General features: G+C 71.8%; 51 protein-coding genes. 21 read left to right on the forward strand and 30 right to left on the reverse strand.

What is annotated here, in order from left to right; genetic code table 11:
• Positions 1-102: 102 nt before the first annotated feature.
• Together AB0O67_RS13080 and AB0O67_RS13085 are read right to left on the reverse strand one after the other, a co-directional pair.
• A complete protein-coding gene (locus AB0O67_RS13080) occupies positions 103-513 on the reverse strand; it encodes a hypothetical protein (RefSeq protein WP_365449235.1) in 411 nt (136 codons plus the stop codon).
• A 504-nt stretch (positions 514-1017) separates the two neighbouring features.
• A complete protein-coding gene (locus AB0O67_RS13085) occupies positions 1018-1701 on the reverse strand; it encodes a CAP domain-containing protein (RefSeq protein ID WP_365449237.1) in 684 nt (227 codons plus the stop codon).
• A gap of 546 nt (positions 1702-2247) precedes the next feature.
• On the opposite strand from AB0O67_RS13085, the gene AB0O67_RS13090 reads away from it, so the two are divergent.
• Both AB0O67_RS13090 and AB0O67_RS13095 read left to right on the forward strand, forming a co-directional pair.
• Complete coding sequence (locus AB0O67_RS13090; protein ID WP_365449239.1) at positions 2248-3816, forward strand: M1 family metallopeptidase; 1569 nt, start codon at positions 2248-2250, stop codon at positions 3814-3816.
• Positions 3817-4043: 227 nt separating this feature from the next.
• Positions 4044-6035, forward strand: a complete 1992-nt coding sequence (locus tag AB0O67_RS13095; protein WP_365449241.1) for an N-acetylmuramoyl-L-alanine amidase — start codon at positions 4044-4046, stop codon at positions 6033-6035.
• Between the two features lie 37 nt (positions 6036-6072).
• Here the strand turns inward: AB0O67_RS13095 and AB0O67_RS13100 are convergent, their stop codons facing one another.
• Both AB0O67_RS13100 and AB0O67_RS13105 read right to left on the reverse strand, forming a co-directional pair.
• A complete protein-coding gene (locus AB0O67_RS13100) occupies positions 6073-6900 on the reverse strand; it encodes a tyrosinase family protein (protein ID WP_365449243.1) in 828 nt (275 codons plus the stop codon).
• Between the two features lie 32 nt (positions 6901-6932).
• Positions 6933-7361, reverse strand: coding sequence for a tyrosinase cofactor (locus AB0O67_RS13105; RefSeq protein ID WP_365449245.1), 429 nt, complete (start codon positions 7359-7361; stop codon positions 6933-6935).
• Positions 7362-7733: 372 nt separating this feature from the next.
• Between AB0O67_RS13105 and AB0O67_RS13110 the strand changes: the two genes are divergently transcribed.
• The gene (locus AB0O67_RS13110) at positions 7734-8936 is read left to right on the forward strand and encodes an FAD-dependent monooxygenase (protein WP_365449247.1); all 1203 of its coding nucleotides are present in this window, start codon (positions 7734-7736) and stop codon (positions 8934-8936) included.
• 7 nt (positions 8937-8943) lie between these two features.
• Here the strand turns inward: AB0O67_RS13110 and AB0O67_RS13115 are convergent, their stop codons facing one another.
• Complete coding sequence (locus tag AB0O67_RS13115; protein WP_365449249.1) at positions 8944-10668, reverse strand: cholesterol oxidase substrate-binding domain-containing protein; 1725 nt, start codon at positions 10666-10668, stop codon at positions 8944-8946.
• A gap of 137 nt (positions 10669-10805) precedes the next feature.
• Between AB0O67_RS13115 and AB0O67_RS13120 the strand changes: the two genes are divergently transcribed.
• On the forward strand, positions 10806-11789 hold the full coding sequence (locus AB0O67_RS13120) for an aldo/keto reductase (protein ID WP_365449251.1): 984 nt from the start codon (positions 10806-10808) through the stop codon (positions 11787-11789).
• 135 nt (positions 11790-11924) lie between these two features.
• Entirely contained in the window at positions 11925-12359 is a 435-nt protein-coding gene (locus AB0O67_RS13125) for a DUF6328 family protein (protein ID WP_365449333.1), read from the forward strand.
• Here the strand turns inward: AB0O67_RS13125 and AB0O67_RS13130 are convergent.
• From AB0O67_RS13130 to AB0O67_RS13160, 7 genes are all read right to left on the reverse strand, one after another.
• Positions 12353-13018, reverse strand: coding sequence for a DUF2238 domain-containing protein (locus AB0O67_RS13130; RefSeq protein ID WP_365449253.1), 666 nt, complete (start codon positions 13016-13018; stop codon positions 12353-12355). The genes AB0O67_RS13125 and AB0O67_RS13130 overlap by 7 nt on opposite strands.
• A 141-nt stretch (positions 13019-13159) precedes the next feature.
• The gene (locus AB0O67_RS13135) at positions 13160-13585 is read right to left on the reverse strand and encodes an SsgA family sporulation/cell division regulator (protein WP_365449255.1); all 426 of its coding nucleotides are present in this window, start codon (positions 13583-13585) and stop codon (positions 13160-13162) included.
• A gap of 115 nt (positions 13586-13700) precedes the next feature.
• Positions 13701-14672, reverse strand: coding sequence for an LLM class F420-dependent oxidoreductase (locus AB0O67_RS13140; protein ID WP_365449257.1), 972 nt, complete (start codon positions 14670-14672; stop codon positions 13701-13703).
• A gap of 68 nt (positions 14673-14740) precedes the next feature.
• Positions 14741-16357: a protein kinase gene (locus AB0O67_RS13145; protein WP_365449259.1), complete on the reverse strand. Its 1617-nt coding sequence runs from the start codon at positions 16355-16357 to the stop codon at positions 14741-14743.
• Between the two features lie 168 nt (positions 16358-16525).
• Positions 16526-16915 carry a polyprenyl synthetase family protein gene (locus AB0O67_RS13150; protein WP_365449261.1) on the reverse strand — a complete coding sequence of 130 codons (390 nt, stop codon included), beginning with the start codon at positions 16913-16915 and terminating at the stop codon, positions 16526-16528.
• A gap of 84 nt (positions 16916-16999) precedes the next feature.
• Positions 17000-17677 carry an AIM24 family protein gene (locus tag AB0O67_RS13155; protein ID WP_365449263.1) on the reverse strand — a complete coding sequence of 226 codons (678 nt, stop codon included), beginning with the start codon at positions 17675-17677 and terminating at the stop codon, positions 17000-17002.
• Positions 17678-17815: 138 nt separating this feature from the next.
• Positions 17816-19162, reverse strand: a complete 1347-nt coding sequence (locus AB0O67_RS13160; RefSeq protein WP_365449265.1) for a CAP domain-containing protein — start codon at positions 19160-19162, stop codon at positions 17816-17818.
• A gap of 284 nt (positions 19163-19446) precedes the next feature.
• Between AB0O67_RS13160 and AB0O67_RS13165 the strand changes: the two genes are divergently transcribed.
• Genes AB0O67_RS13165 through AB0O67_RS13180 form a run of 4 tightly spaced genes read left to right on the forward strand, consistent with a single transcriptional unit; the run spans position 19447 to position 26159 of the window.
• The gene (locus AB0O67_RS13165; protein ID WP_365449267.1) at positions 19447-20622 is read left to right on the forward strand and encodes an ROK family transcriptional regulator; all 1176 of its coding nucleotides are present in this window, start codon (positions 19447-19449) and stop codon (positions 20620-20622) included.
• Positions 20623-20665: 43 nt separating this feature from the next.
• Positions 20666-22504 (forward strand): CBM35 domain-containing protein, encoded by a 1839-nt coding sequence (locus AB0O67_RS13170; RefSeq protein ID WP_365449269.1) that lies wholly within the window; start codon positions 20666-20668, stop codon positions 22502-22504.
• Positions 22505-22563: 59 nt separating this feature from the next.
• Complete coding sequence (locus AB0O67_RS13175) at positions 22564-24927, forward strand: glycoside hydrolase N-terminal domain-containing protein (protein WP_365449271.1); 2364 nt, start codon at positions 22564-22566, stop codon at positions 24925-24927.
• Complete coding sequence (locus AB0O67_RS13180; RefSeq protein ID WP_365449273.1) at positions 24924-26159, forward strand: SGNH/GDSL hydrolase family protein; 1236 nt, start codon at positions 24924-24926, stop codon at positions 26157-26159. The genes AB0O67_RS13175 and AB0O67_RS13180 overlap by 4 nt, the downstream gene beginning before the upstream one ends.
• Before the next feature lie 16 nt (positions 26160-26175).
• Here the strand turns inward: AB0O67_RS13180 and AB0O67_RS13185 are convergent, their stop codons facing one another.
• Genes AB0O67_RS13185 through AB0O67_RS13195 form a run of 3 tightly spaced genes read right to left on the reverse strand, consistent with a single transcriptional unit; the run spans position 26176 to position 29662 of the window.
• Positions 26176-26532 (reverse strand): UBP-type zinc finger domain-containing protein, encoded by a 357-nt coding sequence (locus AB0O67_RS13185; protein WP_365449275.1) that lies wholly within the window; start codon positions 26530-26532, stop codon positions 26176-26178.
• On the reverse strand, positions 26529-27989 hold the full coding sequence (locus tag AB0O67_RS13190) for an ATP-binding protein (RefSeq protein WP_365449277.1): 1461 nt from the start codon (positions 27987-27989) through the stop codon (positions 26529-26531). Before AB0O67_RS13190 ends, AB0O67_RS13185 begins: the two co-directional genes overlap by 4 nt.
• Positions 27986-29662 carry an FAD-dependent oxidoreductase gene (locus AB0O67_RS13195; protein WP_365449279.1) on the reverse strand — a complete coding sequence of 559 codons (1677 nt, stop codon included), beginning with the start codon at positions 29660-29662 and terminating at the stop codon, positions 27986-27988. Before AB0O67_RS13195 ends, AB0O67_RS13190 begins: the two co-directional genes overlap by 4 nt.
• A 212-nt stretch (positions 29663-29874) precedes the next feature.
• Between AB0O67_RS13195 and AB0O67_RS13200 the strand changes: the two genes are divergently transcribed.
• Positions 29875-30744: a universal stress protein gene (locus tag AB0O67_RS13200; protein ID WP_365449281.1), complete on the forward strand. Its 870-nt coding sequence runs from the start codon at positions 29875-29877 to the stop codon at positions 30742-30744.
• 1 nt (position 30745) lies between these two features.
• On the opposite strand, the gene AB0O67_RS13205 is transcribed toward AB0O67_RS13200, so the two are convergent.
• The 3 genes from AB0O67_RS13205 to AB0O67_RS13215 form a co-directional block, all read right to left on the reverse strand.
• The gene (locus AB0O67_RS13205) at positions 30746-31981 is read right to left on the reverse strand and encodes a DUF4032 domain-containing protein (RefSeq protein ID WP_365449283.1); all 1236 of its coding nucleotides are present in this window, start codon (positions 31979-31981) and stop codon (positions 30746-30748) included.
• Positions 31982-31990: 9 nt separating this feature from the next.
• Positions 31991-32737, reverse strand: a complete 747-nt coding sequence (locus tag AB0O67_RS13210) for an MBL fold metallo-hydrolase (protein ID WP_365449285.1) — start codon at positions 32735-32737, stop codon at positions 31991-31993.
• A gap of 142 nt (positions 32738-32879) precedes the next feature.
• Entirely contained in the window at positions 32880-33509 is a 630-nt protein-coding gene (locus AB0O67_RS13215; RefSeq protein WP_365449287.1) for an alpha-ketoglutarate-dependent dioxygenase AlkB, read from the reverse strand.
• 138 nt (positions 33510-33647) lie between these two features.
• Between AB0O67_RS13215 and AB0O67_RS13220 the strand changes: the two genes are divergently transcribed.
• Entirely contained in the window at positions 33648-34271 is a 624-nt protein-coding gene (locus tag AB0O67_RS13220) for a helix-turn-helix domain-containing protein (protein WP_365449289.1), read from the forward strand.
• A 20-nt stretch (positions 34272-34291) separates the two neighbouring features.
• Positions 34292-35965 carry an FAD-binding dehydrogenase gene (locus AB0O67_RS13225; protein WP_365449291.1) on the forward strand — a complete coding sequence of 558 codons (1674 nt, stop codon included), beginning with the start codon at positions 34292-34294 and terminating at the stop codon, positions 35963-35965.
• Positions 35966-35987: 22 nt separating this feature from the next.
• Here the strand turns inward: AB0O67_RS13225 and AB0O67_RS13230 are convergent, their stop codons facing one another.
• Positions 35988-36338, reverse strand: a complete 351-nt coding sequence (locus tag AB0O67_RS13230) for a DUF488 family protein (protein WP_365449293.1) — start codon at positions 36336-36338, stop codon at positions 35988-35990.
• A 110-nt stretch (positions 36339-36448) separates the two neighbouring features.
• On the opposite strand from AB0O67_RS13230, the gene AB0O67_RS13235 reads away from it, so the two are divergent.
• Entirely contained in the window at positions 36449-37195 is a 747-nt protein-coding gene (locus tag AB0O67_RS13235) for a hypothetical protein (protein ID WP_365449295.1), read from the forward strand.
• A 36-nt stretch (positions 37196-37231) separates the two neighbouring features.
• Here the strand turns inward: AB0O67_RS13235 and AB0O67_RS13240 are convergent, their stop codons facing one another.
• Complete coding sequence (locus AB0O67_RS13240) at positions 37232-38128, reverse strand: LysR family transcriptional regulator ArgP (RefSeq protein WP_365449297.1); 897 nt, start codon at positions 38126-38128, stop codon at positions 37232-37234.
• Positions 38129-38227: 99 nt separating this feature from the next.
• Between AB0O67_RS13240 and AB0O67_RS13245 the strand changes: the two genes are divergently transcribed.
• Together AB0O67_RS13245 and AB0O67_RS13250 are read left to right on the forward strand one after the other, a co-directional pair.
• Positions 38228-38842: a LysE/ArgO family amino acid transporter gene (locus AB0O67_RS13245; RefSeq protein ID WP_365449299.1), complete on the forward strand. Its 615-nt coding sequence runs from the start codon at positions 38228-38230 to the stop codon at positions 38840-38842.
• A gap of 130 nt (positions 38843-38972) precedes the next feature.
• Entirely contained in the window at positions 38973-40271 is a 1299-nt protein-coding gene (locus AB0O67_RS13250; protein ID WP_365449301.1) for an MFS transporter, read from the forward strand.
• A 23-nt stretch (positions 40272-40294) separates the two neighbouring features.
• On the opposite strand, the gene AB0O67_RS13255 is transcribed toward AB0O67_RS13250, so the two are convergent.
• Together AB0O67_RS13255 and AB0O67_RS13260 are read right to left on the reverse strand one after the other, a co-directional pair.
• Positions 40295-40750 carry a cyclic nucleotide-binding domain-containing protein gene (locus tag AB0O67_RS13255; RefSeq protein WP_365449303.1) on the reverse strand — a complete coding sequence of 152 codons (456 nt, stop codon included), beginning with the start codon at positions 40748-40750 and terminating at the stop codon, positions 40295-40297.
• Between the two features lie 290 nt (positions 40751-41040).
• Positions 41041-41262, reverse strand: a complete 222-nt coding sequence (locus AB0O67_RS13260; RefSeq protein ID WP_365449305.1) for a hypothetical protein — start codon at positions 41260-41262, stop codon at positions 41041-41043.
• A 202-nt stretch (positions 41263-41464) separates the two neighbouring features.
• Between AB0O67_RS13260 and AB0O67_RS13265 the strand changes: the two genes are divergently transcribed.
• Positions 41465-41860: an ATP-binding protein gene (locus AB0O67_RS13265; protein ID WP_365449335.1), complete on the forward strand. Its 396-nt coding sequence runs from the start codon at positions 41465-41467 to the stop codon at positions 41858-41860.
• A 184-nt stretch (positions 41861-42044) separates the two neighbouring features.
• Entirely contained in the window at positions 42045-42902 is an 858-nt protein-coding gene (locus AB0O67_RS13270) for a SigB/SigF/SigG family RNA polymerase sigma factor (RefSeq protein WP_365449307.1), read from the forward strand.
• A 154-nt stretch (positions 42903-43056) separates the two neighbouring features.
• On the opposite strand, the gene AB0O67_RS13275 is transcribed toward AB0O67_RS13270, so the two are convergent.
• Together AB0O67_RS13275 and AB0O67_RS13280 are read right to left on the reverse strand one after the other, a co-directional pair.
• Positions 43057-44433, reverse strand: coding sequence for an NAD(P)/FAD-dependent oxidoreductase (locus AB0O67_RS13275; protein WP_365449309.1), 1377 nt, complete (start codon positions 44431-44433; stop codon positions 43057-43059).
• 157 nt (positions 44434-44590) lie between these two features.
• A complete protein-coding gene (locus AB0O67_RS13280) occupies positions 44591-44977 on the reverse strand; it encodes an STAS domain-containing protein (protein WP_365449311.1) in 387 nt (128 codons plus the stop codon).
• 245 nt (positions 44978-45222) lie between these two features.
• On the opposite strand from AB0O67_RS13280, the gene AB0O67_RS13285 reads away from it, so the two are divergent.
• Complete coding sequence (locus AB0O67_RS13285; protein WP_365449313.1) at positions 45223-45594, forward strand: PRC-barrel domain containing protein; 372 nt, start codon at positions 45223-45225, stop codon at positions 45592-45594.
• Positions 45595-45641: 47 nt separating this feature from the next.
• Entirely contained in the window at positions 45642-46100 is a 459-nt protein-coding gene (locus AB0O67_RS13290; protein ID WP_365449315.1) for an ATP-binding protein, read from the forward strand.
• A 44-nt stretch (positions 46101-46144) separates the two neighbouring features.
• Here AB0O67_RS13290 and AB0O67_RS13295 read toward each other — a convergent pair whose 3' ends face one another.
• Positions 46145-46579 carry an ATP-binding protein gene (locus AB0O67_RS13295; protein ID WP_365449317.1) on the reverse strand — a complete coding sequence of 145 codons (435 nt, stop codon included), beginning with the start codon at positions 46577-46579 and terminating at the stop codon, positions 46145-46147.
• Positions 46580-46943: 364 nt separating this feature from the next.
• Here AB0O67_RS13295 and AB0O67_RS13300 point away from each other — a divergent pair, with 364 nt between their 5' ends.
• Positions 46944-47231, forward strand: a complete 288-nt coding sequence (locus AB0O67_RS13300) for a DUF4190 domain-containing protein (RefSeq protein ID WP_365449319.1) — start codon at positions 46944-46946, stop codon at positions 47229-47231.
• Positions 47232-47240: 9 nt separating this feature from the next.
• Here AB0O67_RS13300 and AB0O67_RS13305 read toward each other — a convergent pair whose 3' ends face one another.
• The gene (locus AB0O67_RS13305) at positions 47241-49139 is read right to left on the reverse strand and encodes an AMP-dependent synthetase/ligase (RefSeq protein ID WP_365449321.1); all 1899 of its coding nucleotides are present in this window, start codon (positions 49137-49139) and stop codon (positions 47241-47243) included.
• Between the two features lie 153 nt (positions 49140-49292).
• On the opposite strand from AB0O67_RS13305, the gene AB0O67_RS13310 reads away from it, so the two are divergent.
• A complete protein-coding gene (locus AB0O67_RS13310) occupies positions 49293-49526 on the forward strand; it encodes a DUF6480 family protein (protein WP_365449323.1) in 234 nt (77 codons plus the stop codon).
• A 38-nt stretch (positions 49527-49564) separates the two neighbouring features.
• Here the strand turns inward: AB0O67_RS13310 and AB0O67_RS13315 are convergent, their stop codons facing one another.
• From AB0O67_RS13315 to treS, 4 genes are all read right to left on the reverse strand, one after another.
• Entirely contained in the window at positions 49565-50671 is a 1107-nt protein-coding gene (locus AB0O67_RS13315) for a glutamate--cysteine ligase (RefSeq protein ID WP_365449325.1), read from the reverse strand.
• A 102-nt stretch (positions 50672-50773) separates the two neighbouring features.
• Complete coding sequence (glgB, locus tag AB0O67_RS13320) at positions 50774-53011, reverse strand: 1,4-alpha-glucan branching enzyme (protein WP_365449327.1); 2238 nt, start codon at positions 53009-53011, stop codon at positions 50774-50776.
• Positions 53012-53016: 5 nt separating this feature from the next.
• Positions 53017-54399, reverse strand: a complete 1383-nt coding sequence (locus AB0O67_RS13325) for a maltokinase (protein ID WP_365449329.1) — start codon at positions 54397-54399, stop codon at positions 53017-53019.
• A gap of 28 nt (positions 54400-54427) precedes the next feature.
• On the reverse strand, positions 54428-55670 hold a 1243-nt coding region (gene treS / locus AB0O67_RS13330), incomplete at its 5' end, for a maltose alpha-D-glucosyltransferase (protein WP_365449331.1).

The raw sequence follows: 55670 nt of genomic DNA on the forward strand, positions 1-55670 counted from the left end.
TCACCTCAAAACGCACCGCTCCCTCGCCGTCGTACATCAGCAGGCGCTGTTGGACAGCACGGGCGTCGTGGGTAAGTCCGGCACTTCCTCCGGGACCGACTGTCAGTGGCCGCCCCCGCCGCCACCGCCGCCGTGACCGCCGCCGCCACCGCCGTGGCCTCCGCCACCACCGTGACCGCCGCCGCCACCGCCATGGCCGCCACCACCGTGGCCGCCGCCGTCGCCATGGCCGCCACCACCGTGGCCACCGCCGTTGCCGTAGCCGTTGCCGTCGCCGTTGCCCCGGCCGTCGCCGTTGCCCCAGTCGTCGTCATCGTCGTCGTAACCGCGGTAGTTGCCGTTACCCCAGTCGTCATCGTCGTCCCACGAGTCGTTGTCGTAGGAGTTGCTGTAGGTGTGCCCGGTCGGGACAGCGGCGGAAGCCGTGCCCGCTGCGCCGATCGCTGCGCCGCCCGCCATCAGAACGGTGGTGGCAGACGCCGCGATGAGACGCCTCGCGCGAAGTGATCGCATGGTTGTACCTTTCCTTCCATCGTCTCGCGCAGTACCCAGCACGAGATGGATGGCCGCACCCAGCCAGTGAAGCGAGCGGCACGGTCATGGGCATCGCCGCAAGAATGGTGAAGCACCTCTCGGCCGCCGGCGCCGATTGTCAGCTTCCGCACTGTGTCAGGCGGGTGGCGCTACGGTCGCGGTCCTCGTTGTGCAGGAACCTTGCCGACCGGGGTGTGTTCCGGTTTGCGGCTTTCATCACAGACGTTAGTCGCGCACGCGTACCGCGGCATCTTGAAACGGGCTATTTTTTGAAATTGTTCAAATTGCATGCATAGCCCTACAAGTGCCCGTATTGGGCTGCGTTTATGGGGCCGTTCGCGGCCTGACGGCGAGTTGGGCGAGGGCGTCGGCCCGGCATGTCCGCCGATGCGAGTGCGGTGAGTGCACGGAGCAGCACAAGGGGTCATCGGCACACCTCTGCCGCCCCGGGAACCAGTCTCCGGGGCGGCAGTGGATGGTGCTTCAGCGGGCGGTGCCGAAGTCCTGCGTCCAGTAGTCGCCGGGCTGCGCGAGCCCGACCCCTATCTCCTTGAAGGCGCAGTTCAGAATGTTCTTCTTGTGGCCGGGGCTGGACATCCAGCCGTCCATGACCTGCTCGGGAGAGCTGTAGCCGTAGGCAACGTTCTCGCCGTACGTCCTCCAGTCATATCCGGCCTCGGTGATGCGCCGGCCCGGATCCGAGCCGTCGGAGCCCGTGTGCGACATGTTCCGGTGGCTCGCCATGTCGGCACTGTGGTCCTGGGCGGCGTCCGTGAGCTTGGCGTTCAGCTTCACCGGGGAGCAACCGGCCTTGCTGCGCTCGCTGTTCACCAGGGCCACGACGCGCTTGGCGGCACTGGACGCGGAGGCCGGGGCGCCGGAGTCGCCGGGCGGCGTGGCGGCGGGTGCGCCACCCCCGGGCGCCGTCGTGCCCGGCGCGGTGTTGCCGCCCTGGGGATCGATGCTGCCCTGGGGAACGGTCGCTCCCTGTTGTTGGGCGGCGTTCCTCCAGTGCTGCCACTGGCCGTGGGGCCTGGGGTTCTCGCTGGCCCCGGCGCTTCCGTCGTTCAGACAGGCCATGGCGGCCGACGGTACTGCCAGTGCGGTCAGGGCGACGGCGGCGACGGCTATGTGCCGATGGCGCGTCTTCCTGCGGTGCTTCCTCATGGGACCTCGCTCGGTCGTCGCGGGTCGCCTCCGGGGCAGGCACGGCGTGGGCGCTGTGCCTGACCTGCGGTGACGCCTAGTGGGGCCGTCATTGTTAAAAGGGGCGTGAGAAGGGGGCAACGAGCATCACTACTACCCGGCCTCGTAGGCGCCGAAGGCTCTTGAACAGGGCGCGCGGGTGTGCACACCCGGCTCACCGCGCAGGCGGCGATGCCTGACGCTCCGTCAAGGCGGAGTGTGCGCCGGGCGGGTGGTGCGAAAGGGGTGAGCCGGTCTCATGCGGCCGTATCGTGGGTGCCGTTTGTCTGTTTCCGTCTGGCAAGTCCGCGTATATCGCCCCGGGCTCATGTACTACCGAGTCACGTTGACGCGTCACGGCTACGTGAGGGATGTCACTGTGTGCCGCTGCAACCATTTGCGGAGAGCCCTGTAGCCCGCACGGATGGAAGGCGCGCGCATATCAGCCGATTCGCTGGCATCTTGCTGGCATAGTGCGCCCATGACGATCAGGACTGCCGGTCGCCGGGACACCCGACGGTTGCACCCGTGAAGAGGCTGTTCGCGCGCCCCCACGAGGAGCCGGCCGGGAAGTGGCGACGCCGCGGGGCTCTGGCCCTGGCCCTCACGGGCGCCGTCGGCATCACCGCCGTCGCCGCCCTCGCCGGCGCGTTCCCCTTCGGCGATCCGCGGTCGGCCGCGCAGCGCGGCGCCCCCGCCGCGGGCCCGTCCGGCGCTACGCCGGGCCCGGCTCCGGCGCCCGGCGCCCCGGGTGCCGGCGATCCGCTCATGCCGCTCGACGGCAATGGCGGCTACACCGTCCGCCGCTACACGCTCGCCTTCGACTGGCGCGCCCCGCGTACCCCCTTCGCCGCCCGGACCACCGTCAGCGCCACCGCCACCCAGGCCCTCTCCCGCTTCGACCTCGACTTCGCCGGCAACACGCTGCACGCGGTCACCGTGGACGGCGCACCGGCCAGATCCGAACGCGAGGGCGACGAACTCGTCGTGACCCCGGCCAAGCCGATTCCCAAGGGCGCCGCCTTCACCGTGCAGGTCGCCTACACCGCCGACCCGACCCAGCAGCGGGAGCGCGGCGACGCCATCCAGACGTACGGCTGGGTGCCCACGCCGGACGGCACCGTGGTCTGCGCGCAGCCCAACGGCGCCAAGATGATCTTCCCGGTGAACGACCATCCCAGCCTGCGGGCGCCGGTCACCTTCCGCATCACCACCCCGCCGGGCCTCAGCGCGGTGGCGAACGGCCGGCTGGTCGAGCGCGTCCGGCGTCCCGACGGCCGGGTCCGGTGGACGTACGACTCCGAGCATCCGGTCGCGGCCCAGCTGATCCAGCTGGCGATCGGGAAGTTCTCGTTCGTGGACAGCACCGGCCCGCGGGGGTTGCCCGTGCGGGACGTGGTCCCCGAGGGGCTGGTCACGGACACCGAGGACCATCGTGCGCTCACGTCCGACCATCTGACCTGGCTGGAAGGGCGGCTCGGCCCGTACCCGTTCCGCCGCTACGGCGTACTGGTGGGGGACACCGATCTCCCGGTGGCGCTGGAGACGCAGTCGCTGTCCGTGGTGCCCAAGGGCGAACTGCTGGGTGACCGGGTCGACGCCGAACGTGATCTCGTGCACGAGCTGGCCCATCAGTGGACCGGCAACAGCGTCGCCATCCGACGGTGGTCCGACCTGTGGCTGAGCGAGGGACACGCCCGCTTCTACGAGCGGCTCTACTCCGACGCGCACGGCGGCGTCGACATCGAGGACGCGATGCGGTCGGCGTACGCACAGCACGACCAGTGGCGGCACGACGACGGGGCCCCCGCCGAACCCACCGAACCGACCCTGTTCAAGGTGATGCGGTACGACGGCTCGGCGCTGGTGCTGTACGCCCTGCGGGAGAAGGTCGGCGAAGAGACGTTCGACCAAATCGAGCGGGCCTGGGTGACGAAGTACCGCGGCCGGGTCGCCGGCACCCGGGACTTCGTCGCGCTCGCCTCCGAGACGGCCGGCGAGGATCTGACGCCGTTTCTGACGTCGTGGCTGTACGGGGAGCGGACCCCGCCCATGCCGGGGCATCCCGACTGGGAGGTCGACCCGGTTCAGGACTGAGCGGGAGTGCGGTGGGCACCGGGCCGTACCGGTCGGTAAGGGAGCTGAGGGCTTCCGCCGCCCGGACGGGCGGACTGCCGCTGACCGGGTGGCCTGTGGCGGGCGGCTGGTCCAGCTCGGTGACGCTTGGCGCGACGTGGCGCTTCGGGCACGGAAGCGTACGAGGGGTGACGTGGAGAGCTACTCCGCTGTCGTGGTAGCGCCGAGCATCGCCGGAGGCCCTTGCAATGACAGATCCCGCCACCCCCCGTGTCCCCGACGCAGTACGGCGGCGCCGCCGACGGGTCGTCTGCGTGACCGCGTCGGTGGCGCTCCAGGTTCCGCTGCTGGTCACCCTGCTGAGCCTGCCGCATTCCGACAGTGGCCCGGAGGTCGAGAACAGCGCGACGGAGGACCGGCGTCTGCAGGACGTCTTCACGGCAGCCGCGGCCGAGTACGGCGTGCCGCCCAGCGTACTGATGGGCGTGTCCTACCAGCAGTCGCGGTGGGACTCCCACCGGGGCGCGCCCAGCGTCGCCGGCGGCTACGGCCCGATGCACCTGGTGGACCGGCCGCACGTCCAGGGCGCGCTGCCGGGAGTGGGCGGCCGCGCGCTCGCGGGTCCGCAGTCCGGGCCGAACAAGCAGAACACCCGGGGCAGCCGTTCCGTGCAGCCCGCCGACCTGCAACGCGCCGCCCGCCTCATCGGGGTGCCGGTGGAGCAGCTGCGGACGGACCCGGCCGCCAACGTGCGCGGCGGCGCGGCACTGCTGGCGGCGACGCAGCGCGAGCTCGGCAAGCCGCTCAGCGCCGACCCGTCGGACTGGTGGGAGGCGGTGGCGCGCTTCCCGGGCATGGGCGACTCCGTGTCGGCGAACACGTTCGCGAGCGACGTCTTCACCGTGATCCGGCGCGGTGCGCGCCGCACCACCGACGCGGGGCAGCGGATCACCCTCCCCGCCAGCCCCGGGGTGAAGGCCCCGCCGCACGACCCGAACCGGCCGAAGGACATCGAGTGCCCGACGGAGCTGTCCTGCTCCTGGGTCCGGGCGCCGCACGTCGAGGTCGGTGACGGCGAGTACGGCAACTTCGACCCGGCCGACCGGCCCAACGACCAGAAGGTCGAGTACATCGTCATCCACGACACCGAGGGCCCCCTGCCGGCCATGCTCAAGACGGTCCAGGACCCGAACGAGGTGTCGTGGCACTACTCCGTCCGCTCCAGTGACGGCCATGTCGTCCAGCACGTGAAGACCAAGGACGCGGCCCGGCACTCCGGCAGCCAGTACATCAACGCCCGCTCGATCGGCATCGAGCACGAAGGGATCCTCGCCCAGCCGGACACCTGGTACACCGAGCAGATGTACCAGGCCTCGGCCCGCCTGGTGCGCTACCTGGCCAAGAAGTACGACGTCCCGCTCGACCGGCAGCACATCTTCGGACACGACAACGTGCCGTCCCCGGTGGGCGTGACCATCCCCGACATGCACGACGACCCGGGCCCCTACTGGGACTGGGAGCACTACTTCGACCTGCTCGGCGCCCCGCTGCGCGGCAGGGCCGGACGGGACAGCGACCTTGTGGTCGTGCTGCCCGACTACGACACGCACAAGCCGCTGTTCACGGGGTGCAAGACCAGCGGCGTGCCGTGCGCGCCGCACGGCTCCAGCGCGGTCCGGCTGCACACCGAGCCGCGCGACGGCGCCCCGCTGATCCAGGACCCGGGCCGCCGCCCGGAGGGCGACCCCTCGACGGAGGACGTCAACGACCTGGGGTCGCGGGTCTCGGCGGGCCAGGTCTTCGCGGTCGCCGGACGCAAGGGTGACTGGACGGCGATCTGGTACCAGGGCAACCGGGCCTGGTTCAAGAACCCCAGGACCCGCCCGACGGCCATCGGGACGACCGGCCGGATGGTGACCCCGAAGGACGGGCTGAGCGAGATCCCCGTGTACGGGCGCGCCTACCCGGAGCCGGACGCCTATCCCGACGACGTGCCCGTGTCGGACGACTCGCCGCTCCCGTACAGCCTCCTCGCGGGTCAGCGCTATGTGACGCAGGACCGCGTCGCCGGCACGTATGTCGACAAGTCGGGCTCCGGCAGCGCCTTCCGGGTGGTGAAGGGCGACGAGGAGTACTACGAGATCCAGTTCGGTCACCGGCTCGCCTACGTCCGCGCGAGCGACGTGGACGTGGTGAACGGGTCCGCCACGGCGGGAGCGCCGTCGGGGTCACGCAAGTGACCCCTGCCCGCCCCGGCGCTCCCCGTTTGTCAGGACTCTAGGCGTCCGTGTCGAAGGTGTAGTGGGCGGTGTGGTCCAGCAGGTCCGCCGGGGACACGTCGTTCCACGGCTTCATCGGCTCGTTCAGGTCGACCACGTTCGGTGTCCCGGCCGCCGGGACGTAGCCGGAGCCCGGGTGCCGGCGCTGCCACTCGGCCCACAGCTTGTCGACGAAGGCGTGGTGCAGCCAGAACACCGGGTCGTTGGGGGAGGCCCCGGTGCCCATCTGACCACCGACCCAGACGTGCACCCGGTTGTGCAGATTGACCCCGCGCCAGCCCTCCAAGTGGTTGCGGAACCCGTCCGAGGCACTGTTCCACGGCGCCATGTCGTACGTCGCCATGGCGAGGACCGAGTCCACCTCGGCCCGGGTCGGCAGCTCCCGCACCGCGCTGCCCAGCGACCGGCGCAGGAACGTCCGGCCGTCGACCCGCACGTTGATCGGCCAGTTGCCGCCCGCCTCGGAGAACGGCCCGTCCGACACCCGCCCGTCCCGGGCCCGCCCCGTGCCGCCGAGGAAGTCCGGGCCCCACAGCGAGGAGCGCACGGAGCGGTCGGCGGTCCAGTCCCAGTACGGCAGCGCCACCGACGCGTCCACCGACTGCAACGCCCGCTCGAATTCGAGCAGGTATCTGCGGTGCCAGGGCAGGAACGACGGTGAACGGTGCCCGGTGCGCTCGCCGTTGTCGGTGTCACCGAGGATGAAGGCGTTGTGCGTCGTGACGAACTCGTCGTAGCGGCCGCTGCGCTTGAGCTCCACGAGCGCGGCGACGAAGCGCCGCTTCTCGTCGCTGGACAGGCTCGCCTGGTTCTTGCGGACGGTCATGTGCGATGACTCCTGATGTGGTGCGGGGAAGGTCAGTTGGCGGGGAACGGGACGAGTCGGGCGCCCTGCAGCTCGTCCACGGCGGCGCGCGCGGCGGCACGCGGGGTGGGCACCGGGTCGTAGTGGCTGACCACGCTGATCCAGGTGCCGTCGGCGTTCGGCATCACATGCAGTTCCGTGCCGTCCACGAACACGGCGTAGCCGCCGCCGTGATGCTCGTGACCGCCCCCGGCGACCGGATGGCCCTGTATGCGACGGCCCTTGTAGACCTCGTCGAAGGGTGCGGGGGAGTGGTGGCCGTGCTCGTGCCCCGCCGCTTGCGGCGTGCCGGGCGTGTCCGGCGTGACGGGGGCGGCGCCGGCGTCGGCCGCCGCGCCGGAGGCGACCACGGCGGAGGCGCCGGCGGTCGTGGCGAGGGCGGCCGCGGCGGTGAGCGCACGGCGACGGCTGAGTTCCGGCATAGGGACCTCCAGGATTCGTTGGGACGCTGCTTTCGGCAGGTCGTTCGATTGACGACCTCGCATGCCTATCGGTCCGGCCGAGAGCGGCAGAAATCGCGCGTGTGTGGTTGGCCCTGATCCGGACAACTGCCCATATCTGGTGCAAGGTTGAATCAAGTTGATCTTGCCGGAACGGCTGCCCGGACAGCCCGGAAGAGGGAATTCCTCCCCCTTGTCGCGATCTTTGTGGCGATCCGTCACCGTGCGGCCGCGCCCCGCGTGGCCTGGCTCACTCCGCGAAGATGACGCGATTTCGAGCGGCCGGTCGCGGCGCCTCACTCCTGCTACCCTGCGTCGCGAAATGATCGCTATGAGTAATTCCTAGGGGTGTGCGTGAAGGTCGCCTGCGTCGGCGCCGGGCCCGCCGGCCTGTATCTGTCGATCCTGCTCAAACGGCAGGACCCGTCCCATGACATCACCGTGTACGAACGCGACCCGGAAGGTTCGACCTACGGCTGGGGCGTCACGTACTGGCGCGGACTGCTCGACACACTCCACGAGCACGACCCCGAGTCGGCCCGCGCCCTCGACGCGCATTCGGTCCGCTGGAACGAGGGCGTCGCACACGTACGGGACCTGACCACCCGGCACCCCGGCGACCAGGGCTTCGGCATCGGCCGCCACCGGTTCCTGGAGATCCTCGCCGCCCGGGCCCGCGGCCTGGGCGTCCGCGTGGAGTACGAGCACGAGACAGCCCCCGACCGACTGCCCGACGCCGACCTGGTCGTGGCCGCCGACGGCGTCCGCAGCACCCTGCGCACCCGCCACGCCGGCCATTTCGGCACGGAGGTCACCGCGGGCCGGAACTCCTACATCTGGCTCGGCACCACCAAGGTGTTCGACTCCTTCACCTTCGCCTTCGTGGAGACCGCGCACGGCTGGATCTGGTGCTACGGCTACCCCTTCGACGACCGGCGCAGCACCTGCGTCGTCGAGTGCGCCCCCGAGACCTTCACCGGCCTCGGTCTCGACGGCGCGGGCGAGGCCGACGGGCTCGCCCTGCTGGAGAAGCTCTTCGCCGTCGCCCTCGACGGCCACCGGCTGATCGCACGCTCCGGCGCGCGCGGCAGCGCCCAGTGGCTGAACTTCCGCACCCTCACCAACCGCACCTGGTACCGCGACAACCTCGTCCTCGTAGGCGACGCCGCCCACACCACGCACTACTCCATCGGCGCCGGCACCACGCTGGCCCTTCAGGACGCCATCGCGCTGGCGGCGGCCCTCCGCGAGCACGCCCATCTCCCGCAGGCACTCGCCCGCTACGAGCGCGAACGCAAGGCGGCCCTGCTGCCCACGCAGAGCGCCGCCCGCTACAGCGCCCAGTGGTACGAGAACCTGCCGCGCTACATCCATCTGCCGCCCGAGCGCATGTTCGCCCTGCTGGGCCAGCGTCACTCGCCCCTGCTGCCGTACGTCCCGCCGCAGCTGTACTACCGGCTCGACCGCGCGGCCGGGCAACTGGAGGCGCTGCGCCGGCTCAAGCGCTGGCTGGGCCCGAAGCTCGCCCGCACGGCCCACGGCCGCACGCTGAGGTAGCCCCGGCTCAGCCCAGCAGCCGCCGCAGGAAGGCGTTGCTGAACACGTGGTGCGGGTCGAGCCGGTCCAGCACGCCGGCCGCCCGCCCCCACACGCCCTCCCCGAACGAGGCGGGCACCGTCGTGCCGATGACGTCCTCGTCCCGCCACGCGTCCGAGTCCGTGTACGCCCAGCCCTTGGACCACTCGACCCGGGCGAGCGCGTACCCAGCGCCGGCGCGGCCGTCGTAGCGGCCGAGCAGGAACCGCTCCAGCTCGCGCAGGAACGCCTCCGCGTGCGGCGTCCCCGGCAGGGTGAGCACGTCCAGCCAGACCGCGCAGTCCCACTCGGGACGGCTTTCGGCCGGCCGCACCGCCGACAGCAACGGGGCGTGGGCGCCCGCCAGTTCGGCGTCAGCGGGATCGTCGAGGCCGGTCACGCGAATCTCCACCGAGCCGTTGACCGGGAAGCGGTTCTCGGCGGCGTAGGCCGCGAGCCGCTCCCGGTAGAGGCCGGTGAACTCGTGGATCACCCGTTGCACCTGCCCCCGCGAGGTGAGCACGGCGTAGCCGTCGGCGTGCACCCGCAGGGTGGTCGGCCGCAAGTACAGCAGCGTGTTCTTCGACGGCCCCCAGATGTCCCCGGACAGCGTCGCCGGCAGCCCGAGCGCGGCCACGTCGTACTGCAGATTGCCCAGCACCGGCGCCAGCGACCAGGCGCCCTCCGCCACGATCCGCCCGACCAGATCCGCGACCGGTTCCGGAACACTGTCGGAGAACGGGTAGTTGTACGGCCCCGAGACCCGCCGCGAGGCCGGCGGCCGCGTCGGGGCCACGCTCCACACCTTCAGCCACGGGAGCTCCGTGAAGGCGAACCAGATCGCCTCCACCCGCCCCGACGCGTCGAGGAAGCTCTCGAAGGTGCGCCCGCTCGACCCCGGTGCCGCGAACAACTCGCCCGCCGGGATGTCGACGCGGCTGACACACCGCAGGTGGGTGTCGGCCCCCACCCGCAGCACCACCTCCGTCACCAGCGCCCGCCCGAGGTGGGTGAGCAACGCCGCGCAGTCGGCCTCGTCCCGACGGAAGGTGCGCAGGACGTAGGCGTCGCTGCCCTCGTCCCACACCACGGCGCTGAGCGACAGCACCAGATTGCTCAGCGAGCCGTACGTGTGCCCCGGCAGCCGCCGCTCGCCCCGCGCCGGTACGGCCGTGCCGTGGCCGTCGACGGCCAGGGCGCCGCCCAGCGTGAGGTCGCCGGGTGCCGGCACGGCGGTGAGGCCGAGTCCGTGCCCTTCCAGATACGTCAGCAGCGCCTCCATCGTCACACCGGAGCCGGCACGCACGGCGGACCTGCCGTCGAGGGCGAGGCCGGTGAGATGCCGGGTGGTGTCGACGAGGAGGACGGGGGCGGCCGGTTGCGTCCCCTCCGGGATCGTCAGCGGGGACCAGCTGTGCGAGGCGCCGCGGGCACGGACCGTCCAGCCCTGGCGCCGGGCCCAGTTCACGACCGCGACCACCTGCTGCGGCCCGTCCGGGGCACAGGCCCACAGACCGGTGGCCGTGATCTCGCCGGTCCAGTTCCGGTACGCCGTCCGGTACAGGCCCACGTCGGCGGGGAAGCCGGGCAGCTCCCGCGCGGCGGACGCCGGATCCGGCACGAGCACGGCCGGTACGGCGGACAGGGCGGCGGCGGTGCGCAGGAAGCCGCGGCGCGTGCAGAAAGGGGGCTCTTCGGTCAAACCATCGGTCACGCGTTCACGCTAGGGCGGTTCGGGCGCGATCCGTCCGCCTGCCGCGTTCCCTCACTCGTGTGAGTGAGGAATGCACAGGTGGCGGGTCATGGCGACCGCCTCCGTGCCCGCCGGTGGCAGATGACAGACTGACGCCCATGGAAGAACGCGAATTCGGCAGGTCGGGTCAGCATGCGTCGGTCGTCGGTCTCGGCACCTGGCAACTGGGCGCCGACTGGGGAGACGTCGACGACAAGGAAGCCCTCATGGTGCTGGAGGCGGCGGCCGAGTCGGGGGTGACGTTCTTCGACACCGCCGACGTCTACGGCGACGGGCGCAGCGAGCGGACCATCGCCACGTTCCTGAGCGGCCGGCCGGACCTGCACGTGCTGGTCGCGACCAAGATGGGCCGCCGGGTCGAGCAGATCCCCGAGAACTACGTCCTGGACAACTTCCGCGCCTGGAACGACCGGTCGCGCCGCAACCTCGGCGTCGACCGTGTCGACCTGGTGCAGCTGCACTGCCCGCCCACGCCCGTCTACTCCTCCGACGAGGTCTTCGACGCCCTCGACACCCTGGTCGAGGAGGAGCGCATCGCCGCGTACGGGGTGAGCGTGGAGACCTGTGCCGAGGCCCTCACCGCGATCGCCCGGCCGAACGTGGCGAGCGTACAGATCATCCTCAACCCGTTCCGGATGAAGCCCCTGCGTGAGGTGCTGCCCGCCGCCCGGGAGGCCGGCGTCGGCATCATCGCCCGGGTGCCGCTCGCCTCGGGGCTGCTGTCCGGCAAGTACACGAAGGACACCGTCTTCCCGGCGAACGACCACCGCACGTACAACCGGCACGGCGAGTCCTTCGACCAGGGCGAGACCTTCTCCGGCGTCGACTACGCCACCGGCGTCGAGGCCGCCGCCGAGTTCGCCGCCCTCGCCCCCGAGGGCTGCACCCCGGCCCAGCTCGCTCTGCGCTGGATCGTCCAGCAGCCCGGCGTCACCACGGTGATCCCCGGCGCCCGTTCCGCCGAGCAGGCCCGCGCCAACGCGGCCGCCGCCCACCTGCCGGCCCTGCCCGGCGCCACGCTCGGCGCGATCCAGGACCTGTACACCACGCGGGTCAAGGACCAGGTCGAAGCTCGCTGGTAGCGGAGCTGTTCACGGGGAACCCGGTGGGGAAGAGTTTTCGGACTTTCTCGACCGGGAGGAACCGTGACGACCGCGGAAGGCAGCTCGCACCGGCCCAGAGGGCGCGACGAGACCGAGGAGGAGCGGGCCGACCGCATGTGGGGTGACCTCATCCAGGAGATCCGGGTCGCGCAGATGGGCGTTCAGATCCTCTTCGGCTTCCTGCTGACCGTCGTCTTCGCCCCGACCTTCGCGGACCTGTCGGACACGGACCGCAGGATCTACATCGTGACCGTGGTACTCGGCGCCGCGGCGACCGGCGCGCTCATAGGGCCGGTGTCGCTGCACCGCCTGGTCTCCGGACGCCGGGTGAAGCCGCAGGCGGTCACCTGGGCCTCCCGGCTGACCTTCGTCGGCCTGATCCTGCTGCTTCTCACCATGGTCTGCGCGCTGCTGCTGATACTGCGCGTGGCGACCCACGACCCCTACGTGCCGTGGATCGTGACGGGCGTCGTCGTCTGGTACGTGCTGTGCTGGTTCGCGCTGCCGCTGTGGACCCGGCGCCGCCACACGAGCGGCACCGGTCACTGACGGGTCAGTGCGCTCAGCTGACGGTCGTGGAACCGGCTGAGCAGGAGCAGCGAGGCGGTGGCGCCGACCAGGGCGCAGAACATGTCCCACTGCGTGTCCCACACGTCGCCCTGTGTGGCCAGGAACGCGTCCGCCGCCTCGCCTCCGATCACGGCCGCCGCCCACTCCAGCATCTCGAAGACCGCGCTGAAGGCGAGGCACGCGCACACGGCGAGCGGCGCCAGCCAGCGGCTGCCGCGCAGCGGTGAGGTGCGCACGAGCAACTCCCGTACCAGCACGGCCGGTACGAAGCCCTGCATGAGGTGGCCGAAGCGGTCGTAGGGGTTGCGGTCCAGGCCGAAGGTGTCGCGCACCCAGTCGCCGAGCGGGACCTGCGCGTAGGTGTAGTGGCCGCCCAGCACCAGGACCAGCGCGTGCGCGGCGAGCAGACAGCACAGAAGGCCCGTCATCGGGAACCGCCGCCAGGTCAGGAACAGCAGCGGCAGTCCGACGAGCACCCACACCGTCTCCAAAAACCAGGTCGCCCGGTCGTACGGCTCCCAGGCGGACACCGCCAGCGCCACGACCACCAGCCCGGCGAGCAGCGGGGGCAGGCGCCGGCCGGAGCGGGCGGCGGACAGCGGGGAGATCCGGTGTGGGTCCGGACTGACAGCGGACATGGGCGCGCTCCTCTTGGTGGGAGCCCCATCGTGTCGGCGCCGCGCGACGCGGGCATGAGTACGGCTACTCAACTCCCGCCGCGTGAGGTATCCGTACGGCTGCGCAACTCCCGCCGCACCACCGGACATGGACAAGGCTGCTCAGCCCTCGGCGATGACCTCGGCCAGGAAGTCGTCCACCTCGATCTGCTCCTGCCCGGGCGCGACGATCTCGTGGGTCCGGCGCAGGAACGACTCGACGGCGGCGGCCCAGGCGAACACCACCGCATGATGGCGTTCGCCGTCCGACCGGGTGTCGCCCAAGAACTCCATGCGCAGTTCCTCCCACACGCCCGTCGACACCGGGCGGAACCGCACGTCGCCCATGCCGACGGGCCGCCGCAGCCCGTCGAGGACCATCTCGCGGTCCAGCCGCCACCGGGCCAGTACATGGCCGTCATGGCTGAACACCATGGTGACGGCGAACGGGTCGTCGGCGTCGTAGCCGAGGTGGGCGAGCACGGGGAAGCGGTCCGTGGCGCCCGCCTGAAGCTGCATGACCAGGGTCTTGTGCACATTGGGGTTCACCAGAGGGCCTCCGGGGAGAACGGTCGTAGAGACCTCTAGTACCCCCTTCGTGCACGTGATGCTCAGTCCTGAGGGTGATTCTCCGGTGCCCCGCGCAACGCCGAGAGGCAGCCGCTCAGTCGAGGGCGTCGCGCAGCGCCGGCAGCAGGGTCTTCGCCGACCAGTCCAGGTACTCCGGCTGCGAGTCGCCGCCGATCTGCACCAGGGCGATCTCCGTGAACCCGGCCTCGGCGTAGGGGCGGACCGCCGCCACGAAGTCTTCCGGGTCGTCGCCGCACGGGATCGAGGCGGCGACGTCGTCCTGGGTGACGAACTGGGTGGCCGACTCGAAGGAATCCGGGTGCGGCAGCTCGGAGTTGACCTTCCAGCCGCTGCCGAACCAGCGGAACTGCGCGTGCGCCCGCTTCACCGCCGCGTCTCGGTCGGGGTCGTAGCAGACCGGCAGCTGGCCCACGCGCGGCTTGCCGGTGCCGCCGTGCCGGTCGAAGGCCTCCAGCAGGCCCTGTTCCGGTTCGGTGGCGATGACGAGGTCGGCGAGCCGCCCCGCCAGCGCGCAGGACTGTTCGCCGGAGACGGCGATGCCGATCTGCGGCGGCTCCTCGGGCAGGTCCCACAGCCGGGCCGACTCCACGTCGAAGTGCGTGCCGTGATGGTTCACATGACCGCCGGCGAACAGCGCCCGGATGATCTCGACCGCTTCCTCCAGCATCTCGTGCCGTACGTCGGCGGACGGCCAGCCGCCGCCCACGACATGCTCGTTGAGGTTCTCGCCCGACCCGAGCCCCAGCCGGAAGCGGCCCTGCGACAGCAACTGCATGGTCGCCGCCTTCTGAGCCACCACCGCCGGGTGGTAGCGGACGGTCGGGCAGGTCACGTAGGTCATGAGCGGGATGCGCTCCGTCGCCTGCGCGGCCGCGCCGAGCACACTCCACGCGTACGGTGAATGACCCTGCGAGCGCAGCCACGGAAAGTAGTGGTCCGAGGTCACGGAGAAGTCGAACCCCGCTTCCTCGGCCCGCACCACGTGGTCCACGAGATCGCGGGGGCCGGCCTGTTCGGTCATCATCGTGTATCCGATTTGCGCCATAGGGGCCGAGTTTCCGCGCGAGGCGACAGGAAACGGCACAGTGGCGCACGGATCAGGGGCGGTCCCGGTCAGGCCCCGGCCGGCCGGAACGTGCGGAAGAAGGCCTCCAGGGCCTGGCGGTTGTCCGCGTCGTCCCAAACCTCGGCCGGGGTCGTCCAGCGCAGTGAGTAGCCGCGCCCGCCACCGATGAGGAAGCCGCGGCCCAGCGTGCGCACCCGGCTGCCGTCGACGTCGGCGAGCCACTCCATGTCGGCGGCCGCCTGCCCCTGGTAGGTCGTCGCGCGGATGTCCCCGAGCCGCCGGTAGTCCTCGGCGGTCCGCCTCAGCCCTGGCTCGACGTCGTCGCGCCAGACCGCGACCGGGTCCGGACCGACGCGCGCGCTGTACGTCACCGCCAGCGTGCGCGCGTCGCCGGGTGCGCCGAGCACCACGCGGTAGGCCAGACCGGACGCGCGCGTCGTGCTCAGCGGCTTCCAGCCCTGGGGGAGGGCGACGGAGAAGCCCTCGGGGGAGCGGTAGGTGCTGAAGCCCGGCGGGACGGTGGGTGCCGAGGGCGACGGGGAGACGCCGGTGGGCGGCTCGGCCGGCGTGCTCGGGGCCGGTGCGGTGGGCGTCGGCGCGGGGGTGGACGGGCGGTTCGGGTCCGGTGTGCCGGCGGAGGCCGGCGGGCGGCGTTCACCGTCGGACGCGGCGGTGTCCGTGCCTGGCAGGTCACGGGTCACCGCGAGTACCGCGACCGTCACCGTGACGACGGCCAGCGCCGTCCCGGCGATCATGGTTCGTCTGCTCCACCCCGGGTCGGTGACGTGCAGGGCGGTGGCGTACGCGCGGCGCAGCCGGGGGACCGGCGCGGGGGGCAGGGCCGCGTCGGCGTCCTCGTTGACGACCCGGGTGAGCGCCTGACGCACCACGGGCCGGGTGAGCCGCTCACGGCCGTTCTTGCGCAGCAGGCCCTGCACCACCTGGGTGAGCGGTCCGGCGCGCAGCGGTGTGCGCAGCGGAAGCCGGTCCACGCTCTTCAGCGTGGCCTCGGGCCGGTCCCGCTCCCGGAACGGCGGGCGCCCCTCGACCATCGTGTAGAGGATCGCGCCCAGCGCCCACAGGTCGGCCGCGGGGCCGATCCGCTCGTCGCGGGCCTGCTCCGGAGAGGCGTACGACAGAGCCGTGAGCCGGGGGGCCAGCGTCGCGCCCGCCAGCCCGAAGCCCGCGACGACGACCGGGCCCTCCTCGCGGACGAGGATCTGGCCGGGGCTCAGCTCGCCGTGGGTGATGCCCTCGCCGTGCGCGGCCTCCAGCAGGTCGAGCAGCTCCAGCCCGATGCGGGCCGCCCGCACGTAGTTCAACGAGCCGTGCTCGGCGAGGAGTTCCCCGAGCGGGGTACCGCCGAGCCACTCGGTGACCGTCCACAGCGCGCCCTCCTCCGCGACCGCGTCGACCACGGTCGCGACCCGGCCGGGGCACAGCCGTCCCATCGTCTCCGACGTGCGCATGATGCGGCCGACGGTCCGGCGCGCGGCGTCCCCGTCGGGCTCGCCCGGCAACCCGACCTGGGTCAGCAGGCAGGGGCGCCCGGCCTCGACGTCCTCCCCGTACCAGCAGACGCGGTTCGACTCGCGATGGACGGTCTCCAGGAGCCGGTACCTCCCGGCGACCAACTGGTGTGCGGAGACGTACGCCTTGCTCATGGTCATCCCTCTGAACGCCCGGCTCTCACCTTTCCCAGAGGTACGCGGGGCGCCACGGAGTGTGTTCAACGCCCGGGAGGCGTATTCGGGCGACATCACAATTTTGACGTTCCGTCAGTGCGCCGTGGCCCCGCTCGCCCCTGCTCGTCGAGCACTGCGCGGCGGCCGTCACAGGTTCCGGCGCACCAGGAAACCCACCACCGACCGCGGCTCGGCGGCCGCCCCCGCGTCGAGCGAGGCGTCCGCGAGCGCGGCCTCTCCGGCGTCGATGTGCCGGCGCGCCTCGGCCAGGGCCGCCGTCCGCCCGCCCGTCGCCGCGATCAGCTCCGCGGCCTCGGCCGGGTCCCCCGCGGACTCCATGAGCGCGGTGCGGCGCCCGGCCGCCGGGTCGGGGAAGTCCAGCGCGCACAGGACCGGGAGCGTCTTCTTCCGCTCCTGCAGGTCGGCGAGTACCGGCTTGCCGGTGACGGCGGGCTCGCCCCAGATCCCGAGGACGTCGTCGTACTGTGCATAGCCCCCGGAAAAACCGCCCCGGCCCCAGAGAGGCCAGGGCGTCACTGTTGTCGATCGAGACGTCGGTACGGTCAGGGGGGTTGCTCACGAGGCAGGATCACTTCGGGCTCGTCAGGGACCCCGGTCCGCTCAGTGCTGCTGAGGCTTGTGGGGCGATGCCTCGCTGGGCCGTACGACGACGTACCCCTCGCCCTGCAGCATGAGCTGGACGGCCTCACCCGAACCGCCGCGCAGCATCGAACCGATGGACTGCGAGCGGTGCAGGGAGGTCTGCAGGCCGGCGGTCCAGCCGACCACCGCGTCCGTGTCGACGTAGACCGGGTACTGCCCCGAGACGGGGATCACCAGGGGGCTGCCGTCACACACCAGGCCGAGCCTGCCCTGACCGCTGAAGACGCTGTTGAACAGGCCGCCGCCGGTGATGCCCGCGCCCTTCACGGTGGCGATCCGGTACGACAACGTCGCGTCGAAACACAGGACGTTACGGCCGTTGACCGTGAACTCGTCGCCCGGCTCGACGTCGACGACGAAGCAGTTCTGCGCCTCGTTCGCGAACCATGCCTCGCCCTGGCCGCGCACCGCCATCAGGGGCAGCCCCTCACCGGTGACCGCGCGCTTGAGCATGCCGCCCACGCCCTGGCCCTTGCGCTCGAAGGCGAGATCGCCGCGGTAGGCGATCATCGCGCCCTGCCGGGCCAGCATCTCACCGTTGACGGCGTACCTGATGCACTTGGTGTTCTCGACGGTCATGCCCGGCGCCTGCGCGGGCTGGACCATGTGCTCACTGGAAAAGAGGTCACCCTTCATGCGGGCATCCTGTCCGGTGTATGCCGTTCTGCCAACATCGGCCGCGGAACTGCGGGTGGCGGGACGGGCCGGTCGGCCAGGCCCGCCGACCTCCGGGGGAGGCCCGTCGCATTCCGGGGGCCTGACCGTCCTCGTCGTTCAGCCGCCGAACAACTGGGTCCAGTACGTGCCCGACCGGCCGCCGCCCGCGAAACCGATGCCGATGTGTGTGAAGTCCGGCTTGAGGATGTTGGCGCGGTGGCCGGGGCTGTTCATCCAGCCGGTCACCACCTCGGTGGGGGAGCGCTGGCCGCAGGCGATGTTCTCGCCGATCGAGCGACGGGTGGAGCCCGCGGCGGCGGCCCGGTCCCAGGGGCGGCTGCCGTCCGGCGCGGTGTGCGAGTAGAAGTCGCGGGCCAGCATGTCGTCGCTGTGCGCCTGCGCGGCCCTGGTCAGCGCCGGGTCCTGGGCCAGCGGCGGCAGACCGGCCCGGGTGCGCGCGTGGTTGGTGAGGTCGATGACGTCGGCCGTCGCGCGGGCGAGGCCGGCCGGGGTGAGGGGCGTGGCCCACAGCGCGGTCCAGAAGGTGCCCCCGGACCGGGCGGCGTCGGCACGGGCGAGTCCGGCGTGGGTGAAGGCCGGGTCGTGGAGGGTGCGGCGGAGGCCGTGGTTGCGCAGGCAGTGGTCGACGAACTCGGCGGGCGTGCGCGGGCCGGAGACCAGGTGCTCGCCGATGGTGAGGTACGCGAATCCGGCGGCGGTCACCCGCTGGTGGACCGCGACACCGTCCCCGCCCTCGACGCCGAGCCGACCGGTGGCCGCCATGGCGCGGGCGTGCTGCCGGGCGGCGTCGGTGAGGCGCGCGTCGAGGACCACGGGCGGCGAACCGGCGCGGGCACGCGCGGAGTTGACGAGGGGGAGAAGGCCCAGCGGATCCGGGGCCGACGGTGGGCCGGGCGGGGCGGCGGCACGCGCGGAGTTCGGCGGCCCGGTCGGGACGGGGGGCGAAGGGGTGGACGGTGTGCCGTCGTCCAGGACGTCCACGCCGAAGTCGCGCGCCAGGCCCGCCAGTCCGTCGGCGTACCCCTGCCCGAGAGCGCGCACCCTCCAGCCCGCGCCGCGCCGGTACAGCTCGGCGAGCAGCAGGACCGTCTCCTGTCCGGGGCGCGGAGGAGTGAACCGGGCGAGGTGGCGGCCGTGCGCATCGGTGACGAACAGCGTGGGGACGGGGAGGCGGCCCAGCGGCACGGTGGGGTCGGCGGGGCTGAGGACGACCGCCACGCGGGTTGCCCCGGCGCGCAGCCGCGGCGGGTCGACCGTGAGCGTGTGGCCCCGCAGGACGGCCCCCGGGGCGGCGGGCTGGTTGTAGAACACGAAGTCGCCGTCGCCGCACACCCTGCCGCCGTCGCCGGTGACGAGCGCGGACAGGTCGAAGGGGCCGGGCACCCGCACGGTCAGGGGACCGTCCGGGAGCGGCACGTTGCCTCCGGGGACCAACTCGCTCATGCTGCCGCCCTGCTGGTGTCCGTCGTGGTCAGAGGTCCGGGGGTGTCGTCGCGGACGACGCACGCCGACGGCCGGCGGTTCCCGGCGGCGTCGCCGCCGCCGCGGGGAGGCAACGTCCTTCGGGGGTCGGTGGACCCGGGGACGCCGACCGGGCAGCCTTCGATCAGTGCACAACAGCCCATAAGTGTCTTGCAATTGAAAGTCTGACGGCAGATCAACTCAACCTTGTGTTGATTCCTGCTTCTTTCATTGACAGCGGAAAATAAGCCGCCTAGGTTCCCGCCATGCCCTCGACCTCCCCTGTCGAGGTGTTCCCGGTCCCTACGCCGGCCGCCTCGCAGATCTTCACCACCGTCCTGTCCCACGGCCCGCTCACCCGCTCCGAGATGGCCGAGCGGACCGGGCTGTCCGCCGCCGCGGTGACCAAGGCGGTCCGGCCCCTGATCGAGGCCGGTTATCTGGTGGAGGACGCGGACGAGGAGGCCCGCCGCGCGCTGGGCAGGCCGGCGAACCCGGTGCGCGTCGACGGCGGCCGGGCGCTGTTCATCGGGGTCAAGGTGACCGGCGACGAACTCATCGGCGTCCTCACCGACCTGTGCTGCCGCATCCGCGTCGCACGCCACCTGCCGCTGCCCGACCGCGACCCCAAGCCGGTCCTGGCGCAGATCGCGGAACTGGTACGCGAGTTGCTCACCGAGGCGGACGGCTTCGGCGTCCGGGTGCGGGGCATCGGACTCGCGGTCTCCGGCGACGTCGACCGCGCGGCGGGAGCCGTTCGCTACTCGCCGTTCCTGGAGTGGCGCGACGTACCGCTCGCCGAACTCGCCGCCATGACGACCGGACTGCCGGTCACCGTCGACAACGACGTACGCGCCCTGACGGTCGCCGAGCAGTGGTTCGGCGCCGGGGTGGGCCTGTCCGACTTCGCCGTGGTCACCGTCGGCGCGGGTATCGGCTGCGGCCTCGTCGTGCACGGTCGGGTCGTCGCCGGGGCGCACGGTGTGGCCGGCGAGATCGGGCACGTGGCGATCGACCCGGCCGGCCCGCCGTGCCACTGCGGCAACCGGGGCTGCGTCGAGGCCATCGCCGGGGAAGAGGCGATCCTCGCCCGGGTCAGGGAGGTGACGGGAGTCCAGGTCGCCGACGCCGCCGCGGCCCTGGCCCTCGCGCACGGGGGCGACGCCGGCGCCCGCGCGGTGTACGCGCGCGCGGGTGAGGCGATCGGCCGGGGCATCGCCACGGTGGCCAACCTCTTCGGACCCGAACTGGTGACCATCTCCGGCGAGGGACTGGCCGCCTACGACCTGTTCGCCGAGCAGATCCGCGACGCCTTCGCGGCGGCCGCCTTCGGCTCGGCCGCCCAGTGTGCCGTACGGACCCGGCCGCTGCCCTTCGAGGAATGGGCACGCGGCGCCGCCGCGACCGCGATCCAGAGCTTCATCACCACGGACCAGAACTAGCCCGACCCACCCCCAGCTGTACCGAGCCCAGGAGGTACGACCCATGCGGTCACCCTCGTACTCCGTCCTGCCCGCACGCGGCCTGAGAGCCGTCGTCGTCCTCGCCCTCACGGCGGGCCTCGCCACCGCCGTCCCGGCGGCCCAGGCCCAGACCCCGGCCGGCACCGCCGCCCCCGACCGGGCCGCGTCCGGCACCGCCGCCCCGGCGCTCGCCGCCAAGCCGTACATGGGCTGGTCGAGCTGGAGCATGCAGTCGTCGAAGTACCCGGGCCTCAACCCGGACGGCGACTACAGCTATCTCACCGAGGCGAACGTCCTGAAGCAGACCGACGCCATGGCCACGAAGCTGAAGCGGTACGGCTACGAGTACGTCAACATCGACGCCGGCTGGTGGCGTGACAAGGCGTGGAAGCCCTGGTTCGACGACCACGGCCGGCAGAAGGCCGACCCGGACCGCTTCCCCCGGGGGATGAAGGCCGTCGCCGACCACATCCACGCCAAGGGACTCAAGGCGGGGATCTACCTCCCCGTCGGCCTGGAGAAGGAGGCGTACGGCGAGGGCAAGGTGCCGATCTGGAACGCCGAGGGCTGCACCACCGCCGACATCGTCCACGACGACCTGCGCACCACCAACGGCTGGGACAGCGCCTACAAGATCGACTTCGCGGACCCCTGCGCGCAGAAGTACATCGACTCCCAGGCCCGGCTCTTCGCCGACTGGGGCTACGACTTCCTCAAGCTCGACGGCGTCGGCCCCGGCTCCTTCAAGAGCGGCGACAACTACGACAACGTCGCCGACGTGGCCGCCTGGCAGAAGGCCATCGCCACCGCCGGCCGGCCGATCCACCTCGAACTGTCCTGGTCCCTGGACATCGGGCACGCCGAGGACTGGAAGAAGTACTCCAACGGCTGGCGTATCGACACCGATGTCGAGTGCTACTGCAACACCCTCGCCACCTGGGAGAACAGCGTCGTCGACCGCTGGGACGACACCCCCGCCTGGACCCGGCACGCGGGCCCGGGCGGCTGGAACGACCTCGACGCGCTCCTCGTCGGCAACGGCGAGATGGACGGCCTGACGAAGGCCGAACGGCAGAGCCAGGCCACCCTGTGGGCCATCGCCAAGTCCCCGCTGTTCAGCGGCGACGACCTGACCCGGCTCGACTCCTACGGTCTCTCCCTGCTGACCAACCGTGAGGTCATCGCCGTCAACCAGGCCGCCGCGCCGCCCGCGAAGCCGGTCACGCCGTCCGACCCGCAGCAGGTGTGGGCGGCGAAGAACCCCGACGGCACCTACACCGTGGCACTGTTCAACCTCGGTGACGCGCCGGCCGCCGTCACCGCCGACTGGGGCATGCTCGGCTTCACCGGCAAGGCGGACGTGCGCGACCTGTGGAACCGCGAGAACCTGGGCTCCCACCGAGGCGGCATCACCCAGGCCCTGCCCGCCCACGGCTCCCGTCTCTTCACCGTCACCCCGCGCGGCACCGCCGTCACCACGACCGGCTACGAGGCCGAGTCCCCGGCCAACACCCTCGGCGGCCAGGCCTCCGTCGCCGACTGCACCGCCTGCTCCGGCGAGCGCAAGGTCGGCAACCTCTACCTCGGCGGCAAGGTCACCTTCAACGACGTGGTCGTCGCCAAGGCCGGCACCTACCAGGTCAAGGTCGCCTACGTCAGCGGTGACCCGCGCACGCTCGACGTCTCGGCCAACGGAGGCGGCGCGGTGCGCCACAAGTTCGCCTCCACCGGCGACTGGGGGACCGCCGCCACCGTCAGCGTGCCCGTGAAGCTGAAGGCGGGCGCCAACACGATCACGCTCGACAGCGGTTCCGGCTACGCGCCGGACGTCGACCGGATCGACGTACCGAAGTCGCTCTGAACCCCGAGGGACCCGGCGCCGGCCGGGTCCCTCCCCTCCTCGTACCGGGAGCCGCCCGTATGTCCGCACCCAGCAGAAGAACCCTGCTCTCCGCCGCCACGACGGCCGGCCTCGCCACCGCCCTCGCGGGTCTGCCCGCCTTCACCGCGTCCGCCGCACCCCGGCGGCCCGCCGCCGACGCGCCGCTCCCCACCGGCACCGCACGCGACACCCTGTGGTGGCGGGCCCCGGGCGACGCCCACTCGATGATCGAACAGGGCCTGCCCGTCGGCAACGGCCGCCTCGGCGCCCTCGCGAGCAACGACCCCGGCCGCGAACTGCTGCTGCTCACCGATGCCACGATGTGGACCGGCGGCCTCAACGACACCCTCGACGCCGACGGTCAGTTCCCTTACGGCCGCGCCGACTTCGGCTCCTTCACGCTGCTCGCCCGGCTCACCGTCGACATCCCCGACCACGACCTGTCCGCCGTCACCGGCTACCGCCGCACCCTCGACCTGGCCCAGGGCGTCGTGGCCTCCTCCTACGTCCGTTCCGAGGTCACCTACCGGCGGCAGGTGTTCGCCAGCCGGCCCGACGACGTGATCGTCCTGCACTTCACCCAGAGCGGCGGCGGCCGGTACACCGGCACCATCACCCTGGACGGCACCCACGGCGAGAAGGCGGGCGCGGAGTCCTTCGGGGCCGCCCTGCCGAACGGGCTGCGCTACGGCGCCGCCGTCGCGGCCCGCGGCAGCGGCGGGCGCGTCGCGGTGAGCGGCTCCCGGATCGACTTCACCGGGTGCAAGGAGCTCACGGTGGTGGTCAGCGGCGGCACCAACTACGCGCCCGACGCCGCCACCCACTACCGCGATCCGTCCCTCGACCCCGAGCGGCTGGCCCGTACGAAGGTGCGCGCCGCCGCCGCCCATCCGGCCGGCACCCTGCTGCGCACCCATGTCGCCGACTACCGCGACCTGTACGGCCGACTGGACCTCTCCCTCGGCGAGTCGACCGCCGAGCAGCGCGCGCTGGACACCTGGGAGCGGCTGAAGGCACGCGCCCGGGACGAGGTCCCCGACCCCGAACTGGAGGCGGCGTACCTCCAGTACGGCCGCTACCTGATGATCTCCGGCTCCCGCGGCAGCCTGCCCCTGAACCTCCAGGGGCTGTGGCTCGACGGCAACGATCCGGACTGGATGGGCGATTACCACACCGACATCAACATCCAGATGAACTACTGGATGGCCGACCGCACCGGTCTGTCCCCGTGCTTCGACGCGCTGACCGACTACTGCCTCGCCCAGCTCCCGTCCTGGACCGAGCTCACGCACAAGCTCTTCAACGACCCGCGCAACCGCTACCGCAACTCCAGCGGCAGGATCGCCGGCTGGACGGTGGCCATCTCCACCAACCCGCACGGCGGCAACGGCTGGTGGTGGCACCCCGCGGGCAACGCCTGGCTCTGCAACAGCCTGTTCGAGCACTACGAGTACACCGAGTCCCGCGACCACCTGGCGAAGATCTACCCGCTGCTGAAGGGCGCCTGTGAGTTCTGGGAGGCGCGGCTGCTGACCACCACCCTGCCCGGCACCTCCCGTGAGGTGCTGATCGCGGACAGCGACTGGTCGCCCGAGCACGGCCCGCTCGACGCCAAGGGCATCACCTACGCCCAGGAGCTGGTGTGGGCGCTCTTCGGCAACTTCTGCGCCGCGTCCGCCCGGCTGAACAAGGACGCAGGCTACGCGGGCACGATCGCGGGACTGCGCAGGAAGCTCTACCTGCCCGAGGTGAGCCCTAAGACGGGCTGGCTCCAGGAGTGGATGTCGCCGGACAACCTGGGCGAGACGACGCACCGGCACCTGTCCGGGCTGGTCGGGTTGTTCCCGGGCGACCGCATCCGCCCCGACGGCTCCACCCCGAAGGACGTCGTCGACGGCGCCACCGCGCAGCTCACCGCGCGCGGTATGAACAGCTTCGGCTGGGCGAACGCCTGGCGCGCGCTGTGCTGGGCCCGTTTGAAGAACGCCGAGAAGGCCTACCAGCTCATTGTGAACAATCTGCGTCCGTCCACCGGCGGCACCAACGGCACCGCCTTCAACCTGTTCGACATCTACGAGGTCGAGCAGGGCCGCGGCATCTTCCAGATCGACGCGAACTTCGGCACGCCGGCCGCCCTGAGCGAGATGCTCCTCTACTCCCGCCCCGGCCACCTGGAACTCCTCCCGGCCCTCCCCGACGCCTGGGCCGCCGCCGGCCACGTCAAGGGCGTCGCCGCGCGTGGCGGCTTCGTCGTGGACCTGCACTGGCGGGACGGGAAGCCGACCTCGGTCCGGCTCCGCAGTGTCGGCGGCCGGATCACGGCCGTGGCGTACGGGGGCGCCTCCCGGACGGTCACACTCGAGCCGGGGCAGTCCGTCACGCTGAAGGACCTCGGCCGGTGAGCGGCCGTCGCGTACGGCTGGCGCGGGTGATCGGCGTGCTGCTGGTGGCGGCGGTGCCGCAGGTCCCGCTGGCGGCGCAGGCGGCGCCGGCCAGGCACGACGTCATCACCTGGGGCGCCAGTGCCGACCGCGTGGGTGAGGCCGTCGCCGACCGCAGCTACCGGCTGGTGGTGCGCACCAGCGTCGGGGGCGACGCTCTGCGGATCCGGCTCTCCAACGCCTTCGGGGACCGGCCGGTGACCTTCGACAGCGTCCACGCCGGCATCCAGCGGGCGGGCGCCGCGCTGGTCCCCGGCAGCAACCGCCGGCTCACCTTCGCCGGCGCGCGGTCCGTCACCGTCCCCGCGGGCGCCACCGTCCTCAGCGACCCGCTGCCCGGCAAGGCCGCCGCCGGCCTGAACCTCGTGATCAGCCTGCACAGCCCCGACGCGGCCGGTCCCGCGACCGGCCACGGCATGGCCATGCAGACCTCGTACGCGGCGCAGGGCGACCACGCGGCCGAGGAGGGCGCCGGCCACTTCACCGACACCATCGGCTCCTGGTTCTACCTCGACGCCGTCACCGTCCGGACGAGCGCCACGACAGGCGCAGTGGCCGCCCTCGGCGATTCCATCACCGACGGCTGGGAGTCCAGCGCCGACCTGAACCGCCGCTGGCCCGACTACCTCGCCCGCAGGCTCGCGGCGGCGCCCGGGGCGACCGTGCGGGGCGTGGCCAACGAGGGGATCTCGGGCAACAAGGTCCTGGCCGACGGGGCCGGGCGCAGCGCCCTGAACCGGCTGGAGCGCGACGTGCTGTCCCACCCGGGCGTCCGCACGGTCCTCGTGTTCGAGGGCGTCAACGACATCAAGGCCCACACCGGCGTCACCGCCGGGGACCTCGTCGCCGGCTACCGGGAGATCGCCGAGCGGTCGCACGCGGCGGGCAAGTGCGTCGTCGGCGCCACCGTGGGGCCCTTCAAAGGCTGGTCGGAGTGGGATCCGGCCGCCGAGGCCGTACGGCAGGAGGTCAACGCGTTCATCCGGGACAGCGGCACGTTCGACGCCGTGGCCGACTTCGACCGCATCCTGCGCAGCCCCTACGACCCCGAGCGGATCATGCCGTTCTTCGACAACGGCGACCACCTGCACCCCAACGACAAGGGGATGCAGGCGCTCGCCGATTCCGTCGACCTCAAGAGCCTCGAGTGCGCCGCCGGGCCCCGCGCGAACGCGCCGACGGCCACCGACTGACCGGGCGGACGGGCCCTCACTGCCGCAACGTGCGGGCCCAGTCGGCGGGCACCCGCCCGGCAGGGCCCGGCGTCGGCTGGTCCGCGGGATGGCATACCGGAGGCGCCAGCTCGGGCCCGGCGTCGTACACCTCCTTCGTCGCGAAGTTCCAGAACCACTCCTCGCCCGGTTCGAAGCTGCGCATCACCGGATGCCCGGTCGCCTCGTAGTGCGCCGTGGCGTGCTGGGCGGGCGAGGAGTCGCAGCAGCCGATGTGCCCGCACTGGGCGCAGCGCCGCAGGTGGAACCACCACCCCCCGGCCTCGTCGCACTCCGTGCATCCCGTCCCGCTGGGCGGCACGCTCGGGTCGATGCCGCTGGTGTCACTGGTCATGCCGACTCCTCGGGGGCCGTCTCGTCCTCTGTGGCGGTGAGCGGAAGCAGTACCTGGAACCGGGTGTCGCCCGGTGCGGACTCCACCTGGAGAGTGCCGTGGTGCTTGTTGACCACGATCCGCCAGGAGATGTCCAGGCCGAGCCCGGTGCCCTCACCCACGGGCTTGGTGGTGAAGAAGGGGTCGAAGATACGGTCCCGGATCTCGGGTGGCACCCCGGGGCCGGTGTCGCGGAACTCCACCAGCAGGCACTCGCGGTCCCGCGCCGTCCGCACCGTCAACGCCCCCTCGCCGCCGTCGCTGTTGATCGCGGAGACCGCGTTGTCGATCAGGTTGGTCCACACCTGGTTGAGCTCCGCCGGATAGGCGGGGACCTTCGGGAGCGTACGGTCGTAGTCCTTGACGACCTTGATCTGCGGGCCGATCTTGCCTGACAGCATCAGGAGGGTGCTGTCGAGGAGTTCGTGCACGTCGGCCATCCGGTAGGGGGCGCGGTCGAGCTGCGAGTACTGCTTCGCCGCGTCCACGAGGTGGGAGATCCGGGTCGTGGAGTCCAGGATCTCGTCCATCAGCAGCTCGGTCTCGACCGTGTAGTTGAGCCACCCGATCGCGCCCGGCAGGATCTCCTCGTCCACGGCCGCCGCGATCTGGTCCAGCCAGTCCAGGTCCAGGCCGGCCTGCACGAAGGTGGGCGCGATCCGCCAGCCGTCGGGGATGCCGTGGTCGTCGAGCCAGTCGCCGACTGCGTCCTCACGGTCCGAGGCCTCCAGCGGGCTCAGGGTAGGCGCCTTGGCGACGCGTTCCGCGGTGCGGTCCTGGATCTCGATGAGGTTCGCCAGCGCCTCGCGCGGATAGGGTCCCGCCGAGATGACGCTCAGCTTGTGGCGCATCTTCGCCACCCGCTCCCGCAGCGAGGACGTCGCCCGGACGGCCGCCGCGGCGGGGTTGTTCAGCTCGTGCGTGAGCCCGGCCGACAACGAGCCGAGCGCCAGCAGCCGTTCCCGCTGCCCGATCATCCGCTGGGTGGTCTTCGAGCCGAAGAACAGGCCCTCCAGGAGGTGGACCGCCATCGGGAACCACTCCCGCATGATGCTCGCGAACGTGTCCGCGGGCACCACGAAGAACCGCGTCGGCTCGGTCACGCGCATCGAGTTGTTGTAGACCTGCCGCACCCGGTCGCCGAGGTAGGCCTGCATGGCACCCGCGTACACCCCGGTCTGCGAGGTCCGGGTGACCTCGACGTCGTCCGCGCCGACCCTCCGGGACAGTACGACCGTGCCCTCGATCATCACGTAGAAGCAGGTGGCGGGGTCACCCTCGGTGTAGACGGGTCCGGCCTCGAACTGCTCCACCCTGCCCTCGGTGCACAGCCGTTCGAGCTGCTCGGGCGAGAGCCTCTCGAACAGGAACAAAGCGCCGATCTCCCGTGGGTTGCACGGCATCCGGTGACCGCTCATGACTGCTCCAGATAACGGTGGACGAGCATGACGGCCATGGCTCCCTCCCCGACGGCGGACGCGACCCGCTTGGCGGACTCGGCGCGCGCATCGCCCGCCACGAACACACCCGGGACATTGGTCTCCAGGTGGTACGGCGGCCTGTCCAGCTCCCAGCCCGACGGCGGCCGCCCGTCCGCCGTGAGGTCGGGTCCGGCCAGGATGAACCCGCGCCGGTCGCGCAGCACCGTGGCGCCCAGCCAGTCGGTCAGCGGCGCCGCGCCGATGAAGACGAACAGCCACTGCGCGTCGACGAGTTCGGTGTGCCCCGTCGCCGTGTCGCGCAGCGTCAGCTGCTCCAGGTGGTCGGAGCCGTGCGCGGACTCGACGACCGTGCCGCAGCGCACCGAGATGTTCGGCTCCTGCTCGATCTGCTGGATCAGGTAGTACGACATCGACGCCGCCAGCGACTGCCCGCGCACCAGCAGCGTCACCGACTTGGCACCCCGGGCGAGGTACATCGCCGCCTGCCCCGCGGAGTTGGCGCCACCCACGATGTAGACGTCCTGGCCCTGGCACGAGGCCGCTTCGGTCAGCGAGGAGCCGTAGTACACCCCGCAGCCGTTCAGCTCGTCGCAGCCCTGGGCGGCCAGTTGGCGGTACTGCACACCGGTCGCCAGGATCACGCTGTGCGCGGCGATCTCCGAGCCGTCCGAGAATTTCACGACCCGCGCGGCCCCGTTGACCTCCAGCGCCGTCACCTCACGCGCGGTGAGGATCTCCGCGCCGAACCTCGACGCCTGCCGGCGGGCCCGGTCGGTGAGCTGCGCGCCGGACACGCCGTCCGGGAAGCCGAGGTAGTTCTCGATGCGTGAGCTCTGCCCGGCCTGCCCGCCCGTCGCCGACCGCTCCACGAGCACCGTCCGCAGCCCCTCCGACGCCCCGTACACCGCCGCGCCGAGACCGGCCGGGCCGCCGCCGATGACGACCAGGTCGTAGAAGTCGGCGTTCGGGGTCGTGGCCAGCCCCACGTGTGCGGCGAGTTCGGGGGTCTCCGGCTCGACCAGGGGCGTGCCGTCCGGGGTGATCACCAGCGGCAGCCGCTGCCCGTCCGCCCCGGCGGCGTCCAGCAGCCGCCGGCCCTCGGGCTCCTCGGCCGAGTACCAGCGGTACGGCACCTGGTTGCGGGCCAGGAACTCGCGGACGTCCGTGGAACGCGCCGACCAGCGGTGCCCGACGACCTTGGTGCTGGGCACGGGCCGGTAGTCGCTGCGCCGCCAGGCGTCCAGCAGGTCGTCGAGGACCGGGTAGAGCTTCTCCTCGGGCGGGTCCCACGGCTTGAGGAGGTAGTGGTCGAGGTCGACGACGTTGATCGCGTCGATCGCCGCGTTGGTGTCGGCGTACGCGGTCAGCAGCACCCGGCGCGCACCCGGGTACACGTCCAGGGCCTGCTCCAGGAACTCGATGCCGTTCATCTGCGGCATGCGGTAATCCGCCAGGATGACGGCCACCAGGTCGCCGCGCAGCTTCAGCTCGCGCAGCGCCTGCAGCGCGGACTCGCCGGACTCCGCGCGCACGATCCGGTACGACTCGCCGTAGCGCCGCCTGAGGTCCCGTGCCACGGCACGGGAGACTCCCGGATCGTCGTCCACGGTCAAGATGACGGTCCGCGCTGCGTCGGCGGCCTGTGCCATTCGTCTCCCACCCCGAGCGGTCGGTATCAGGACGCGGCGTCCTCCTCGTCACCGCACCCGGCTTCGGCCATCGTATGTTCGATCGCGCCGCTTCGCTCAGGCATGCCGCCCCCGGCCGGCCGGCGGCTCGCCCTCCCCGGAGCGGCTCGTGCCGACGGCGTGGGGAAGACTGAGCGTGACGTATGGGAAAGCCACACGAGGAGGCAGCCGGGATGACGCGCCCGATCACCGCAGGGTTCGACGGCACGGAGGAGAGCCTCGCCGCACTGGCCTGGGCGGCCCGCGAGGCCGTCCGGCGCGGGCGGGCGCTGCGAGTGGTGCACGCGTGGCGGTACGAGCCGCACGAGGCCGTGCAGGGCGACCGCGAGACGCAGGCGCGATGGGTGCGGGACGCGGTGGACGCGGGCGTGCGCACCGTCGGCGGGCGGTACGCCGGCCTGGAGGTGACCACCGACATCGTCGAGGGCGACGCCGCCGACGTGCTGGCCGCCGCGGGGGACCGGTCGGAGATGCTGGTGCTGGGGTCGCGCGGGCACGGCCGGGTCGTCGGCTTCCTGCTCGGTTCCGTCGGGCAACAGGTGATCGCCGGGACGTCGCGCCCGGTCGTGCTCGTGCGGTCCGGCGACCGCGCCACGAGCGAGGTGGACGGCCGCGAGATCGTCGTCGGGCAGGAGGGCGACGCGCAGGACAGCGCCGCCGCCCTCGGGTTCGCGTTCGAGACGGCCGCCGCGCGCGGGGCGACGGTGCGGGCGGTGCGGGCCTGGACGCTGCCGCCGGTGTTCGCCTACAGCCCCGGGTCGCTGAAGCTGCTGGACGAGGCGGGCGGCCCGGAGCCGTACGAGACGAAGGCACTGGCCGAGGCGGTGCAGCCGTGGCGGGAGCGGTTCCCGGACGTGCACGTGGTGGAGCACGTGGAGATGGGCAGCGCGGGGCAGGTACTGCTGTCGGTCGCCGGGCGCGCCCAGCTGATGGTCGTCGGCCGCCGCGCGCGCCGGACGGCGGTGGGGGCGCGGATCGGGTCGGTGGCGCACGGTGTCCTGCACCACGCGGAGTGCCCCGTGGCGGTCGTACCGCCGGCGTGAGTCACTCGGACGCGGGTGTCTCCAGTGGCTCCCGGGCCCGCGGCAGGATGTTCTCGACGTAGTCCTTCACGGCGGTGCCGAGCCCTATGTCGTGCTGGGCCCGCTCCGAGAGGTACCAGCGGTGCTCGAGGAGCTGGTGGTAGAGCTCGGCCGGGTCCATCGCGCCGCGCAGGCCCAGCGGCACGGCGCGCACCGTCGGCCGGAACACCTCCCGCACCCAGCGGTGGGCGAGGACTTCCGGGCGGGCCGCGAGGGGGTCGCCAGGCGCGTAGTCGTCCTGGGTCGCCATCCAGCTCTCCAGGTCGTTCAGCAACCTCCGGGCCTGGTTCTCCTCGGTGTCCAGCCCGGTGAGCCGTAGCAGCTGCCGCTGGTGGTGGCCCGCGTCGACGACCTTGGGCACGAAGGTGACCGTGTCGCCGTTGGAGGAGTGCTCGATCTGCATCTCCGCGACGTCGAAGCCGAGGTCGTTCAGGCGGCGTATCCGGCGCTCTATGTAGTGGTACTTGCCCGCCGGGTAGACCGAGGTGCGGGTCAGCTCCCGCCACAGACCGTGGTAGCGGGCGCAGATCTCCGTGCCGAACTCGATGGCGTCGACCGACGGGTGCAGCGCGCCGGACGCCTCCAGGTCGAGCAGCTCGCCGCTGATGTTGACGCGGGCGAGGTCGAGGTCGTAGTCGCGCTGGCCGTCGCTGAGCCGGGGGTGCAGTTCGCCCGTCTCGGCGTCGACGAGGTACGCGGCGTACGCGCCGGCGTCCCGGCGGAAGAGGGTGTTGGACAGCGAGCAGTCGCCCCACGCGAATCCGGCCAGGTGCAACCGCACCAGCAGCACCGCCAGCGCGTCCATCAGCCGGTGCATGGTCGCCGGGCGCATGGTCGTCTCGAACATCGAACGGTACGGCATCGAGCCGCCGAGGTGCCGGGTGATCAGCACCGACTCCAGCGGGCCGCCCTCCTCGTCGGTACGGCCGGTGACCACGCCGAGGGCGTCCACGGCGGGGATGCCGAGCCGGTCCAGGTCGCGCAGCAGCTCGTACTCCCGAAGCGCGGGCCGCTGCGCGAGCTCCTTGACGGCGACGACCTCGCTGCCCGCGCGGGCGTAGCGCACCACGTGACGGGAGATGCCGCGCGGCAGCGGCACGAGGTGCTCCTGCGGCCACTCCTCCAGCGGCAGGTGCCACGGCAGCTCCAGCAGGAGTGCCGGGTGCTCCGGGTTGGTGGCGCTGATCTGCAAAGCCATGGCGTGAGCCTAGAGGGCCCGGTCCCGTGCCCGGCGGGCGGCGTCGCGCACGGGGCCCTTGTGGACCGGACCGTGCCCGGGCAGCAGGACGTCGGCCGCCAGCCCCTCGATCAGCTCCAGCGAGGCCAGTGCCCGGGCACGCTCGCGGTGGAACATGTCGGGCAGCAGCTGCGGACCCTCGATCCGTGCGGTCGCGTGACCGCTGACCAGCGCGTCCCCGGAGATCACGACCCCGGCGTCCGGCAGATGGAAGACGGCGTGCCCGTCGGTGTGGCCCGGTGTGTGCACCGGCACCGGACGCCCGGGCAGATCCAGCGGACCCGCCGCCGGGAACGGCTCGGGCGAGGCGACCGGGATGTGGGCGGTGCCGCCCGACCGCAGCGCGTGCACGGCCCACGGCAGCACGCCCGGACGCCAGCCGTTGCGCAGCACCCGGCCGACCGAGACCTGGTGCAGGAACTCCCGGCGCGCGTGCGGCACTTCCGCCTCGTGCAGGTACACCGGCGTGCCGTACGTCGCGCGAAGGTACTCCGCCGAGCCGAGGTGGTCGTTGTGGGCGTGGGTGATCAGCACCGCCGCGACCGCCTCCGGCGTGCTCCCCACCGCCGCGAGGGAGTCGAGGAGCCGTTGGCGGTCCCCGAGGTAGCCGGTGTCGACCAGGGTGACGGCGTCGCCGTCCTTGACGATCACCCAGTTGGTGTCGCTGCCGTGCACGAGGTGGATACCCTCGGCGACTTCCCGCACATCTGCCCGCATGATCGTCCTGCCTGGTGAGGTCCGCGCCCGACGGAGACAGCAAACCAGATCAGGGGAACCGCCTGGTCGGAGGGTCCGCGTGCCGCCCGTGTACCAGGACGGTCACCGCGCGGCAGCGCGGGGACGGCACGGTCGCGCGGAGTCAGTTCACTCCCCGGGGGCGGAACTGGATGCTGATCCGCGGCCCGCCGGCGCGCGTCGACTTCGGTACGCAGTGCTCCCACGTCCGCTGGCAGGAGCCGCCCATCACGATCAGATCGCCGTGCCCCAGCGGGCGCCGCACGGTCCCGCCCCCGCCGTGCATCGGGCGCAACAGCAGGTCACGGGGTGCGCCGACGGACAGGATCGCGACCATCGTGTCCTCCCGGGCGCCGCGCCCTATCCGGTCGCCGTGCCAGGCCACGCTGTCCCGGCCGTCGCGGTAGTGGCACAGGCCCGCCGTGGCGAACGGCTCGCCGAGCTCGTCGGCGTAGTACCTGGTCAGCGCCTCACGCGCCTCGGCCAGCACCGGGTGCGGCAGCGGGTCGCCCGCGCCGTAGTACGCCAGTAGCCGCGGTACGTCGACGACGTGGTCGTACATCGTGCGGCGCTCGGCCCGCCACGGCACCTCGGCCGCCAGCTGCTCGAACAGCGTGTCCGACCCGTGCAGCCACCCCGGCAGCACGTCGATCCAGGCGCCCGAGCCGAGCGCGGTACGGCGCAGCCCGTCGAGGGGACCGAGCCGGACCTCGTCGGTCTGGTCGAAGAGCGAGCCCTGGAGGTGCCTGGTCATGCCTTCAGCGTAACCCCGATTCGAATGCATGTTCCAACAGCGGGCTCTCCGGCGTCACGGACCGGAAATCCGGGGCGTCACGACCCTTTGGATACATCCATGTATCGGATACATTCGCGTATCGAACGGAGGCCGGACATGGAGCGAACAGCCGGGCGCGTGACCAGGCGCCGCGTCCGCACCCGCGCCAACCTCCTGGACGCCGCGTTCGAGGTCTTCGCGGCCAAGGGCTTCGGGCGGGTGTCGATCGAGGAGGTGTGCGAGGCCGCCGGCTACAGCCGGGGTGCCTTCTACTCGAACTTCGCCAGCCTGGACGAGCTGTTCTTCGCCCTCTACCGGCAGCGCGCCGACCTGATCGCCGAGCAGGTCTCCGGGGCGCTCGCCCAGGACGGACCGGACCTCGACGTGCCCGCCGCCGTCGACAGGGTCACCGAGGTGCTGCTCCTCGACCTGGACTGGCTGCTGGTCAAGACGGACTTCCTGGTGCACGCCGCGCGCGACGCGGCCGTGGCGCAGACCCTGCTGGAGCACCGGGCCCGGCTGCGCGGCGCGATCGCCGAGCGCCTCGCCCGGGCCGCCCCCGGTCACACCGAACTGCCCGCCGTACTGGGCGGCATCGACGCCGCCGCCCACGCGGTGGTCGCCGCGTACGACGGAGTCACCACCCAACTGCTGCTGGACAAGGACGTCGAGCACGCGCGCGTGTGGCTCAAACAGCTGCTCACCGCGCTGCTGACCGACGCCGGCGGCACCCCCCGATGAATCAGGAAGGGACGATCGCCATGGACGCCGACGTCATCGTCGTGGGAGCGGGCCTCGCGGGCCTGGTCGCCGCGCATGAACTCACCAGCCGGGGACGCCGGGTGGCGCTGGTCGACCAGGAGAACGCCGCCAACCTCGGCGGCCAGGCGTTCTGGTCGTTCGGCGGGCTGTTCCTCGTCGACACGCCGGAGCAGCGGAGGCTCGGCGTGAAGGACTCCTTCGACCTCGCCTGGAGCGACTGGCAGGGCAGCGCGGGGTTCGACCGGACCGACGACGAGGACTCCTGGGCGGTGCGCTGGGCGCGGGCCTACGTCGAGTTCGCGGCGGGGGAGAAGCGGTCCTGGCTGGAGGGGCACGGCATCAAGTTCCTGCCCACGGTCGGCTGGGCCGAGCGCGGGAACCTGCGCGCGGACGGCCACGGCAACTCCGTGCCCCGCTTCCACATCGCCTGGGGCACGGGCACCGGGGTCGTGGAGCCCTTCGTGCGGTACGCCAGGCAGGCCGCCCGCGACGGGTTGCTCACCTTCCACCACCGGCACCGGGTCGACCATCTCGTCGTCGAGGACGGCGCCGCCCGCGGTGTTCGCGGCACGGTGCTGGCCGAGGACGACTCCCCGCGCGGCGTCGCTTCCAACCGTGACCCGGCCGGCGACTTCCAACTCACCGCCCAAGCCGTGATCGTCACCACCGGAGGCATCGGCGCCGACCACGACATCGTCCGCCGCCACTGGCCCGAACGGCTCGGCACCCCGCCCGCCGAGATGGTCACCGGCGTCCCCGCCTACGTCGACGGCCGCATGCTCGACATCAGCGCCGAGGCGGGCGTACGCCTGGTCAACCGCGACCGCATGTGGCACTACACCGAGGGCCTGCAGAACTGGGACCCGATCTGGCCCGGCCACGGCATCCGCATCCTGCCCGGGCCGTCCCCCATGTGGTTCGACGCCCTGGGCCGCCGGCTGCCCGAGCCCTGCCTGCCCGGCTACGACACCCTCGGCACGCTCAAGTACCTGCGTACCACCGAGGACATCGCCGCGTACGACCACTCCTGGTTCATACTCACCCAGCGCATCATCGAGAAGGAGTTCGCGCTGTCGGGCTCCGAGCAGAACCCCGACATCACGGCCAAGGACCGCAAGGCGTTCCTGCGGGAACGCGTCCTCGGCAAGGGCGCGCCCGGCCCGGTGGCGGCCTTCCTGCGCAACGGCGCCGACTTCGTGACCGCCCCCAACCTCGAACAACTCGTCGAGAAGATGAACGGCCTCACCGACAAGCCGCTCCTCGACGCCGAGGCGATACGCCGTCAGATCGAGGCCCGCGACGCGCAGTTGGCCAACTCCTACGGCAAGGACGCCCAGGTGCAGGGCATCCGCAACGCCCGCCGCTACATCGGTGACCGCCTCGGCCGCGTCGCCACCCCGCACCGCATCCTCGACCCGGCGGCCGGGCCCCTCATCGGCGTCAAGCTGCGCGTGCTGACCCGCAAGACGCTCGGCGGCATCCAGACCGACCTCGACTCGCGCGCCCTGCGCGCCGACGGGCAGCCGATCGACGGGCTGTACGCGGCGGGCGAGGTCGCCGGCTTCGGCGGGGGCGGCGTGCACGGCTACAACGCGCTGGAGGGCACCTTCCTCGGCGGCTGCCTGTTCTCGGGCCGTGCGGCGGGGCGGGCGGCCGCCCGGCAGACCGGCTGAGACATGCGCGGGGCCCGTCTTCTCAGGACTCCAGAAGGCGGGCCAGCACCGCGACGTGGCCCTGCTCCAGGTTCTTCGAACCGGTCACCAGCGTCACGGTGCTCCGGGCCGCCAACTTCCGCACCCCGTCCAGTAGCTGCGCCGCCTCGGGCTCGGCCAGCTCCGCCTCGTACCGGCGCGCGAACTCCTCGTAGGACCCCTCCCCCGCGTGGTACCACTGGCGCAGTTCGGTGGACGGGGTGAGCCCCTTCGGCCACTCGTCCACCCGGGCCGCGTCCCTGGCCAGACCACGCGGCCACAGCCGGTCGACCAGGACGCGTACACCGTCCTCGGGCTCCGGCGGTTCGTAGACTCGTCGGACTCGGACACTCATGCGGGAGGCCTTTCGAACGGGGGAGAGGTGTGACGGGAGCGTACGCCGGGCGGGTGGATGCAGCCGTGGAACCCGAGGGGATACCCACCCGTGTCGGTCAAGGTCGACACATGATCAGACGCGCTTGCCGGTTCCTGCTGCCCGCCACCCTCCTGCTCACCGCGTGCGGCGCCGAGGGCACGGACACGAACCCGGCGCCCGGGCACCCGCCTGTCGCCGCCGAGGCCAAGGCGCCCGGTCCCGCCCCGGAACCCTCCCTCGCGACCGGCCCCCGGCAGCTTCCCGGGCTCGGCCCGCTGACCCGGGCCCAGGTACCCGCCGACGCACGCCAGGCGGTCGTGGTGACCGGCCGCGGCAGGAACTCCCCGAGGTCCGAGGCCGTCCTGTACGAGCGGACGGTGGCCGGCTGGCAGGAGCGCGGGAGCTGGCCCGCGCACAACGCGCTGTACGGCTGGACCGACGACCACCGGCTCGGTGACCTGCGCTCACCGGTCGGCGTCTACAGCCTCACCGACGCCGGCGGGCTGCTCCCCGACCCCGGGACCCGGATGCCGTACGACCACTCGGCCGCGTTCACGGCGACCGGTTCCGGTTTCGAGGGCGAGCCGCTGTCCGGTTCCTTCGACTACGTGGTCGCCATCGACTACAACCGCCGGCCCGGCACCTCGCCCCTCGACGGGACCCGGCCGCTCGGCTCCGGGCGGGGCGGCGGCATCTGGTTCCACGTCGACCACGGCGGGCCCACGCAGGCCTGCGTCACCCTCCGGCGGCCCCACATGAAGGAGCTGCTGCGCCGCCTGGACCCGGAACGGCACCCGGTGGCCGTCCTGGGTGACGCCGCCGCACTGGCCCGCTGAACACCCTGGCACCGCCTGGCGCAGGGTGCCCCTGGGTCACCGCGGACGCAGAGCCTCCGCGGCCGCCGCCGTCACGGCCCGCGCCACCGCCGCCAGGGCGGGGGAGTCCAGCTTCCACTGCTGCCAGTACAGCGGCACGTCCACCGCCCGGTCGGGCGCCAGTGGAGCCAGGCGGCCCGAGGCCAGCAGCGGCTCGGCCTGGACCTCGGGGACCAGCCCCCAGCCGAGACCCGCCGCGACGGCCTCGACGAAGCCGTCCGACGTGGGCACGAAGTGCCGTTCCGCGCTCGCGCCGCCGCCCCGCCGCAGTCGGCGGACGAACGCGTCCTGGAGGTCGTCCCGCCGGTCGAAGACCACGACCGGCGCGTCCGGGAGGGTCTCGCCAAGCGGCCCGCCCAGATGCCGTTCGGCGAAGTCGGGGCTGGCCGCGGCGACGTACCGCATGACACCGAGCGCGCGCACCGTACAGCCCGTCACGGGCACCGACGACGACGTCACCGCGGCCATCACAAGGCCCTCGCGCAGCAGCGCCGCCGTGTGGTCCTGGTCCTCGCGGCGCAGCTCGAAGCAGAGCCGCAGCTCCCGCGGGACGCGGCTGAGCGCCGGGAGGAACCAGGTCGCCAGCGAGTCGGAGTTCACCGCGACGGATACCCGGGTCGCCTCCCCGGTGCCGCTCATGCCCAGCTCGGCACGCGCGTCCAGCTCCAGCCGGCCCAGCTGACGCGCCAGCCGGACCACGACCTCACCGGACTCCGTCGGCCGCACCGGCTTCGTGCGCATCAGCAGAATCCGCCCCGAGCGCTGCTCCAGGGCCTTCACCCGTTGACTGACCGCCGAGGGCGTCACATGCAGCGCGGCGGCCGCCGCCTCGAAGGTGCCCTCGTCCACGACCGCCAGCAGGGTCCGCACCTGGTCGAGAGGAAGCTCCGTCATCACCGCGCCCGTCCTGGAGGCTGTCGACATCAATTGCGCTAAGGATACGTAAGAATCTTTAGCTGTACCTACAGTGATCGTCTCCGTAGCGTCGGAAGCATGTCCCCAGCGCTCTCCGCCGCGGCCGCCGGATTCGGCACCGGCCTCTCGCTCATCGTCGCCATCGGCGCCCAGAACGCCTTCGTCCTGCGTCAGGGGGTCCGCCGCGAGGCCGTCCTCGCCGTGGTCGGCATCTGCGCGCTCTCCGACGCCGCCCTGATCGCCCTCGGTGTCGGCGGGGTCGGCGCGGTGGTGGTTGCCTGGCCGGACGCGCTGACCCTGGTGGGCTGGATCGGCGGCGCCTTCCTGCTCTGCTACGGCGCCCTGGCCGCCCGCCGGGTCGTCAGACCCCAGGGGGCGCTGCGCACGGAGGGGGACACGGCTGGCTCGCGCAGGAGGGCGGTGCTCATGTGTCTGGCGATGACCTGGCTCAATCCGCACGTCTACCTCGACACCGTCTTCCTGCTTGGCTCGCTCGCCGCCGACCGGGGGCCGTTGCGCTGGACGTTCGGGATCGGCGCCGTGGCGGCCAGCCTGTGCTGGTTCGCCGCCCTCGGCTTCGGCGCGCGACTGCTCGGCCGCTGGCTCGCCAGACCTACGGCCTGGCGGGTGCTGGACGGACTGGTCGCCGCCACCATGATCGTCCTCGGCGTGACGCTCATCGCCGGGAGTTGAGCGCGCGGCCGGCACACGGTCTCGTCGCGGCGAACCGAACGAGGGCGCACACACCGCAACGAGAGCGCTCACACGGGCCTGTCATAGTGATCCCCGGATTCGAAAGATGTAACGAGCAACCGGGAAGCGCGTGGACACCAGCGAGAGCGGCACAGAGCACCCCGCGGACGATCCCGCCCCCGCCGAACCGCCTCGCAGTGGCTGGCGGCGCTGGGCGATGGACACCCGCCCCCTGCGCCGTCCGGCCTACCGCCGGCTGTGGTCCTCGACCATCGTCACGGCCGTCGGCAGCCAGCTGACCGCGGTCGCCGTGCCCAAGCAGATCTACGACATCACCGGCTCCTCCGCCTGGGTCGGCTACGCGAGCCTCGCGGGGCTGCTGCCGCTGGTGGTGTTCGCCCTGTGGGGCGGTGCGGTCGCCGACAGCATGGACCGCCGCAAGCTGCTGCTGATCACCAACAGCGGCATCGCCGCCACCTCCGTGCTGTTCTGGCTCCAGGCGGTCACCGGCCTCGGCTCGGTCGCCGTGCTGATGGTCCTGCTCGCCCTCCAGCAGGCCTTCTTCGGCCTGAACGCCCCGGCCCGCAGTGCCTCCATCGCCCGGCTGGTCCCCGAGCACGAGCTGGCCGCCGCGAGCGCCCTCGGCTCGACCGTCATGCAGACCGGCCTGGTCGCCGGGCCGCTGCTCGCCGGCGCCCTGATCCCCGTCATCGGTCTGCCCGAGCTGTATCTCATCGACGCACTCGCCCTGTGCGTCGCCGTCTGGGCGGTGCTGCGGCTGCCCGCGCTGCCGCCCCTCTCGACCACGGTGGCCCGGCGTGCCGGGGTGCGGGAGGTCGTGGCGGGCTTCCGCTACATCGCCCTGCACAAGGTGCTGCTGCTGTCCTTCCTCGCCGACATCGTCGCCATGGTCCTCGGTATGCCCCGTGCCCTGTTCCCGCAGCTCGCCGCCGAGACGTACGCCCCCTGGGGCGAGGGTCTCGCCCTCGGCCTGCTGTTCGCGGCGATCCCGATCGGCGCAGTGGCGGGCGGCCTGTTCTCCGGCACCTTCTCGCGGGTCCGGTGGCACGGCTGGATGGTGATCGGCGCGGTCGTCGCCTGGGGCCTGGCCATCACCGGGTTCGGGCTGAGCACCAGTCTGTGGGTCGCGGTGGCGTTCCTGGTCGCCGCCGGTGTCGCCGACATGGTCTCGATGGTGTTCCGCGGCGCGATCCTGCTGTCCGCCGCCACCGACGAGATGCGCGGCCGGATGCAGGGCGTCTTCACGGTCGTCGTCGCGGGCGGCCCCCGTCTCGCCGACGTCCTGCACGGTACGGCCGGTTCGGCCTTCGGTGCCCGAACGGCCGTCGCGGGCGGCGGCGTGCTGGTCGTCGCCGTGATGCTGGCACTTGCCGCGGCGACACCGGACCTGCGGCGCTATCGCGTCTGAGGTCCCGGGCGGTCCCGCGCGCGCTACATGCCCCCGCGCCGGCGCAGGGTGTACTGCTCCATGAGCTGGCCGCGGGTCGTCTCCAGTCGGTGCGCGAGGATCTCGGCCACGATCCGGACCAGGGACATGCCGAGCTGCGGGTCCTGCTCGCACAGCTCCAGCACCGGCTCCGCCTCGAACTCGTGGGCGCGCACCTGGCTGAAGGCCTCCGCGCCGAAGTCCCACCGGTGCGGCGGGAACAGCCAGGACCAGCCCAGCAGGTCGCCGGCGCCGAGGCTGGCGACGGTGACCCGCTTCGCCGACGTCACCTGCTGGTCGAGGGAGACGGCGCCCGAGCGGATCACCCAGAAGCGGTCGGCCGTTCCGCCGGCCTCGAAGATGCGGGCGTCCTCGGGGAAGGACACCTCCCTCGCGAGTGTCATCAGTCGCTGTCGCTGCGGCGGGGGCAGGGCGGTCAGCAATTTCGTCGCTTTGGTCATGGCGCAAAGCTCCTCGCCGACGGAAAGGACCGGTGCTCTGTCTATGCCCATTTCAGCCGCTGTGGGCGCGTGGAGCATTTCGGGGCATGGAGAAGCCCTGGCTGGACGGGGGAAGCCAGCCAGGGCCGTACGGGGTGAGGTCCGGAGGAGGAGTCCCTCGACTCCGTCACCACGTATGTATGAACGATAAACCATCTCGGGCCGTGCTACCCACTCGTAAGCCGGTCACGTGACCTGTTTCACGCGAGAACGCCGCTCCGCGGTCCCGGGAGCGGCCACCCGGGGAGTGGTCAGCCCACCTCGGCGTGGCGGCCGGGCGTCAGGATCTCGTCCAGGACCCGGAGCACCGCCTCGTAGGTCAGCCGCCGTACCGCCGCCTCCCGGGCTCCGGCCGGATCGGTCGGTTCCAGGGCCTCACTGCGCGCCCGCCACGCGCGTTCCTCCTGCTCCGCGCAGGCCCTGCCGCGCTGGATGCGCCGCAACAGCTCGTCTGAGTCCACCACATCGGTCATGTACTCCGCCTACCCCCGTGTTCGGGATCGATGGCCGGAAGACGGGTTTGGTGTGCCCCAAGGGGGTGAGCCGACTTATGAGGGCAGCGCCGGACAGACCCGTTGTTTCGACTCAGTGGTTGCTCCACCAGCCGATCAGTCAGGGAGCTGAGAAGTGAGCGCGCAGCAGTGGACCGAGCCCGCGGGCGAACCCGCCGACCAGGTGTGGCCCCGCCGAAGCGGAACGTGCCTACCGGCCGACGTGCGCCGGGCGATACGGCACGCGGTGGCGGGGCGGTGCCGGGACACCGGCACCCCGTGCGACGAGGGCGGCCTCTCGGACGCTCTCCTCGTCGCCTCGGAACTGACGACGAACGCCATCCTGCACGGCGGTGGTGTGACCGGCGTCGACGTCGATGTCGTCGGGCACGAGGTGCGGGTCTCCGTCAGCGACCGCAGCGACCGGCTGCCGGTGAGCGTGACGCCGGTGGACGAGCAGGGGCGACGGCGGGCCGGCGGACACGGCTGGCCGATCGTCTGCCGGCTCGCGTGCGACGTCCGGGTGGCTGATCTGCCCGCGGGCGGCAAGCGCATCACCGCGGCGGTACCTGTCTTCTGAAAGACCTTCGGATGCCCGGAGTTTGTTCCTCCGGTGCCCGGGCAGACGCATTTTCGTGCTTCGGACCGGAGGCGCGCCAGCGGGGAGCGGTACGCGCTCCGGGGCCTCCGGGTGATCGGGGCCGGCACCCTTCCCGCGGACAGTCCCTGAAGTCCCTGAAAAGACCGTTCAGGAGCGATTCCGCATGCTCATCGACATGTCGACAAGCCGTCCCGGCACGCCCGACTCCTCCACCACACCCGCCCCTGCCCGGCGGCGCCACGACGACGCGCCCGCGACCGCCGACCTCTTCGCCCGCCTCCACACGCTGGAGGACGGGCCCGAGCGAGACGCGGTCCGGGACGAACTCGCCACCGCGTGGCTGCCCATGGCCCATCGCATCGCCGGCCGGTTCCGTGACCGGGGCGAGTCCCTGGAGGACCTCAAGCAGGTGGCGGCGCTGGGGTTGGTCAAGGCGATCGACCGGTACGACCCCTCCCGCGGAGCCTTCGAAAGTTACGCGGTGCCCACCATCACCGGAGAGGTCAAGCGGCATTTCCGGGACCGGATGTGGGCGCTGCGTGTACCGCGGCGTGTGCAGGAACTGCGCAACAAGGTCCGGCTCGCCCGCCGGGAACTGACCCAGAACCCGGGCGCGCCGGAGCCCACCGTGGCGGACATCGCCGCGCACACCGGGCTGACGGAGGACGAGGTCGCCACGGGGGTGGAGGCGCTGGAGAGCTTCAGCACGCTCTCCCTCGACGCCGAACTCACCTCCGACGACGAGGGCTACAGCCTCGCGGACACCCTCGGTGCGCCGGACGGCTCGTACGACGTGGTGGTCGACCGGGAGTCCGCCAAGCAGAGCCTGCGCAATCTGCCGGAGCGTGAGCGGGCCATCCTCTACATGCGCTTCTTCGAGGACATGACGCAGAGCCGCATCGCCGACCAGCTCGGCATCTCCCAGATGCACGTCTCCCGTCTCATCAGCCGCAGCTGCGCCCGAGTCCGGGACGAGGCCCTCGGCCACCGCCCGACCCCGCCCGGCTCCACCGCGCACTGACCCGACCGACGCATGCACCGGGCCTCGCGGCGACGCGGGGCCCGGTCGCGCCGGGGGAGGAGGTGCCCCGGGACCCGCGCCACGGCGACGACCTCACGCGGCGGGCCCGCACCCACATGCCGTGAGGCATCCAGGTGCGGGCCCGCCCGGTACGTCAGCCCTGTGCCGGCCTCGTCCCCTCCACCTGCGCGTGGATCTGCTCCGGCGTCAGATAGGAGTTCGTGTACTCGAAGTCCTTCAGTTTCGCCGCGCGGCGGGCCTGGAAGCCGGTACGGACGAAGTCGTCGCCCGCGACCGCGTTGAGCAGCCAGTTGGTCATGACGCGGGTCTTGGCGACGTTGGTGCGCAGCGCCGACCAGTGGTAGCCGCGGGCGACGGCCTGGGCGGGCACGCCGCGCAGCTCGATGCCGAGGGGCTTGGAGACCGCGTCGCGGCCGCCGAGGTCGACGACCAGACCGAGGTCCTTGTGGACGTACGGCTCCATCGGCTGGTTACGCAGCGTGGCGATGACGTTGTCGGCGACCTTCCTGCCCTGCCGCATCGCGTGCTGCGCCGTGGGCGGGCATACCGCCCCCTCCTCGCGCTTGGCCTCGTCGGGCACCGCCGCGGCGTCGCCGAGCGCGAACACCCCGTCGTGACCCGGCAGGTTCATGGCGGTGGTGACCGCGAGCCGCCCTCGCACCGTCTCCGCGCCCAGCGTCGCGATGAGCGGGCTGGCGACGACGCCCGCGGTCCAGATCAGCGTGCGCGTGGGCACCACCCGGCCGTCCGTGAAGGTGACCTCGTGCGGGCCCGCCTTCTCGATCGACACCCCGAGCGACACCTCGACGCCGCGCCGCCGCAGCACCTCCTGCGCGCTGCGGCCCAGCTTCTCGCCCAGCTCGGGCATCAGCCTGGGTGCGATGTCGATCAGATGCCACCTGATCAGCCGTGGGTCCAGCCGGGGGTAGCGCTTGACCGCGTTGCACGTCAGAAGCTGCAGGCAGGCCGCCGTCTCCGTGCCCGCGTAACCGGCGCCCACCACGACGAACTGCAGCCTGGAGGCCCGCTCGGCCGGATCATGACTGGCGTCGGCGAGGTCAAGCTGCGAGATGACGTGGTCGCGGATGTAGGCGGCCTCCGCCAGCGTCTTCATCCCGAAGGCGTTGTCGACGAGTCCGGGGATGTGGAACGTGCGCGTGACGCTGCCCGGAGCCAGCACGATGTAGTCGTACGGCTCGTTGATGATCTCGTCGGTGATCGTGCGGATGACGCAGACCTTGGACTTGAGGTCCACGCCGATCGCCCCGCCCGGGATGATGCGTGTGCGGTACTTGCTGCTGCGGCGCAGGGACACGGCGATCGACTGGGGCGTGAGCACGCCGGATGCGACCTGAGGGAGCAGCGGCAGATAGAGCTGGTAGGCGAACGGCGTCACCAGAGTGACCGCGGCCTCGTCGGGGGAGAGGCGGCGCTCCAGACGCCGTACGCACTCCACTCCCGCGAAGCCCGCGCCCACCACCAGGATCCTGGGTCGTGTCACGATGTCCATCCCTTCCGCGGTTCCGGGCGGTCTGCCTCGACGCCATGCGCGTGCCCCTGGATCGTGGCTTCGCACCTCATCGATCCCACCGTGCCCGGAACCACTGCGCCAGTCGGGCGCGGCAGGCAGACGAAGGGGTGCACCACCGCCATGCTCCCCCCGGGGCTCAGGCCTCCGCCTCCGGCCGCTCCTGTCCGTCGATCAGAGCCAGCGCCTCCTCGAAGCTCCCGGACACCGGCACCGTGATGCTGACCCCGGTGAGGTCCAGGACCCGCTGCACGGGAGGCGTGGGGGAGAGGATGTGCACGCTGCCGCCGGTGCGGCGGGTCTCCTGGTAGATGCGCAGGATGATGTTCATGCCGGAAGAGTCCATGAAAGGCACCTCGGACACGTCCAGGACGAAGTGACTCCGGCCGTGATGCAACTGGTTCGCCAGGTGATGCTGGAACTCGGTCGCGGTGTCGACGTCCAGATAACCTTCGACCCGGACCAGGGCGACATCCTCCCGCGGCAGCGTGACCTCGACGGACAGCGGGTTCTGGGCAATTGTCACGAGTACCTCCAACAAGGCTGACGGCCAGGGCTGGTTACCCAGCTCGGCGCACTCGATGCACGCCCCTGAGTCGGTCGACCGCGTCGTTCACCACGTTCATCACGTCGATCACCACGCCGGCCGACGCCAGGCGCGCGTACCCCCGTATGGGTTTCTCATGCAGTCCTCGGCCCGCCGAATGGCGCCAGGGACCGGGGGTAGTGGGAGCAGTGGAGCACAGGCGCGAAGGAGGAGGAGTCATCGGCGTGACCATCGACAGAATCTGGTCGTACGCACCGGGCACCGGCCAGGTCGCGGAGCGGGACCTCACGGGGTTCACCGTCGACGCCACGGACGGCACGCTCGGACACGTGGACCGGCTGGCGGACCCGCACGGCATGCGGCATCTGGTGGTCGACACGGGCGTCTGGGTGTTCGGCAGGAGTGTCCTGGTTCCGGTTGGCCTGGTGACGGGCATCGACACCGAGCACCGTCTGGTCTCGCTGGCCTGCACCCGGGCGGAGGTCAAGGAGGCGCCGCGCTTCCGCACCGACAGCGAGACCCTCGACCCGCACTACCTGACGACGGTGGGTGACTACTACAGCAACCTGCCGCCGCGCGAGCCGACCACCACCTGACCGACAGCCCCAGCAGCGGACGCAGAGCCGAGGAAAGACCAGACCGCATGGACAAAACCGACGTCGCAGCCCCCGCCCGCGCCGGCCTCCGTACGCCCGGCGGCGCGCTTCCCGCGGCTCCGGTGCACAGCGCGGCCGAGGCGCGGGCGCGTGCCCTGTCGGTGGTCCTCGACGAGTGGAACTCTGCCTCCCGCGCGGCACACGAGCGGGACCTGATCGATCTGCAACTGGTCGTCTCGGAGCTGGTCAGCAACGCCATCCGGCACGGTGGCGGGCTGGCCGGCTTCGAGGCGGTGCCCACCGCGGAGGGTGTGCGTCTGGCGGTCCACGACCACAACGCGTCCGTCCCCGCCGCGGCCTTCGGCTCCGGGGACCTGCCGAGCGGCCACCACGGCAGCGGCTACGGCTGGCCCCTGATCATCCGCCTGGCCCGAGACATCGCCGTCGAGCCCCGTCCGGCGGGCGGCAAGACCATCAGCGTGCTGGTGCCCCTGCGGGGGGCGTAGGCCCCCTCGGCGGGGAGCCCCGGTTCACCAGGCAGGAACCCTGTTCACCAGGGCAGGAACACGTGGATGTCCTTGCCGTGATCGCCTCCGACCACGCTGACCTGGTGGCACAACGTCTGGATCAGATGCCAGCCGATGCCGCCGCCGCCGGTGTTCGGATGGAACGGGCGGGGGGCCGGGGTCGTGCTGCTGGTGTCGTGCAGGGTGATGTGCACCCCGTCGTAGGTCCGCCTCATCTGCAGGTGGAAGGGCCCGGGAGCGTACTGGACCGCGTTCGCGGCCAGCTCCGTGACGACCAGCAGGATGTCATGCCAGGACTCCGGGGTGGCTGGTGGCGAGGTGCGGGCCAGGTCACGGAGGAAATCCTCCGCGGCCAGGCGCGCCCCGGTCACGTCCTGCGGCTCACCCGGGAAGCCGGCTTTCCGGCTCGGGATTCCTTGGCCGGCCAGTGTTCCGTCCCAACGCGGCTCGGTTGCCATGTCGCCTTTCCAGCCTCTCGGTCGCAAGGCTGCGCTCGTGTCTCTTGCATCGCACTCTGCGGGTTCCCGTACCCGTGGGGGCTACGCGTCTCACCGCCCGGGAGCACCCGATTCGCCGGGTGCCGGCCCTTGCCGGCGCGAACGCCGGACCGGCTCCCGGAGCAGGAAGCCATCGGGTGGCCGCAAAGGGATTGTTCGCGCCCCGGAAAGTTCCTGCGAAGAACGCTTGCCGGCAGCCGGCCGACGCCCGAGCGAATTGCCCAACTGATCCGAATGTACGGCGAATTGACGGGCACTCGGGGGGTGATCGAAGGGCGAGAACACCACGAGAACACCACATCGACATCCACCTCGGAGGGACAGTATGACCGGTTACGGCAGTACCCCCGCCGCGTCTCCCGGGTCGCGCACCAACGGCCTGGCCATCGCGAGCCTCACCTGCGGAATCATCGGCATATTCCTCTTCAACATCATTCTCGGGCCGATAGCGATCGTGCTCGGCGCCGTCGGAATGCGGCAGGCCCCCGCGAAGGGTGGCGCCGGAATGGCGAAGGCCGGAATCATCCTCGGCGTCCTGGACCTGGTGATCTTCGGCGTGCTGCTGGCCCTCGCCGCCTCCGAGGGCGGATTCAGCTGGTACGTCGGCGGCTGACGGGACGGCTCACCGGAACACGCTGTCCGAGTCGTCCCACCCCGCCGGCTCCTCCGGCGCGGCGAGCCGGGGCGGGCGCGAACGTGTCTGGTACATGGCGTCGATCTCCCCGGCGTAGTGCCGCACGATCGCGTCCCGCCGCAGCTTCATCGACGGCGTCAGCAACCCGTTCGCCACGTCGAACGGTTCCGGCAGCACCCGGAACACCCTGATCGACTCCGGGCGCGACACCGCGCTGTTGGCCGCGGCTACCGCCCGCCCGACCTCCTCGCGCAGCGCGTTCTCCTCGCGCGCCTCCCGGACCGGTGCGTCGCCCTGCATCGCCAGCGACGCGCGCCAGTGCATCAGGAAGTCGGGGTCCAGAGTGATCAGCGCACCCACGCAGGGCCGGTCGTCGCCCACGACGACCGCCTGGTGGATCAGTGGGTGCATCCGCAGCCGCTGCTCCAGCGCGGCCGGGGCGACGCTCTTGCCGCTGCTCGTGACGATGACGTCCTTCTTGCGGCCGGTGATCGTCAGATAGCCCTCGGAGTCCAGCCGCCCCAGATCCCCGGTGGCCAGCCAGCCCGCCCACAGCGCGGCCCGCGTCGATGCCTCGTCGTTGAGGTAGCCCTGGAACACCGAGGGCCCGCGCACCAGGATCTCCCCGTCCTCGGCGAGGTGGATCTCCACACCCGGCAGCGCCTGCCCGACCGTCCCCGACTTCTCCCGGCCCAGCGGCTGCATGGTCACGCCACCGCTGGTCTCGGTGAGGCCGTAGCCGTCGTGGACGTAGATGCCGATGCCCTCGAAGAACAACGACAGTTCGCGGTGGAGCGACGAGCCGCCCGAGGTCCCCCGGCAGACCCGGCCGCCCAGCGTGGCCCGCAGCCTGCGATACACCGTCCGCTCGTACAGCGCGTGCTGCATCCGCAGCTCGAACCCGGGCCCCGCCCCCCGGCCGAGCCGCTGCCGCTCGGTGGCCGCGGCGAAGGCCCGCGCGGTCTCCGCCGCCCGTTCGAACAGGGCACCGCGGCCCGCCGCCTGGGAGGCGCGCAGGAAGTTCTTGTAGATCTTCTCGAAGACCGACGGCACGGCGTAGAAGTACGTCGGGCGGAAGGACTGCAGCGCCGCCGCCAGCGACTCCGCACCGGGGTCCGGCTCGTGCGCCATCAGCAGCCCGCCGCGGATGCACAGGCCCTGGATCATCAGGCCGTACACATGGGAGAAGGGCAGGAAGGCGAGTACCCGGGCCTGCTCACCGGGCGGCGCCGCCGTATGGCCCCAGCCCGCCAGCAGGGTGTCGCACGGGCTCGCGATGCCCCGGTGGCTCAGCGCGCAGCCCAGGGGCCGTCCCGAGGTGCCCGAGGTGTAGGCGATCACGGCCGTGGAGTCCGGCAGCACGATGCGGCGCAGCGAGTCGACCGTCAGCGCGGGCAGGACCTCGCCGCGTGCCGCCAGTTCCGCCAGCGCGCCGGCGTCCAGCTGCCAGACGTGCCGCAGGCCGGGCAGTCGCGCGCACACGGGGCCGATGGTCATCACGCCCTGCTCGTCCTCGACGACCACGGCCACGCAGTTCGCGTCCCGCAGGATCCACTCGACCTGTTCGCGCGACGACGTCGGATAGATGGGCACGACCTCGGCGCCGACCGCCCAGAGCGCGTGGCTGAGGACGGTCCACTCGTACCGGGTGCGAGCCATGATCGCCACGCGGTGGCCCGGCGAGATGCCGGACGCGACCAGCCCCTTGGCCAGGTCGACCACCTCGTCCCGCAGCTCGATCGCCGTGACCTCCTCCCACTCGGCCGAGGGGCCGCGGCGCGCGATCAACGGCAGGGTCGGGTTGGCCGCCGCCGTCTCGAAGAGGCTGTCGGCGAGCCCGCCGGTCAGGGACGAGACGATGGGGGGAGCGAGGGCGAAGTCGCGCATGCGCTGCTCCTGACGTGTACGGGCTGTGACCTCGCCGACGAGAACCGTTATCGACGGTGGTCGAATCTAGCCCAGGTCAGACCGTCTCGTGCCGGGAACCAGGAACTGGCCTCACGTTTGATGATCTCGGCGGGTTCGGGGGACTCGGACGGCATGAGTCACACCAATCCCGACCCCGAACCCGAGCGCTCCACAGGGCTGGAACCGGGCGGCGGCGTGCCGCCGGGGGAGACCCCGCCCGCGGAGAGCAGCATGCCGGGAGCCCTGCCCCGGGACACGCACAACCCGACCAAGGGCTGGGCCAAGGCACCGCTGACGCTGATCCTCGTCCTGGTGGTGCTGGTCGCCGCCTTCTTCCTGGTCTACAGCCTGGTGCTGATCCTCTGACGGCACCCGGTCCCGTGACGCCGGACCGATCTCCGGCGTCACTCCAGGCGAGAGACGTCACCCTGGGTGTGCCGCGCGCACTCCAGGACGACCTCCCGCAGGCTGCCCGTGTGCTCCAGCAGTTCGCGCTGCACCCGCGCCCCGTTGCCCCGTCGCAGCAGCTCCGCGCAGGACTCCTTCGCCCGGTCCAGGTCCCCGCTGTCCGTGAGCGCTTCGCTCACGTGCTCCAGCAAGGCCCGCACCACCGTCTCGGCGGGCGCGGGCCGCATCGGCGCCGGGTGCAGCAGCTCCCCGGTGAGACCCGAGCGGGCGGCACGCCAGGCGGCGAGACGCAGCACGCTCACGCTGTGCTCGGCCGGGCCCCGGCCCGCCTGCCACTCGCGCGCGGCCGTCTCGACCAGCCCGCGGGCGAGGGTCGCGACCAGGACGGCGGTGTCCGCGTGCAGGCAGACGTCCGCGACCCGGATCTCGACGGTGGGGTAGTTCCGGGACAGGCGTGCGTCGAAATAGAGCATGCCCTCGTCCAGCAGGGTCTCGGTGGCCATCATGTCCGCCACCCGGCGGCGATAGCTCTCGGCCGAGCCGAACAGCTCCGTCGGTCCGGCCGACGGCCAGCGCTGCCACACCCTGCTGCGGTAACTGCTGTAACTGGTGTCCTTGCCCTGCCAGAAAGGCGAGTTGGCGCTGAGCGCCGCCAGCACCGACAGCCACGGCCGCACCCGGTCGACGACCGCGACGCCCTCCTCGTCGGACTCGACGGCCACATGGACATGGCAGCCCAGGACGAGCTGCTCCTGCGTGGCGATCCCGTACTGCTCCGCCATCCACTGGTAGCGGTGGTGCGCGCCGACCGCGGGCTTGACCGGCAGTGGCGACGTGGCCAGCGCCGCCACCGAGCAGCCGATGTCCCCGGCGTTGCGCGCCGCCTCCCGGCGACAGCGGACGATCTCCGCACCCAGCTCCGCCATGTGCGTCTGCGGGTGCGTGTTGAACTCCAGCATCTGCTCGTGGAGTTCCTTCTCGAAGACGAAGCCCTCGACATGGTCGTGCGCGGCACGCGCCAGCACGGCTGCGGACCGCGCACGCGGTTCCCCGCTCTCCGGGTCCACCAGGAGGAGCTCCTCCTCCACTCCGACGGTGCGCACATGCGGCCTTTCGACGACCTTCTGAGACGGCGGACACCCGCCGTACGTCTCCGAATGCCCCCGGAAGGCCACTCGGACACCTGAAGGCCGTGCGGGCCGCCGTCAGGCCGGGCGCAGCCAGACCGTGGCCAGGGGCGGCAGGGTCAGCCGGATACTCGCGGGACGGCCGTGCGACTCCTGCGCCTCGGACTTGACGGGTTCGGGGTGGGTGACGCCGCTGCCGCCGTAGCGCGCCGCGTCGGTGTTGAGAATTTCCTGCCAGGCGGGGATGTCGCCGGGGACGCCGAGCCGGTAGTCGTGACGGACGGCAGGGGAGAAGTGGGAGATCGCCAGCAGGGGGACGCCCTGCTCGTCGTAGCGCAGGAAGGCGAAGACGTTGTCGTCGGCCGCGTCGCACTCCACCCACTGGAAGCCGCCGGGGTCGGTGTCGCGCTGCCAGAGCGCCGGCGTCCCCAGGTATCCGGCGTTGAGATCGCGAACCAGGTCCTGCACCCCGCGGTGATCGCCCGCGGCGCAGTGGCCGGGGTCGAGCAGCCACCACTCCGGGCCGTGCTCCTGGGACCACTCGCCGCCCTGGGCGAACTCCTGGCCCATGAACAGGAGCTGCTTGCCCGGGTGGGCCCACATGAAGCCGAGGTACGCGCGGTGGTTGGCGCGGCGCTGCCACCAGTCGCCGGGCATCTTGCTCACCAGGGCCTGCTTGCCGTGGACGACCTCGTCGTGCGAGATGGGCAGCACGTAGTTCTCGCTGTACGCGTAGATCATCGAGAAGGTCATCTCGTGGTGGTGGTACTTGCGGTGGATCGGCTCCTTGCTCATGTACTCGAGCGAGTCGTGCATCCAGCCCATGTTCCACTTCAGTCCGAAGCCCAGCCCGCCACTGTCGGTCGGCCGGGTCACCCCGCCCCACGCGGTGGACTCCTCGGCGATCGTCACCACCCCGGGGTTGCGCCGGTAGACGGTGGCGTTCATCTCCTGCAGGAACGCCACCGCGTCCAGGTCCTCCCGGCCGCCGTGGACGTTCGGTGTCCACTGGCCGGAGTCCCGCGAGTAGTCGAGGTAGAGCATGGAGGCGACGGCGTCCACGCGCAGCCCGTCGATGTGGAACTCCTCGCACCAGTACGTCGCGTTGGCGACGAGGAAGTTGCGCACCTCGGTCCGTCCGAAGTCGAACTCGTACGTCCCCCAGTCCGGGTGCTCGGCCCGCTGCGCGTTTCCGGGCTCGTACAGCGCGTCCCCGTCGAACCGGGCCAGCGCCCAGTCGTCCTTGGGGAAGTGCGCCGGGACCCAGTCCATGATCACGCCGAGGCCGGCCCGGTGGCAGGCGTCCACGAAGTACTTGAAGTCGTCCGGGGTGCCGAGGCGGGAGGTGGGCGCGTAGAAGCCGGTGACCTGGTAGCCCCAGGAGCCGCCGAAGGGGTGCTCGGCGACCGGCATCAGCTCGACGTGTGTGAAGCCGAGGTCCTTGACGTACCGCGGCAGCTCCTCGGCGAGCCGGCGGTAGTCCAGTCCCGGCCGCCAGGACGCGAGATGGACCTCGTACACCGAGAGCGGCGCCCGGTGCACCGGTGTGTCCCCGCGGTGCGCCATCCAGTCCTGGTCCCCCCACTCGTAGTGCGAGGCGGTCACGATCGACGCCGTGTCCGGCGGCACCTCGGTGCGGCGCGCCATCGGGTCGGCCTTCAGGAACCGGTGGCCGTACTGGGACGTGATCTCGAACTTGTACCTGGCGCCCTCGCCGATGCCCGGCAGGAACAGCTCCCACACGCCGCTGGCGCCCAGCGAGCGCATCGGGAACGCCGTCCCGTCCCAGTGGCAGAAGTCCCCGGCGACCCGCACCCCGCGCGCGTTCGGCGCCCACACCGTGAACCGGGTGCCCGTCACGCCCTGATGGGTCATCGGCTCGGCGCCCAGCGCCTGCCACAGCTGCTCGTGCCGGCCCTCCCTGATCAAGTGCAGGTCGAGCTCGCCGAGCGCGGGCAGGAAGCGGTACGGGTCATGGACCTCGTGCTCCCCCTCCTCGTACGCCACCAGCAGGGTGTACTCCGGGACCGTCCGCCACGGCAGTACGGCCGAGAACAGGCCGTCACCCTCCGAGGTGAGCGCGACGCGCTCCCCGCCGGCCAGCACGTTCACCGCGCGGGCGAACGGCCGCAGCGCCCGCACGGCGATGCCGCCGGGGACGGGATGCGCGCCGAGCAGCGCGTGCGGGTCGTGATGGGCGCCCGCCAGCAGGCGCCCCCGGTCGGCCGGATCCAGCTCGGGGGCGCACCCGCGGGGCGTTCGAACCGATGGGAGCGGGCCGGAGTCCTCCGGGGATGAGATGTCGCGCAGCGCCACGGCTTTCAGTCTCCTCTCACGGCGAGTCGTTCGATCGCCGCCATGGGTACGGGGAGCCAGTCCGGGCGGTGCCTGGCCTCGTACAGCACCTCGTACACCGCCCGATCCGTCTCGTAAGCACGCAGCAGACCGTGCTTCTTACGGGGATCCCAGCCGGCCCGGGCCGCATATCCGGCACAGTAGGCCTCCCGGCAGCGGCGCGCCCACTGAGGACGCCAGGGCCGGCGCTGCCGGGCCGCGTAGTCGAAGGAGCGCAGCATGCCGGCGATGTCCCGGACGGGGGACTGGGCACTGCGCCGTTCGGCGAGCGGACGGGACGGCTCGCCCTCGAAGTCGATCACGAACCACTCGCGGCCGGCCCGCAGCACCTGCCCCAGATGCAGATCGCCGTGGATGCGCTGAGCGGGTGGCCCGGTGTCGCACGTCAGCAGTGCGCTGAACGCCGACCGCAGCCCGGGAACGAACGACCGGAGCGCCGGAACGCTGTCCGCCGCGGCGTCGAGGCGTTCCGTCATCGCCGCCGCCGTACGCCCGTTCGCGGACCGCCCGCCGGCGGCGAACGCGGCGGCCAGCGCCAGATGCACCTCGGCCGTGGCCTGCCCCAGTTCGTATGCCTCGACCGTGAAGTCACTGCCGGTGGCCAGCGCGTGCAGGGCCTGGGTCCAGCCGTCGGTGGCGTTGCGCAGGAAGGGCTGGAGCACCCCGAGCGTGGCCTCCTGCGGCTGGGCGGTGCAGAACCAGGCCACCGGCGCGGGCACCCGTTCGCAGCCCTGTCCGGCCAGCGCGCCCGGCACCTCCAGGTCGGGGTTGACGCCGGGCTGGATGCGACGGAAGACCTTCAGGATGAACTCGTCGCCGTACACCAGTGAGGAGTTGGACTGCTCGGCGTCAAGCACGCGCGGCACCAGCCCGGCCGGGATCGGCTTGGCCGGGTCGGCCTCGAAACGCAGGGGGCCGGCGGTGCCCGGCTGCCGCAGACGTTCCAGGAGCAGTTGCGCCGAACGGAGGTCCTGGAGGGCGTCGTAGACCGTCATCCCGGCCAGCGGCCCTTCCTGGGCCTGACCGATCAGGGCCCGGCCCAGGCGCGGCGACGGGGTCTGCCGGACGCCGAGGAACAGCTGATAGCAGTCCCCGGGAGGGGGTGTGCCGCCAGGGGAGGGCACCCCGGCGAGACTGCTGTGGCCGCCCGCGTGACCAGCGTGCACCAGCAGATGCAGACACCCCGGGAACAGTTCCGTCATCGACAGCAGGCGCAGGTCCGTGACGGGCCGGTCCTTGCCGGCGAACCAGCGCTGCCGGGGCAGCCACTCGCGCAGCAGTCCGTCGAGCGAGGCCATGGACGCGGCCAGCCCGCTGTCGCTCGGCAGGAGGGATGCGGTCTTCGTCATGGTGACGCCTCCTTTCGTCGGCGCACGCTCACAGTCGTCGGCCGATACGAGATGCGACTCGGACGAGCCGGAACCAGTAGAAGCCGTGACCCCCCAGGGTCAGCAGGTACGGCAGTTCACCGATGGCGGGGAAACGCACCCCGCCGAACAGCTCGACGGGATACCGGCCGGCGAACTCACGCAGGTCCAGCTCGGTCGGCTGGGCGAACCGGGCGAAGTTGCTGACGCACAGCACCAGGTCGTCCTCGTACTCGCGCAGGAAGGCGAGCACCGCGGGGTTCGACGACTGGAGTTCGGTGTAGGAGCCGAGTCCGAAGGCGGGGTTCTGCTTGCGGATCTCGATCATCCGGCGGGTCCAGTGCAGCAGCGAGGAGGGCGACGCCATGGACGCCTCGACGTTGGTGACCTGGTAGCCGTAGACCGGGTCCATGATCGTGGGGAGGCTGAGCCGCCCGGGGTCGCAGGTGGAGAAGCCGGCGTTGCGGTCCGGCGTCCACTGCATGGGCGTGCGCACCGCGTCCCGGTCGCCGAGCCAGATGTTGTCGCCCATGCCGATCTCGTCGCCGTAGTACAGGATCGGACTGCCGGGGAGGGACAGCAGCAGGGCGGTGAACAGCTCGATCGTATGGCGGTCGTTGTCGAGCAGGGGGGCGAGCCGGCGGCGGATGCCGATGTTGGCGCGCATCCGCGGGTCCTTGGCGTACTCCGCGTACATGTAGTCGCGCTCTTCGTCGGTGACCATTTCGAGCGTGAGCTCGTCGTGGTTGCGCAGGAAGATGCCCCACTGACAGCCGGTCGGAATGGCGGGGGTCTTGGCGAGGATCTCCGAGACCGGGTAGCGCGATTCGCGCCGTACCGCCATGAAGATGCGCGGCATGACCGGGAAGTGGAACGCCATGTGGCATTCGTCGCCGCCGGAGGAGTAGTCGCCGAAGTAGTCGACGACGTCCTCGGGCCACTGGTTGGCCTCGGCCAGCAGCACCGTGTCCGGGTACAGCGCGTCGATCTCGCGGCGGACGCGCCGGAGAAAGTGGTGCGTGGCCGGAAGGTTCTCGCAGTTGGTGCCCTCTTCGGCGTAGAGGTAGGGCACGGCGTCCAGCCGGTACCCGTCGATGCCCAGGTCCAGCCAGAAGCGGAGGGCGGCCAGGATCTCCTCCTGGACGGCCGGGTTCTCGTAGTTGAGGTCCGGCTGGTGGGAGAAGAAGCGGTGGAAGAAGTACTGCTTGCGGACCGGGTCGAAGGTCCAGTTGGAGGCCTCGGTGTCGACGAAG

This window comes from Streptomyces sp. NPDC086077 (genome assembly GCF_040686175.1).
In the GTDB taxonomy this organism is placed as follows: Bacteria; Actinomycetota; Actinomycetes; order Streptomycetales; family Streptomycetaceae; genus Streptomyces.

Coding starts and splice junctions, on each gene's coding strand:
- AB0O67_RS13275 (WP_365449309.1), bottom strand. CDS start 44,433: ATGGACATCGTGACACGACCCAGGATCCTGGTGGTGGGCGCGGGCTTC.
- AB0O67_RS13130 (WP_365449253.1), bottom strand. CDS start 13,018: ATGTCCGCTGTCAGTCCGGACCCACACCGGATCTCCCCGCTGTCCGCC.
- AB0O67_RS13105 (WP_365449245.1), bottom strand. CDS start 7,361: ATGCCGGAACTCAGCCGTCGCCGTGCGCTCACCGCCGCGGCCGCCCTC.
- AB0O67_RS13305 (WP_365449321.1), bottom strand. CDS start 49,139: ATGCGCGACTTCGCCCTCGCTCCCCCCATCGTCTCGTCCCTGACCGGC.
- AB0O67_RS13145 (WP_365449259.1), bottom strand. CDS start 16,357: ATGAGCAAGGCGTACGTCTCCGCACACCAGTTGGTCGCCGGGAGGTAC.
- AB0O67_RS13120 (WP_365449251.1), top strand. CDS start 10,806: ATGGAAGAACGCGAATTCGGCAGGTCGGGTCAGCATGCGTCGGTCGTC.
- AB0O67_RS13095 (WP_365449241.1), top strand. CDS start 4,044: ATGACAGATCCCGCCACCCCCCGTGTCCCCGACGCAGTACGGCGGCGC.
- AB0O67_RS13260 (WP_365449305.1), bottom strand. CDS start 41,262: ATGACCGATGTGGTGGACTCAGACGAGCTGTTGCGGCGCATCCAGCGC.
- AB0O67_RS13240 (WP_365449297.1), bottom strand. CDS start 38,128: ATGACGGAGCTTCCTCTCGACCAGGTGCGGACCCTGCTGGCGGTCGTG.
- AB0O67_RS13235 (WP_365449295.1), top strand. CDS start 36,449: ATGATCAGACGCGCTTGCCGGTTCCTGCTGCCCGCCACCCTCCTGCTC.
- AB0O67_RS13200 (WP_365449281.1), top strand. CDS start 29,875: ATGACGCGCCCGATCACCGCAGGGTTCGACGGCACGGAGGAGAGCCTC.
- AB0O67_RS13155 (WP_365449263.1), bottom strand. CDS start 17,677: ATGAAGGGTGACCTCTTTTCCAGTGAGCACATGGTCCAGCCCGCGCAG.
- AB0O67_RS13220 (WP_365449289.1), top strand. CDS start 33,648: ATGGAGCGAACAGCCGGGCGCGTGACCAGGCGCCGCGTCCGCACCCGC.
- AB0O67_RS13085 (WP_365449237.1), bottom strand. CDS start 1,701: ATGAGGAAGCACCGCAGGAAGACGCGCCATCGGCACATAGCCGTCGCC.
- AB0O67_RS13160 (WP_365449265.1), bottom strand. CDS start 19,162: ATGAGCGAGTTGGTCCCCGGAGGCAACGTGCCGCTCCCGGACGGTCCC.
- AB0O67_RS13165 (WP_365449267.1), top strand. CDS start 19,447: ATGCCCTCGACCTCCCCTGTCGAGGTGTTCCCGGTCCCTACGCCGGCC.
- AB0O67_RS13185 (WP_365449275.1), bottom strand. CDS start 26,532: ATGACCAGTGACACCAGCGGCATCGACCCGAGCGTGCCGCCCAGCGGG.
- AB0O67_RS13270 (WP_365449307.1), top strand. CDS start 42,045: ATGCTCATCGACATGTCGACAAGCCGTCCCGGCACGCCCGACTCCTCC.
- AB0O67_RS13080 (WP_365449235.1), bottom strand. CDS start 513: ATGCGATCACTTCGCGCGAGGCGTCTCATCGCGGCGTCTGCCACCACC.
- AB0O67_RS13245 (WP_365449299.1), top strand. CDS start 38,228: ATGTCCCCAGCGCTCTCCGCCGCGGCCGCCGGATTCGGCACCGGCCTC.
- AB0O67_RS13310 (WP_365449323.1), top strand. CDS start 49,293: ATGAGTCACACCAATCCCGACCCCGAACCCGAGCGCTCCACAGGGCTG.
- AB0O67_RS13125 (WP_365449333.1), top strand. CDS start 11,925: ATGTGGGGTGACCTCATCCAGGAGATCCGGGTCGCGCAGATGGGCGTT.
- AB0O67_RS13100 (WP_365449243.1), bottom strand. CDS start 6,900: ATGACCGTCCGCAAGAACCAGGCGAGCCTGTCCAGCGACGAGAAGCGG.
- AB0O67_RS13300 (WP_365449319.1), top strand. CDS start 46,944: ATGACCGGTTACGGCAGTACCCCCGCCGCGTCTCCCGGGTCGCGCACC.
- AB0O67_RS13290 (WP_365449315.1), top strand. CDS start 45,642: ATGGACAAAACCGACGTCGCAGCCCCCGCCCGCGCCGGCCTCCGTACG.
- AB0O67_RS13255 (WP_365449303.1), bottom strand. CDS start 40,750: ATGACCAAAGCGACGAAATTGCTGACCGCCCTGCCCCCGCCGCAGCGA.
- AB0O67_RS13205 (WP_365449283.1), bottom strand. CDS start 31,981: ATGGCTTTGCAGATCAGCGCCACCAACCCGGAGCACCCGGCACTCCTG.
- AB0O67_RS13190 (WP_365449277.1), bottom strand. CDS start 27,989: ATGAGCGGTCACCGGATGCCGTGCAACCCACGGGAGATCGGCGCTTTG.
- AB0O67_RS13210 (WP_365449285.1), bottom strand. CDS start 32,737: ATGCGGGCAGATGTGCGGGAAGTCGCCGAGGGTATCCACCTCGTGCAC.
- AB0O67_RS13215 (WP_365449287.1), bottom strand. CDS start 33,509: ATGACCAGGCACCTCCAGGGCTCGCTCTTCGACCAGACCGACGAGGTC.
- AB0O67_RS13170 (WP_365449269.1), top strand. CDS start 20,666: ATGCGGTCACCCTCGTACTCCGTCCTGCCCGCACGCGGCCTGAGAGCC.
- AB0O67_RS13325 (WP_365449329.1), bottom strand. CDS start 54,399: ATGACGAAGACCGCATCCCTCCTGCCGAGCGACAGCGGGCTGGCCGCG.
- AB0O67_RS13195 (WP_365449279.1), bottom strand. CDS start 29,662: ATGGCACAGGCCGCCGACGCAGCGCGGACCGTCATCTTGACCGTGGAC.
- AB0O67_RS13295 (WP_365449317.1), bottom strand. CDS start 46,579: ATGGCAACCGAGCCGCGTTGGGACGGAACACTGGCCGGCCAAGGAATC.
- AB0O67_RS13230 (WP_365449293.1), bottom strand. CDS start 36,338: ATGAGTGTCCGAGTCCGACGAGTCTACGAACCGCCGGAGCCCGAGGAC.
- AB0O67_RS13175 (WP_365449271.1), top strand. CDS start 22,564: ATGTCCGCACCCAGCAGAAGAACCCTGCTCTCCGCCGCCACGACGGCC.
- AB0O67_RS13140 (WP_365449257.1), bottom strand. CDS start 14,672: ATGGCGCAAATCGGATACACGATGATGACCGAACAGGCCGGCCCCCGC.
- AB0O67_RS13225 (WP_365449291.1), top strand. CDS start 34,292: ATGGACGCCGACGTCATCGTCGTGGGAGCGGGCCTCGCGGGCCTGGTC.